The organism is Azospirillum rugosum (assembly GCF_017876155.1).
In the GTDB taxonomy this organism is placed as follows: domain Bacteria; phylum Pseudomonadota; class Alphaproteobacteria; order Azospirillales; family Azospirillaceae; genus Azospirillum; species Azospirillum rugosum.
The window spans coordinates 1-55,814 of sequence record NZ_JAGINP010000002.1; the positions used below are offsets into that span (position 1 = coordinate 1).

At 69.0% G+C, this 55,814-nt stretch carries 54 protein-coding genes (1 of these 54 running past the window's edge); 36 read left to right on the forward strand and 18 right to left on the reverse strand.

Going from position 1 to position 55,814, the window contains the following annotated elements; all coding sequences use genetic code 11:
• Together hisS and J2851_RS03080 are read left to right on the forward strand one after the other, a co-directional pair.
• Nucleotides 1–1,451: histidine--tRNA ligase (gene hisS, locus J2851_RS03075; RefSeq protein ID WP_209763792.1), on the forward strand; the 1,451-nt coding region annotated here is incomplete at its 5' end.
• A 12-nt stretch (nt 1,452–1,463) separates the two neighbouring features.
• A complete protein-coding gene (locus J2851_RS03080; protein ID WP_209763795.1) occupies nt 1,464–1,622 on the forward strand; it encodes a hypothetical protein in 159 nt (52 codons plus the stop codon).
• Nucleotides 1,623–2,406: 784 nt separating this feature from the next.
• Here the strand turns inward: J2851_RS03080 and J2851_RS03085 are convergent.
• From J2851_RS03085 to J2851_RS03095, 3 genes are read right to left on the reverse strand one after another with little or no spacing between them, the layout of a single operon-like run.
• The gene (locus tag J2851_RS03085; RefSeq protein ID WP_209763797.1) at nt 2,407–2,982 is read right to left on the reverse strand and encodes a hypothetical protein; all 576 of its coding nucleotides are present in this window, start codon (nt 2,980–2,982) and stop codon (nt 2,407–2,409) included.
• On the reverse strand, nt 2,979–3,548 hold the full coding sequence (locus J2851_RS03090) for a hypothetical protein (protein WP_209763799.1): 570 nt from the start codon (nt 3,546–3,548) through the stop codon (nt 2,979–2,981). The genes J2851_RS03085 and J2851_RS03090 overlap by 4 nt, the downstream gene beginning before the upstream one ends.
• A gap of 12 nt (nt 3,549–3,560) precedes the next feature.
• Nucleotides 3,561–4,712 (reverse strand): hypothetical protein, encoded by a 1,152-nt coding sequence (locus tag J2851_RS03095; RefSeq protein WP_209763801.1) that lies wholly within the window; start codon nt 4,710–4,712, stop codon nt 3,561–3,563.
• A 230-nt stretch (nt 4,713–4,942) separates the two neighbouring features.
• Between J2851_RS03095 and J2851_RS03100 the strand changes: the two genes are divergently transcribed.
• From J2851_RS03100 to J2851_RS03115, 4 genes are all read left to right on the forward strand, one after another.
• Nucleotides 4,943–6,745 (forward strand): ATP-binding response regulator, encoded by a 1,803-nt coding sequence (locus J2851_RS03100; RefSeq protein WP_209763810.1) that lies wholly within the window; start codon nt 4,943–4,945, stop codon nt 6,743–6,745.
• 179 nt (nt 6,746–6,924) lie between these two features.
• Complete coding sequence (locus J2851_RS03105) at nt 6,925–7,476, forward strand: SiaB family protein kinase (RefSeq protein WP_209763812.1); 552 nt, start codon at nt 6,925–6,927, stop codon at nt 7,474–7,476.
• 54 nt (nt 7,477–7,530) lie between these two features.
• A complete protein-coding gene (locus J2851_RS03110; protein ID WP_209763821.1) occupies nt 7,531–7,929 on the forward strand; it encodes a DUF1987 domain-containing protein in 399 nt (132 codons plus the stop codon).
• Complete coding sequence (locus tag J2851_RS03115) at nt 7,926–8,990, forward strand: sensor histidine kinase (protein WP_209763823.1); 1,065 nt, start codon at nt 7,926–7,928, stop codon at nt 8,988–8,990. The genes J2851_RS03110 and J2851_RS03115 overlap by 4 nt, the downstream gene beginning before the upstream one ends.
• 6 nt (nt 8,991–8,996) lie before the next feature.
• On the opposite strand, the gene J2851_RS03120 is transcribed toward J2851_RS03115, so the two are convergent.
• From J2851_RS03120 to J2851_RS03145, 6 genes are all read right to left on the reverse strand, one after another.
• Entirely contained in the window at nt 8,997–9,758 is a 762-nt protein-coding gene (locus tag J2851_RS03120; protein WP_209763825.1) for a response regulator transcription factor, read from the reverse strand.
• Nucleotides 9,759–9,875: 117 nt separating this feature from the next.
• Entirely contained in the window at nt 9,876–11,465 is a 1,590-nt protein-coding gene (locus J2851_RS03125) for a SpoIIE family protein phosphatase (RefSeq protein ID WP_209763827.1), read from the reverse strand.
• Nucleotides 11,462–12,271, reverse strand: a complete 810-nt coding sequence (locus tag J2851_RS03130; protein WP_209763835.1) for a substrate-binding periplasmic protein — start codon at nt 12,269–12,271, stop codon at nt 11,462–11,464. The genes J2851_RS03125 and J2851_RS03130 overlap by 4 nt, the downstream gene beginning before the upstream one ends.
• Nucleotides 12,272–12,428: 157 nt before the next feature.
• A complete protein-coding gene (gene ftsH / locus J2851_RS03135; RefSeq protein ID WP_209763846.1) occupies nt 12,429–14,207 on the reverse strand; it encodes an ATP-dependent zinc metalloprotease FtsH in 1,779 nt (592 codons plus the stop codon).
• Nucleotides 14,208–14,363: 156 nt separating this feature from the next.
• The gene (locus J2851_RS03140) at nt 14,364–15,332 is read right to left on the reverse strand and encodes a DnaJ C-terminal domain-containing protein (protein WP_209763849.1); all 969 of its coding nucleotides are present in this window, start codon (nt 15,330–15,332) and stop codon (nt 14,364–14,366) included.
• A gap of 48 nt (nt 15,333–15,380) precedes the next feature.
• Complete coding sequence (locus tag J2851_RS03145) at nt 15,381–15,839, reverse strand: RT0821/Lpp0805 family surface protein (RefSeq protein WP_209763851.1); 459 nt, start codon at nt 15,837–15,839, stop codon at nt 15,381–15,383.
• Nucleotides 15,840–16,039: 200 nt separating this feature from the next.
• On the opposite strand from J2851_RS03145, the gene pdxH reads away from it, so the two are divergent.
• The 10 genes from pdxH to J2851_RS03195 all read left to right on the forward strand — a co-directional run bounded on the left by pdxH (nt 16,040) and on the right by J2851_RS03195 (nt 26,392).
• Complete coding sequence (pdxH, locus tag J2851_RS03150; RefSeq protein ID WP_209763853.1) at nt 16,040–16,663, forward strand: pyridoxamine 5'-phosphate oxidase; 624 nt, start codon at nt 16,040–16,042, stop codon at nt 16,661–16,663.
• A gap of 45 nt (nt 16,664–16,708) precedes the next feature.
• Nucleotides 16,709–17,623 (forward strand): cation diffusion facilitator family transporter, encoded by a 915-nt coding sequence (locus tag J2851_RS03155; RefSeq protein WP_209763856.1) that lies wholly within the window; start codon nt 16,709–16,711, stop codon nt 17,621–17,623.
• A gap of 154 nt (nt 17,624–17,777) precedes the next feature.
• Nucleotides 17,778–19,181 carry a methyl-accepting chemotaxis protein gene (locus tag J2851_RS03160; RefSeq protein ID WP_209763871.1) on the forward strand — a complete coding sequence of 468 codons (1,404 nt, stop codon included), beginning with the start codon at nt 17,778–17,780 and terminating at the stop codon, nt 19,179–19,181.
• Between the two features lie 224 nt (nt 19,182–19,405).
• The gene (locus J2851_RS03165; RefSeq protein WP_209763874.1) at nt 19,406–20,440 is read left to right on the forward strand and encodes a methyl-accepting chemotaxis protein; all 1,035 of its coding nucleotides are present in this window, start codon (nt 19,406–19,408) and stop codon (nt 20,438–20,440) included.
• Between the two features lie 99 nt (nt 20,441–20,539).
• The gene (locus J2851_RS03170) at nt 20,540–20,773 is read left to right on the forward strand and encodes a hypothetical protein (protein WP_209763876.1); all 234 of its coding nucleotides are present in this window, start codon (nt 20,540–20,542) and stop codon (nt 20,771–20,773) included.
• Nucleotides 20,774–21,000: 227 nt separating this feature from the next.
• On the forward strand, nt 21,001–21,825 hold the full coding sequence (locus J2851_RS03175) for an MBL fold metallo-hydrolase (RefSeq protein WP_209763879.1): 825 nt from the start codon (nt 21,001–21,003) through the stop codon (nt 21,823–21,825).
• Between the two features lie 64 nt (nt 21,826–21,889).
• Nucleotides 21,890–23,119 carry an anion transporter gene (locus J2851_RS03180; protein ID WP_209763881.1) on the forward strand — a complete coding sequence of 410 codons (1,230 nt, stop codon included), beginning with the start codon at nt 21,890–21,892 and terminating at the stop codon, nt 23,117–23,119.
• Between the two features lie 182 nt (nt 23,120–23,301).
• Nucleotides 23,302–24,306 carry a glycosyltransferase gene (locus J2851_RS03185; protein WP_209763883.1) on the forward strand — a complete coding sequence of 335 codons (1,005 nt, stop codon included), beginning with the start codon at nt 23,302–23,304 and terminating at the stop codon, nt 24,304–24,306.
• A gap of 17 nt (nt 24,307–24,323) precedes the next feature.
• Nucleotides 24,324–25,907: a DUF2339 domain-containing protein gene (locus J2851_RS03190; RefSeq protein ID WP_209763884.1), complete on the forward strand. Its 1,584-nt coding sequence runs from the start codon at nt 24,324–24,326 to the stop codon at nt 25,905–25,907.
• A gap of 95 nt (nt 25,908–26,002) precedes the next feature.
• Nucleotides 26,003–26,392, forward strand: coding sequence for a COG4315 family predicted lipoprotein (locus tag J2851_RS03195; protein ID WP_209763886.1), 390 nt, complete (start codon nt 26,003–26,005; stop codon nt 26,390–26,392).
• A 259-nt stretch (nt 26,393–26,651) separates the two neighbouring features.
• Here the strand turns inward: J2851_RS03195 and J2851_RS03200 are convergent, their stop codons facing one another.
• Nucleotides 26,652–27,278, reverse strand: coding sequence for a PRC-barrel domain-containing protein (locus J2851_RS03200; RefSeq protein ID WP_209763888.1), 627 nt, complete (start codon nt 27,276–27,278; stop codon nt 26,652–26,654).
• A 149-nt stretch (nt 27,279–27,427) separates the two neighbouring features.
• A complete protein-coding gene (gene ygfZ, locus J2851_RS03205) occupies nt 27,428–28,333 on the reverse strand; it encodes a CAF17-like 4Fe-4S cluster assembly/insertion protein YgfZ (protein WP_209763890.1) in 906 nt (301 codons plus the stop codon).
• 284 nt (nt 28,334–28,617) lie between these two features.
• Here ygfZ and J2851_RS03210 point away from each other — a divergent pair, with 284 nt between their 5' ends.
• The 4 genes from J2851_RS03210 to J2851_RS03225 all read left to right on the forward strand — a co-directional run bounded on the left by J2851_RS03210 (nt 28,618) and on the right by J2851_RS03225 (nt 33,501).
• Complete coding sequence (locus J2851_RS03210; RefSeq protein ID WP_209763892.1) at nt 28,618–30,168, forward strand: ABC transporter ATP-binding protein; 1,551 nt, start codon at nt 28,618–28,620, stop codon at nt 30,166–30,168.
• 148 nt (nt 30,169–30,316) lie between these two features.
• Complete coding sequence (locus J2851_RS03215) at nt 30,317–31,417, forward strand: ABC transporter permease (protein WP_209763894.1); 1,101 nt, start codon at nt 30,317–30,319, stop codon at nt 31,415–31,417.
• Entirely contained in the window at nt 31,414–32,346 is a 933-nt protein-coding gene (locus tag J2851_RS03220) for an ABC transporter permease (RefSeq protein WP_209763896.1), read from the forward strand. Before J2851_RS03215 ends, J2851_RS03220 begins: the two co-directional genes overlap by 4 nt.
• Nucleotides 32,347–32,424: 78 nt before the next feature.
• Nucleotides 32,425–33,501, forward strand: a complete 1,077-nt coding sequence (locus J2851_RS03225) for a BMP family ABC transporter substrate-binding protein (RefSeq protein WP_209764631.1) — start codon at nt 32,425–32,427, stop codon at nt 33,499–33,501.
• 154 nt (nt 33,502–33,655) lie between these two features.
• Here the strand turns inward: J2851_RS03225 and J2851_RS03230 are convergent, their stop codons facing one another.
• Nucleotides 33,656–34,057, reverse strand: coding sequence for a hypothetical protein (locus tag J2851_RS03230; RefSeq protein WP_209763899.1), 402 nt, complete (start codon nt 34,055–34,057; stop codon nt 33,656–33,658).
• A gap of 160 nt (nt 34,058–34,217) precedes the next feature.
• Here J2851_RS03230 and J2851_RS03235 point away from each other — a divergent pair, with 160 nt between their 5' ends.
• The 3 genes from J2851_RS03235 to J2851_RS03245 all read left to right on the forward strand — a co-directional run bounded on the left by J2851_RS03235 (nt 34,218) and on the right by J2851_RS03245 (nt 36,031).
• On the forward strand, nt 34,218–34,574 hold the full coding sequence (locus J2851_RS03235) for a hypothetical protein (protein ID WP_209763920.1): 357 nt from the start codon (nt 34,218–34,220) through the stop codon (nt 34,572–34,574).
• A gap of 254 nt (nt 34,575–34,828) precedes the next feature.
• Nucleotides 34,829–35,308, forward strand: a complete 480-nt coding sequence (locus J2851_RS03240; protein WP_209763923.1) for a hypothetical protein — start codon at nt 34,829–34,831, stop codon at nt 35,306–35,308.
• A 108-nt stretch (nt 35,309–35,416) separates the two neighbouring features.
• Entirely contained in the window at nt 35,417–36,031 is a 615-nt protein-coding gene (locus J2851_RS03245; RefSeq protein WP_209763932.1) for a hypothetical protein, read from the forward strand.
• 19 nt (nt 36,032–36,050) lie between these two features.
• On the opposite strand, the gene J2851_RS03250 is transcribed toward J2851_RS03245, so the two are convergent.
• Nucleotides 36,051–36,986, reverse strand: a complete 936-nt coding sequence (locus J2851_RS03250) for a diguanylate cyclase (RefSeq protein ID WP_209763934.1) — start codon at nt 36,984–36,986, stop codon at nt 36,051–36,053.
• Nucleotides 36,987–37,218: 232 nt separating this feature from the next.
• On the opposite strand from J2851_RS03250, the gene prs reads away from it, so the two are divergent.
• The 3 genes from prs to J2851_RS03265 all read left to right on the forward strand — a co-directional run bounded on the left by prs (nt 37,219) and on the right by J2851_RS03265 (nt 41,741).
• Nucleotides 37,219–38,133 (forward strand): ribose-phosphate diphosphokinase, encoded by a 915-nt coding sequence (gene prs, locus J2851_RS03255; protein WP_209763936.1) that lies wholly within the window; start codon nt 37,219–37,221, stop codon nt 38,131–38,133.
• Nucleotides 38,134–38,228: 95 nt separating this feature from the next.
• Nucleotides 38,229–38,741, forward strand: a complete 513-nt coding sequence (locus J2851_RS03260; RefSeq protein ID WP_246500387.1) for a hypothetical protein — start codon at nt 38,229–38,231, stop codon at nt 38,739–38,741.
• Nucleotides 38,742–38,945: 204 nt separating this feature from the next.
• On the forward strand, nt 38,946–41,741 hold the full coding sequence (locus J2851_RS03265) for a bifunctional diguanylate cyclase/phosphodiesterase (RefSeq protein ID WP_209763938.1): 2,796 nt from the start codon (nt 38,946–38,948) through the stop codon (nt 41,739–41,741).
• 12 nt (nt 41,742–41,753) lie between these two features.
• Here J2851_RS03265 and J2851_RS03270 read toward each other — a convergent pair whose 3' ends face one another.
• The gene (locus tag J2851_RS03270) at nt 41,754–42,959 is read right to left on the reverse strand and encodes an SDR family oxidoreductase (RefSeq protein ID WP_209763940.1); all 1,206 of its coding nucleotides are present in this window, start codon (nt 42,957–42,959) and stop codon (nt 41,754–41,756) included.
• Nucleotides 42,960–43,190: 231 nt separating this feature from the next.
• Here J2851_RS03270 and J2851_RS03275 point away from each other — a divergent pair, with 231 nt between their 5' ends.
• The 4 genes from J2851_RS03275 (at nt 43,191) to thiD (ending at nt 47,537) form a co-directional block, all read left to right on the forward strand.
• Entirely contained in the window at nt 43,191–43,646 is a 456-nt protein-coding gene (locus J2851_RS03275) for a hemerythrin domain-containing protein (protein ID WP_209763942.1), read from the forward strand.
• Between the two features lie 384 nt (nt 43,647–44,030).
• Nucleotides 44,031–45,191, forward strand: a complete 1,161-nt coding sequence (folP, locus tag J2851_RS03280; RefSeq protein WP_209763944.1) for a dihydropteroate synthase — start codon at nt 44,031–44,033, stop codon at nt 45,189–45,191.
• A gap of 148 nt (nt 45,192–45,339) precedes the next feature.
• Nucleotides 45,340–46,710, forward strand: coding sequence for a phosphoglucosamine mutase (gene glmM / locus J2851_RS03285; RefSeq protein ID WP_209763953.1), 1,371 nt, complete (start codon nt 45,340–45,342; stop codon nt 46,708–46,710).
• The gene (thiD, locus tag J2851_RS03290; protein ID WP_209763955.1) at nt 46,707–47,537 is read left to right on the forward strand and encodes a bifunctional hydroxymethylpyrimidine kinase/phosphomethylpyrimidine kinase; all 831 of its coding nucleotides are present in this window, start codon (nt 46,707–46,709) and stop codon (nt 47,535–47,537) included. Before glmM ends, thiD begins: the two co-directional genes overlap by 4 nt.
• A 7-nt stretch (nt 47,538–47,544) precedes the next feature.
• Here thiD and J2851_RS03295 read toward each other — a convergent pair whose 3' ends face one another.
• A complete protein-coding gene (locus tag J2851_RS03295) occupies nt 47,545–48,942 on the reverse strand; it encodes an aminotransferase-like domain-containing protein (RefSeq protein ID WP_209763957.1) in 1,398 nt (465 codons plus the stop codon).
• Nucleotides 48,943–49,151: 209 nt separating this feature from the next.
• Here J2851_RS03295 and J2851_RS03300 point away from each other — a divergent pair, with 209 nt between their 5' ends.
• Nucleotides 49,152–49,490, forward strand: a complete 339-nt coding sequence (locus J2851_RS03300; protein ID WP_209763968.1) for a YgaP family membrane protein — start codon at nt 49,152–49,154, stop codon at nt 49,488–49,490.
• Nucleotides 49,491–49,521: 31 nt separating this feature from the next.
• On the opposite strand, the gene J2851_RS03305 is transcribed toward J2851_RS03300, so the two are convergent.
• Complete coding sequence (locus J2851_RS03305; protein ID WP_209763970.1) at nt 49,522–49,839, reverse strand: hypothetical protein; 318 nt, start codon at nt 49,837–49,839, stop codon at nt 49,522–49,524.
• A 512-nt stretch (nt 49,840–50,351) separates the two neighbouring features.
• Between J2851_RS03305 and J2851_RS03310 the strand changes: the two genes are divergently transcribed.
• Nucleotides 50,352–51,092 (forward strand): Bax inhibitor-1/YccA family protein, encoded by a 741-nt coding sequence (locus J2851_RS03310; RefSeq protein WP_209763972.1) that lies wholly within the window; start codon nt 50,352–50,354, stop codon nt 51,090–51,092.
• A gap of 256 nt (nt 51,093–51,348) precedes the next feature.
• Nucleotides 51,349–52,902, forward strand: a complete 1,554-nt coding sequence (locus J2851_RS03315; RefSeq protein ID WP_209763981.1) for a multicopper oxidase family protein — start codon at nt 51,349–51,351, stop codon at nt 52,900–52,902.
• A 16-nt stretch (nt 52,903–52,918) separates the two neighbouring features.
• Here the strand turns inward: J2851_RS03315 and J2851_RS03320 are convergent, their stop codons facing one another.
• Both J2851_RS03320 and J2851_RS03325 read right to left on the reverse strand, forming a co-directional pair.
• The gene (locus J2851_RS03320) at nt 52,919–53,905 is read right to left on the reverse strand and encodes a magnesium transporter CorA family protein (RefSeq protein WP_209763990.1); all 987 of its coding nucleotides are present in this window, start codon (nt 53,903–53,905) and stop codon (nt 52,919–52,921) included.
• A 34-nt stretch (nt 53,906–53,939) separates the two neighbouring features.
• Nucleotides 53,940–54,365 carry a response regulator gene (locus J2851_RS03325; RefSeq protein ID WP_209763992.1) on the reverse strand — a complete coding sequence of 142 codons (426 nt, stop codon included), beginning with the start codon at nt 54,363–54,365 and terminating at the stop codon, nt 53,940–53,942.
• Nucleotides 54,366–54,582: 217 nt separating this feature from the next.
• Between J2851_RS03325 and J2851_RS03330 the strand changes: the two genes are divergently transcribed.
• From J2851_RS03330 to J2851_RS03340, 3 genes are all read left to right on the forward strand, one after another.
• Entirely contained in the window at nt 54,583–55,176 is a 594-nt protein-coding gene (locus tag J2851_RS03330; protein WP_209763994.1) for a hypothetical protein, read from the forward strand.
• Between the two features lie 185 nt (nt 55,177–55,361).
• A complete protein-coding gene (locus J2851_RS03335; RefSeq protein WP_209763996.1) occupies nt 55,362–55,604 on the forward strand; it encodes a DUF1127 domain-containing protein in 243 nt (80 codons plus the stop codon).
• Nucleotides 55,605–55,608: 4 nt separating this feature from the next.
• Nucleotides 55,609–55,814 carry the beginning of a GNAT family N-acetyltransferase gene (locus tag J2851_RS03340; protein WP_209763998.1) on the forward strand. It continues 235 nt past the right edge of the window, so 206 of the gene's 441 nt are visible here — the first part of the coding sequence; the start codon lies at nt 55,609–55,611; the stop codon falls past the right edge of the window.

A 55,814-nucleotide genomic window follows, 5' to 3' on the forward strand; every position in this document is an offset into this window, starting at 1 on the left:
AGGGTGTTCATGCTGCCGTACGGCCTGTTCGATTACCGCCGTACGCGCTGTTCAGTTTCGACCGGACAGCCTGTTCATTTTCACCGGACTGTGCAGTCATGCGGCGGGTCGTCGATGTAATCCGCCGGACTTACGAAAGCTTCGGGTTCCTTCCATTGGAAACTCCTGCCGTGGAAAGGGTGGAGCACCTGCTCGCCAAGGGCATCGCGGAAAAGGAAGTGTATGCCTTGCGACGGCTCAGCGCCGGGGACGGGGATGACGGTGCCAAGGACCTCGCGCTTCGCTTCGATCTCACCGTGCCTTTGGCCCGCTATGTGGCTCAGCATCACCGGGAGCTGCATTTTCCATTTCGGCGCTATCAGATTCAACCGGTCTGGCGCGGCGAGCGGCCCCAGGCGGGGCGATACCGGCAGTTCATCCAGTGCGACATCGATGTGATCGGCGACGGGGCGTTGTCGCTGGAATTTGACGCGGAAATGCCGGCCGTCGTGTTCCAGGCGTTTCGCCGGATCGGCATCGGGGATTTCTCGATCCGAATCAACAACCGCAAGATCCTGGGCGGGCTGTTCAAGAGCGTCGGACTCGAAGCCGATCGCGACATCCGGGCCGCCATGAGCATCGTCGACGATCTGGAAAAGATCGGCATCGCCGCCGGTGTCCAGAAGCTGGGCGAACTGGGCCTGAGCACCGCCCGGGCCGAAGGGCTGATCGCCTTCTTCGACCAGAAGGGTGACAACGAATCGCTTCTCAAGGCCTTGGGCGAACGGCCGCCGAACGCTCTCTTCGAGGAAGGCGTGGCGGAGCTGGAGGCGGTCGTGAACGCCTCCGTCATGAATGTGCCGGAGCGGACGGGCGCCGAGGCCCTGATCGTGTACCAGAGCGAGCGCGACGTCTTTCGCCGCTCCCTCAAGATCGACCTTGGAATCGCCCGCGGGCTCGACTACTACACCGGCACGGTGTACGAGACCCGGCTCGACAGCAACGCGTCCATCGGCAGCGTGTGCAGCGGCGGACGCTACGAGGATTTGACGAGCGCCTTCATCGATGCGCGCATGCCCGGGGTCGGCATCAGCATCGGCCTGTCCCGCCTGATCTCCGAACTCCTCAGGGAAGACGTCCTCAAGGCCGAACGCCGCACCATCGCCGCCGTCCTGGTCACGATCCAGGACCAGACCACCCGCGACCTGTGCAAGGAGGTGGCCAACGGCCTGCGCAGCGCCGGCATTCCGACGGAACTCTACCTGGAGACGAAAAAGCTCGCCACGCAGTTGCGGTACGCCGACCGGCGGGGCTTCCCCATCGTTGTCATCGCGTCCGCCGATGAACTGCGAAGCGGCTTCGTCGTCGTCAGGAACATGGTCTACGGCCAGGAGCAGAAGGTCGCTATCCCCCAACTCGCCTCGGCCGTCCGCGCCTTGACTCCCCCGGGAATGGAATGGAACCAGAATTGATGGGAGGTGGATATGTCGGATTCGAAGATATCCTGCAAACCACGTATCGATGACGGCGCCAAATTTAACGAAGACTACAGAAAAATCATCGAAAGAGAGTTTGAAGATATTTTCCTATACACTATCGATAAAAATAGAAAAGGTAGTAGTGGGGCTTTTTCTGTGGGGTGAGTACGGCAAATTTGCTGAGAATAGGACAATGGATCCTCGTATCGCGGCTGCATCAATATATATGGATAATTTTAGCCTTCTTGAGCTGCATGGTCTTGCGGAAGCTGCGAGAAAAGGAGTGGAAAAGCGGATTTCAACACTCCGCTGGAAGGCTATAGTAATGTATGTGGTCGCTGGAGGAAACAGAGATTCTATCGGAAAATTTATAGATTCGATAAAGTCTGGGCTTCTCGAGGAAAAAACGCATCCGAATCATCTAGTAATCTTGTGGACAACGTGAATTCAATGATTGATGGGTGCAAAGAAAAATCTTTAAATTGTGTGTATAGTTATCTATCTTCATTATACTCGCATTGCAAGATTATGAATCATTGTATTTCAGAAGTTTACCTTCAAGAAAAGCCAAAATCTGGTGTTCGCGGGAAAGCGTACAAAGGAAGAGAAAACATAAATAGAAATCTGAAGACGATTCACATTTGGTTTTGGACAAAAAGGGAGTTTATCAGGAAATTCTAAAACATCTTTCTGGTGGAGGTATAAACATTTTCAGTAGCGCCAGTACAAACATAGTTGTTGGAGAATTAGCTTATAGTGAAATCCGCTATAGCGTAGGAAGTGAAATATCGACTGAGTATGTCGAAGACGAACTGAGGAAGATAGTGTATTACGAAAACAAAAATTTCGATAAAAAGCGAAAGCTAATTTACTGGGTTTCTCATTCAAGAGGAGAGAAGAATTTTCTTTTGTAAATCTTGAACTATTTTTCTTTTAGATTTTATTGTTTTCACGCGCGCTTGCGCCAACCCCGCCCCGGATCCGCGTCCTTCGCTCCGCCGCACCCGCCACTGTCGAACAGCCGGCAGGTGGTGGCCGGGCCGACCTCGAACCCGCTGACGCGCGGGAAGCGCTGGGCGGCACGCTCCAACGCCTCCCGCGCGGTGGTCGCGACCAGCAGGTAGGTCCGGCCGTCGCGCCACGCAGCGGTCATCGCCGCACCGCCGGGAAGCACATCGGGCGCGCGGCGGACGGGGACTTCCCAGATGGTGCCCGGGCGGGGCTCCAGCCGGTCGAAGACGTAGTAGCGCTCGACCGGCGCCTCCTGGAGCGTCCCGACCTGCCGTTCCAGGGCGTTGACGATGGTCTGCGCCTGCAGAAGCTGGTCATCCACCCCGGCAAGCAGCTTCTGCGCGGCGTCGAGCTTGCCGGCATCGTCCAGCAGCTGCTGGTTCAGCGCGCGCAGATCCTTGTCCGCGGCCGACAAGCGCCCGCGCGCGGCCTTGATGCGGCGCTCGCCGGTGCGGTTGACGACGACGCAGCCGATCATCAGCAGGACCGCGATGTAGATCAGGACCGCCGTCACGCCCCCAACTCCGCGGTGGTCTCCGCTGCCGTCTCCGCCGCCGGGGCGCTGCGTTGCAGGCGGCCGGGCAGCAGGCCGGAGCGCAGGTTGAAGGCGCGCTGCACCGCGGCCATCGCCTGATCGGGCGTGTCGGCCCAGACATGGGCGATGTTGCGGCGGTCCCAGATCTCGCGGGCGAACACCATGCGGCGCTGGTCGATCCGGTTGAAATCGGGCGCGGTGCGCAGGTCGCACTCGAAGAGCAGGGCGGGGCCGTCCGGCTCGCCCAGCTCGTGGATCATCTCCACCTTGGCCGCCTTCAGCGACCGGATCAGCCCGGTCAGCCGGCCGCGTTCGGCGATCAGCCGGTCCAGCGTGGCCTGCTGGAGGTCGGTGCGCGATTTCACGTCCTCGATCCGGGCGTTCAGGTCCTTCAGCTCGTCGGCTTTCGCCTGGATCCGCCGCCGCACCAGCGCGGTGCGTCCGCTCATGGCGGTGATCCGCGTGCCTTCATAGACGACCGACAGGCCGAGCGCGCCGAGCCCGAGGGCGAGGACGGAGAGGGCGAAGACGTCGAGGGCGGCCATGCGCCGATGCGCCTACGACGCGCCGCGGGGCGGGTGGCCCTGGGGTGTGTGGCCCTGAGGCGAATGGACATCCACGACCCCGGCCAGCGCGCGGCCGAGCCGCTTGGCGTCCGCCGGAGAAAGGGGGCGTCCGGACGACAGCGCCGTGTCGAACAGCGCGCGCAGGCCATGGTCCAGCCCCCGCGCCTGATCGGCGCGCATCTGGGCGGCGCGAATGTGGCCGGCGTGAAGCTGATCGGCGTGAATTTGATTGGCGTGAGTTTGATCGGCGTGCATGGGCGGAAGGCCGGTTGCCACGGTCATACCCGCGCCGCCACGGCTGGCCAGCCACGCGACGGCGGCGTCCACCAGCGGCAGCGGCAACAGCGCGCGCAATGCGGCGGCGAGCAACGGGTCCTGCTGGGCGTACATTCCCGCCACGGCGTAGAGCGCCATCGCATCCGGAGGCATCCCGCCGCCGGTCAGGACGCCGCGCACGCCGGAGAGCAGGTCCTCCACCTCCGCGTCCGCGGCCCGGCCGCCGAGCCTCGGCCAGGAGGGCGCCACCCGCAGCGCGGTCGTCAGGGTGGCGGCGTCGGCGGCGGTGAGCTTCCGGGCGGACCACAGGTCCGGGGCCGCGGAGCCGCAGGCCGACCGCAGGCGCTCCGCGTTGGCGTCGTCCAGGAAGGCGGCAAGCGCGGCGGGATCGTTGTGGAGGCCTTGCAGGATCGCCAGCGACCGAAGGCGCAGGAAGTCCGACCAGCGCGCCGCCTCGTCCGACGCCAGCACCTCGCCCAGCGTGGCATGGGACAGGCGCTCCTCGATGCAGGATCGGATGCCGGCCGGAACCTCGCCCATACGCCGGGAAAGCGCCGTCCACCAGCCGGGAAGGTCCCCGGCATGGATGAGGCCGGGGGGCGGCGTGGGCGTGCCGAGCAGCCTTGGGTCGCGCAGGATCACCGGTTCGAGCCAGCGCGCCCACAGGCGCCGCGTGTGCTCCCAACGGCGGCTCCGCAACAGCTGGATCAACATCGCCCGCATCGGCGAGACCGGCCGGTCGTCGTCCGCGGGCAGGTCCCCGAGATGGTCGAGCAGCTTGGCGCAGGTCTGCTGGTCCAGGCGCGACAGGAGGCGGCGGACTGTGTCGTAGCGACCGGCACCGGCGGCTTTGTAATCCAAGCCCATATCCGCCCCCTCCTTTTGCGTTGAGTATAAGGGAAATTGCTAATACCAGAGTATGCATCAATGATGATGATCGGTGGCAACCCGCGACTTCTTCCGTCCGGATGCGCCGATTTGTAACAAGTTGCGACGGCTCTGGACGGCGACACACGGGTTCCGTATGGGCTAAAAAGAGGGAGCCCGGCGTCAAACCCGGCCGGTCCGTCGCGGCGGGTCTCTCCGGGGGAGGGTGCATGGGGCAACTGGAGGGCGACGGTCTGGACGACGAACCGCTGTTCGGTCCCGGGGACGATGCCGACGAAGCGGGCGGGGCGTTCCGCATTGCGGAGCCCTGGCCGGTGCTCGTGGTGGACGACGACCCGCAGGTCCACGCCATGACGGAAGTCCTGCTGCGCGATTTCGATTTCGAGGGGCGCCCCTTCGAGGTGATCAGCGCGCTGTCGGCCGCCTCGGCGCGGTCGCTGCTGGCCGCCCGGCCGGACATCCCCGTGGCGCTCCTCGACGTCGTGATGGAAACCGACGACGCCGGCCTGCGCCTGGTGCGCACCATCCGCGAGGATCTCGGCAACCGCCGCATGCGCATCGTGCTGCGCACCGGCCAGCCCGGCCAAGCGCCGGAACGCGACGTGGTCGTCGCCTACGACATCAACGACTACAAGGCGAAGAGCGAGCTGACCGCGCAACGCCTCTACACCACGCTGGTCAGCGCGCTGCGGGCGTGGCGCGACATCGTCACCATCGAGCGGCACCGCCAGGGGCTGGAGCGCATCCTCGCCGCGTCGGCCTCGCTGTTCGAGACGCGCTCCATGCGGGCGCTGGTGGAGGAGCTGGTGGACCAGCTCTCCAGGGTCGTGGACCATGGCGCCGGCGCGGTGCTCGCCTGCCGCATGGTCGACCGCGGCGACGGCAAGGCGCGCGCGACCGTGGTGTCCGGCTCCGGCCGGTTCGCCCGTCTGGTCGGGCGGCCGGTCGCCGGGGCGCTGACGCCGGAACTGGCCGCGCTGGTGGTCAACGCCTTCGAGACGCAGGAGAGCAATTTCGGTGCCGACCGCTGCATCCTGGCCTTCCGCACGCGGGAGCACGGGACGACCGTCTTCGCCCTGGAACGCCCGGAACCCTACGCCGAGGACGATCACCGCCTGCTGGAGCTGTTCTGCAACCGCGTGTCGATCGGCTTCGACAACGTCTGCCTCTACGAGGACCTGATCGCGCTGAACCAGTCGCTGGAGCGGCGGGTGGAGCAGCGGACGGCCGAGCTGGCCGCCAACCAGGCGGCGCTGGTCGCCGCCAAGGAGCGCGTCGAACGGTCGCTGGAGGCGGAGCTGAACGCCCGCGAGCGGCAGCGCCAGTTCGTCACCATGGTCAGCCACGAGTTCCGCACGCCGCTGGCCATCATCGACAGCGCGGCGCAGATGCTGACCATGCGCGCCGAACGCGTCGACCCGGAGGCGCTGGAGCGCCTGCGCGTCATCCGTAGCAGCGTGCAGCGCCTGACCGGCCTGATCGACAGCCACATGACCGACGAGCGCATCCAGGCCGGGACCCTGTCGCTGCAGCGGGAGCCGGTCGATCCGGCGGAGCTTCTGCGCTCCGTCGCGGAACCCTTCCGCAGCGCCTATCCCGGCTGCGAGTTCCGGCTGGACCTGCACGGGCTGCCGCCGGTCCTGAAGGCCGACGGGCACTTGCTGGGGATGCTTTTCGGCAACCTGCTGAACAACGCGCTGAAATACTCCGACGGCGACTGCACGGTGACGCTGCGCGCCCGTGTGGAACGTGATCCTGTGCAGCGCGACCCGGCTGCCGGCGACCGGCTGGCGGTGGAGGTGATCGACCAGGGGCGCGGCATTCCGGAAAACGAGCTGCCGCTGCTGTTCGACCGGCACTTCCGCGGCGCCGGGTCCTCGGGCGTGCCGGGGACCGGCATCGGGCTGCACACCGTCCGCCAGATCGTGCGGATGCACGGCGGCTCGATCGCCGTGGAGAGCGTGGTGGGAAAGGGCAGCACCTTCCGCGTGCTGCTGCCCATGGACGGGTAGGCGCTGCGGCTTGGATGGGGCTGAACGCGGGTTGATCTGACGATGAGAAAGAATATGGCTCTTTTGCGTACGCGATGGGATAGTTGGTCCACGGCGTGGGTGGCGCGCCCGCAGGGCCACCGTTCGACCCGCGGCCGTTCGACCCATCGCACTCCCACCTGAGGTTCGTGGAAGGCATCATGCTTGCTGAGCAATACGCCGCCATCAAACGCGATCTCGACGACAAGGGGATCGTCTTCTCGTTCAGCGGGTATTTGTCCGAGGGGATACTCTATTCACTCGGCGAGGCGCTGCGCGAGAAGATGACGCTGGAGGAAACCGACGGCCCCACGGTGCGCCGGGTCTTCTCGGTCTTCGTGGAGCAGATGCAGAACATCATCCGCTATTCGGCCGAGAAGGTGACGGGCAGCACGGCGAAGCCCGTGGAGCTGAGCGCCGGCATGGTCATCATCGGCATGGAAGGCGGCAAGGTCTTCATCGTCTGCGGCAACACGGTGGTCAACACCGACGTGCCGCGCCTGCGCGAGCGGCTCGACTACCTGAAGGGCTTGGACAAGGACGCGATCAAGACCTACTACCGGGAGCAGCTGCGCGAGGCCCCGGAGGAAGGCAGCCGCGGCGCCAACATCGGCCTGATCGAGATCGCGCGCCGCGCCAGCGAGCCCATCGACTACGACTTCCATGCCATGGACGGGGAGCGCAGCTTCTTCTGTCTCAAGGTGCGGATTTGACGTCAGCCCTTTGACGTCGCCTATTTGACAGCGGCTGTGGACACCCGGACGACTATGGAACCCCTGAAAATCCCCGCCACCGGACGCACGCCGGAGGTCGATTTCGATTTCGCGGCCGGCATCCTGCGTCTCAGCGGCGAGTCCTACCCCGACGACGTCGCGACCTTCTTCGGCCCGGTCTTCGCCGCCCTGCGATCCTTCCTGGAGAAGCCCGGCGACCATCCCGTGCGCTTCGACATGGAGCTTCTGTACTTCAACAGCTCCAGCGCCAAGGCCCTGATGAACATCTTCCAGATGCTGGAGACGGCGGCGCGGGCCGGACGCTCCATCGCGGTCACCTGGTGCTACGAGGAGAACGACGAGTCGATGCAGGAGCTGGGCGAGGACTTCGCCGAGGATCTGCGGCACGTCGCCTTCACGCTGAAGCAAGTTCCGGCCGACGGGGCGTCATGACCTTCAACCTCTTCGCCGCCGAGGAGCAGGCCATCGAGGAGGCCCGCCTTCTGGGGGAGAGGCTGAGCGCGGTCGCGCCCGAGGTCCGCGCCGACTTCGACGCTCTGGTGGAGGCGTTCAAGCGCAGCACGCGCGAGCAGCGCCGGCTGGTCCGGGTCAGCGACCGGCTGCAGGCCCAGCTGGGCTCCGCCAACCAGGAGTTGGAGCGCCGGCGGCAGGAGGCGGAGACGGCGCTGGCCGACCTGCGCGACGCGCAGGAGGCGATGGTGCGCGCCGAGAAGCTGGCCTCGCTCGGCTCGCTGGTGGCCGGCGTCGCGCACGAGATCAACACGCCCGTGGGCATCGCCGTGTCCTGCGCCTCGCACCTGTCCGACGCGACCGACCGGCTGCGCGCGCGGGCGCAGGCGGGGGAGCTGAGCAAGGCCGACTTCACCCGCTACCTGACCACGGCCACCGACACCTCGGCCCTGATCCTCGCGAACTGCGAGCGGGCGGCGCGGCTGATCACCAGCTTCAAGCAGGTGGCCGTGGACCGCGCCAGCGCGGAGCGGCGGGCCGTGGACCTCAGCCGCTACATCCAGGAAACGCTGGTCAGCCTGGAACCGAAGCTGCGCCAGGGCGGTCACGCCGTCGCGGTGGATTGCCCCGACGACCTGATCGTCGACAGCTATCCCGGCGCCCTGTCGCAGATCCTGACCAACCTCGTCATGAACTCCCTGACGCACGCCTATGGGGATGGGCAGGCCGGGCGCCTGACGATCGTGGTGGACCAGCCCGACCCCGAGACCGTGCGCCTGACCTACGGCGACGACGGGCGGGGCATCCCGGCGGCGAACCTGCCGCAGATCTTCGACCCCTTCTTCACGACGCGGCGCGGCGAGGGCGGCAGCGGCCTTGGCCTGCACATCGTGCACAATCTCGCGGTCGGTGCGCTGAAGGGCGCCATCGCGGCGGAAAGCACGCCGGGGGAGGGAACGCGCTTCGTCGTGACCTTCCCCAAGGACACGCCGCCCAAGAATACGCCAGAGGATCCGCCGCCCGCCCGGGACGACAGGGCGTAGCCGCGCCTATAAAACCCGGACCTGCGCGGAGAAGACATAGCCCACGCCGTGGACCGACTTCAGCGGGGCGGAGGCGCCGATGGCGGCCTCCACCTTGTGGCGCAGGCGGCCGACGACGGTGTCGATGGAGCGGTCGTCGGGGTTCCAGCGCCGGTTGTACAGCGCCTGGGAGATCTGGTCGCGGGTCGCCGGCTGGCGGGCCTGGCTGGCCAGCAGGGACGTCAGCTTCATCTCCATGCTGGTCAGGCTGATGCGGACGCCGGTCGGGCTGGTCAGCGACCAGTCCGTGGCGTCCAGCGCCCAGCTCGCCTCTTCGCCGGCCGGGGCGCCGGCCAGGGCGCCATGCACGTGCGGCGCGGCGGTCGGCGTCGCGCCGGCGGCGCGCTGCGCGGCGGCGTTCGCCTCCAGGCGGCGCAGCAGCGCCTTGCACTGGGCCTCCAGCTCCCGCATCTCGACCGGCTTCACGAGGTAGGCGTCGGCCCCGATCTCCAGCCCGACCACGCGGTCGACGGTGGATCCGCGGGCGGTCACCATGATGATTCCGATGCTCGGCATTTCGCGCAGGCGAGTCGCGATCTTGAATCCATCCTCGCCGGGCAGGTTGACGTCCAGGATCACCAGGGAAACCTCCCTGGTTGCAATGACGTCGTCAAGCTCTCGCCCGTTCTTGGCCCCGATGGCGTCGAATCCGCACCCACGCAGATACTCGACCAGATCGCGACGGAGCGAGGCTTCGTCCTCCACGACTACGATCGTGACCGCCGGCATGCTTCTCCGCTCTCCCGATTCCGACTTGCGGAACCTCCTGTGTCGGACCGGGAAATTATATGATTTTCAATGACCCGTCGAGACGGTTCCCGTCCGGGTAGGCGATGAAGGATTTGGTCACGCCATTTCACACGCAGCCGACTCGGCACCGGAGCCGGGGCGTGCGGCGGGCCGGACGCGGAAGCCGACCATGGTGATGTCGTCGCGCTGCGGCTGGTCGCCCTGGAACCCGGCCAGGCTGGTCGCGATGACCGACTTCTGGTCGGCGAGGGGCAGGCTGACGCACCCGTCGATGACCTCGCGCAGGCGGCTCTTGCCGAAGCTGCGGCCGCGCTCGCCGCCGCACTGGTCGGTCAGCCCGTCGGTGCAGAGATAGAAGGTCTGGCCGGGGGCGATGGCGATCGTCTGGTTGGTGAAGGCGGGCTCCGCGCCGTGGCTGCGGTACCCGAGGCTGCGGCGGACGGCGCGCAGTTCTGTGATCCCCTCAGGCCCGGCGACCCACAGCGGCAGGCGGGCGCCGGCGTAGACCAGCGTCCCCTCGGCAGGGCGGATCAGGCAGAGCGCCAGGTCCAGCCCGTTGTCGAAGCCGCCTTCCCAGGCCGACGCCGCGCCGTCCTGGTGCAGGGCGGCGCGCACCTTGGCGTCCACCTCGGCCAGCAGCGCGGCGGGATCGGCCGCACCCATCTGGTCGACGACGTTGTTCAGCACCGCGCTGGCCGTCATCGTCATGAAGGCGCCGGGCACGCCGTGGCCGGTGCAGTCGGCGACGCCCAGCAGATAGCCGTCCTCGACCTCGCGGAAACAGTAGAAGTCGCCGCTGACCACGTCGCGCGGCCGCCACAGCACGAAATGGTCGGCCAGACCGGCGTCCAGAACCTCGGCCTTCGGCAGGATCGAGGACTGGATCAGCTGCGCGTAGTTGATGCTGTCCATGATCCGGCGGTTGATGTCGGCCAGGGCCTCCGTCCGCTCCTGGACTCGGTGCTCCAGCGTCTGGGTGTAGTCCTGGACGGTCTCCGCCATGCGGTTGAAGGTGCGCGTCAGCAGCCCGATCTCGTCCTGCCGGTCCTCCTCGCCGTCCTGCGGGACGATGCGGGCGCCGTACTCGCCGTGCGCCACCGAATGGGCGGCCTGGGTCAGCCGCATCAGCGGCCTCAGCACGACGCGGTTCAGCATGTAGCTGATGATCGCGACCGCCGTGACCAGCGACAGCACCAGCAGGCCGACGACCGGCAGCAGGGCGCTCAGCGTCACCTCGTCCACCTCGGCGGTGGAGTAATGCAGCTTCAGGGTCCCGATGTGGCGGATCAGCCCATCGCGGCCGCGCAGCATGATCGGCTGCTGGATGGTGACGAAGTTGCCGGGCGGGCCGTGGGCCAGCGCCTCGGCCACCGGGTCACTCCGGTCGGTCTCGTAGACCGCGACGGAGCGGATGGCCGGGTCGCGGTCGCGCAGCGCCTCGATGATCTTGCGGACGGAACGCTCGTCGATCTCCCACAGCGGGCCGGCCAGCGCGTCGGTCTGCATGGCCGCGACCAGGTCGGCCCGGCGGATCAGCGCCTGCTTCTGCTGGTGCTCCACGATCCCGGCGGACACGCCCACGGCGATGACGCCGACGATCGTCGCGGTCAGCACGATAATCCCGCCGATGCGCGCCAGGATGGACCGGTTGCTGCGCTCGACGGTGAGGCCGCGGAGAACGCTCATGAGGCAATTCCCTGGCGGGTCCACAGCGCGGCCAGCGTGCCGTCCGACTCCAGCCGTTCCAGCGCTGCGTTCACCCAGGCGACCGTCACGGGGGACCCGCGCCGGACGAGGATGGTGTGGTCGTAGATCTGGTCGGCGCGCTCCGACACCAGCAGCTGCGCCGCCATCTCCGGGTTTGCCTTCAGGAACCGCGTCAGGAAGGACCGCGTGACGATGGCGAGGTCGGCGCGCCCGGCCGCGACGCTGCGCACGTTGCCCTCGTGGTTCACGGTCAGCCGCGTGTTGTACTGGCTTTCCAGCACCGCCGGGTCGGCGTTGAAGCCGGCGAAGGCGTAATGGTAGCCGAGCCGGCCGAGGATCGACTTGCCCTGGAGGCTGTCGAAATAGCTCTGGTCGACCCCGGGGCCGGCCTTTGCGACGAAGACCTCCGCGTCGCGAAAGAAGACTCGGGACGCGTCCACCGGTCGCCCGGACCAGCCCCAGGCGAGGCTTTCAAAGGCGATCAGGTCGAACCGCCCCTGCTCCAGGTCATCGTAGCGGCGCTGGGGGGAGGTGCGGACCAGGTCGAACCGGAAATCCGACTGCGCGGCGTTCATCGAGTCGAGGAAGGCCCGCGTGACGCCGTTCCCGGATTCGTCCGCGTAGGGCGGGAACTCGTAGGCGCCGACCTTGATAGGGATGGGCTTCGGCTGGGTCTGGGCTTGGGGCTGGGCGATGGCTTTTCCGGCAGTGGCGAGCGCGGTGGCGGCCGCGAGCCCCATCACCATGCGCTCCATCATCGTGCGCCGGGCGATTCGTTCAGCCATCTCGGTCTCACACTTGGTTCGGTCCAAAAGCCCGGCCCATCGGCCAACCCGCGCGCATTCCGAAAACGATTGCTCGCAAACGATTGGGGTAACTTACCCCTGTATGCCGGGTTGCGGCAATGCGCGTCGGCGATGCTGACGCGCATTTGTCGCCCGATCAAGCCGCTTCGGTTTCGCGCTCGGCTTCCGCCAGATCGCCGATTTCACCGCCGCTGAGCGTTTCGCGCTCCAGGAGTGCATGGGCGATCCGCTCCAGCGCCGTGCGGTTGGACAGCAGCAGCCGGCGCGCGCGCTCCATCCCCTCGTCGGTGATGCGGCGCACCTCCTCGTCGATTCGCCAGGCGGTGCGTTCCGACCGGACGACCGCCGGGTCGTTGCCGGCGTGGGCGACGAAGCCGATGGCCTCGCTCATGCCCCAGGCGGTGACCATGCGGCGGGCGAGGTCGGTGGCGGCGCGGAAGTCGGCCTCGGCCCCCGTGGTCACGGCGGCGTCGCCGAACACCAGCTCCTCCGCCGCGCGGCCGGCCATGGCGACGGCGATGTCCGCCTGCAGCTTGGCGCGGGACACCGACACGCGGTCGCCCTCCGGCAGGCGCACGACCATGCCCAGCGCGCGGCCGCGCGGGATGATGGTGGCCTTGTGGATCGGGTCGGCCTCCGGGCAGCGCAGCGACACCAGGGCGTGCCCGGCCTCGTGGTAGGCGGTCAGCCGCCGCTCATGGTCCGACAGCGCGAGGCTGCGCCGCTCGTTGCCGAGCAGGACGCGGTCCTTGGCGGCCTCGAAGTCGTTCATGGTGACCACCACGCGGCCGTTGCGCGCGGCGGATAGGGCGGCCTCGTTGGTCAGGTTCGCCAGCTCGGCGCCGGAAAAGCCCGGCGTGCCGCGCGCCACCGTCCGCACGCAGACGTCCGGGGACAGCTGGAGCCGGCCGGTGTGGACGCCCAGGATCGCCTCGCGCCCCGCCACGTCGGGCAGGCCGACGTGGATGTGCCGGTCGAAGCGGCCGGGCCGGGTCACGGCGGGGTCCAGCATCTCCGCCCGGTTGGTGGCGGCGATCACCACCACCGCGCCGCCATCCACGATTCCGTCCATCTCCACCAGAAGCTGGTTCAGCGTCTGCTCCCGCTCGGAGTGGGAGTTGGACTCGCCGCGCTTGCCGGCCAGCGCGTCCACCTCGTCGATGAACAGGATGCAGGGGGCGTTGGCCCGCGCCGTCTTGAAGACGTTGCGCACGCGCGCGGCGCCCAAGCCCACGAACATCTCCACGAAGTCGGAGCCCGACGCGGTGAAGACCGGCACGCCCGCCTCGCCGGCCGCCGCCTTGGCCAGCATGGTCTTGCCGGTGCCCGGCGGGCCGACCAGCAGGATGCCCTTCGGCACCCGCGCGCCGGCCATGGCAAAGCGCCGCGGGTCGCGCAGGAACTCCACCGTCTCCCGCAGTTCCTCCTTGGCCTCGTCCACGCCGGCGACGTCGGCGAAGACCGTCCGGGTGTCGCGCGGCCGGACGCGGGTGGCGCGGCCCACGCCGAGGAACTGCCCGCCGCTCAGCAGCAGGACGCCGACCAGCAGCCCGAGCACCAGGAAGGGCGCCAGCTTGTCCAGCACGTCCATGGTGCGCGGCACCAGCCCGCCGGGACCGTCGTCGAAGCTCATGGCGACCTTGCGGCCGCGCAGCTCCTTCAGCAGGTCGTCCGTGACCGGCATGACGACGTGCAGGCGCCGGCCGTCGGCGGTGAGGACATGGGCGCCGTCCCCGCGGAAGACCACCTCGGCCACCTCGCCCCGCTCCGTCGCGGTGACGAAGTCGCTGTAGGTCGCGGGGGCCTCCGCGCTCTCGCGGGCGTAGTCGGTCCAGGCGGCGAAGCCCAGCCAGACAAGCAGAAGCGCAGCAATAACGGCGGCTGCGACGATGAGTTTTTTGGGAATCGGCGGCATGACGTCCTACGCAAGCGGCGAAAACCGTAATCGGCAATTCACCACCATTGATGAAGGCGCCGGGGCACCGCATCAACCGCTTTCGGACGCGGCCTTTTCTTTGACATAGGGGGTAACCCCCTTCGCCCGTCCACTCGGCGGGCGAAGGGCTTTGGCCTACTCCAGCCCGGCCTTCTTGCGCACGTCGTAGCTGCGGGTCTTGGCCCATTCCTCGATGAACTTGACCAGCTCCGCGTCGGGCGGGTCGGGGAGGAGGACCTTCAGCTTCACATACTGGTCGCCGGCCTGCTTGGTCGCCTGGTTCATCACGCCCTTGCCGCGCAGGCGGAGCGTGGAGCCGGTGTTGGACCCCGGCGGCACCTTCACCGCGACCGGGCCGCTGATCGTCGGCACGCGGATGGTGGCGCCCAGCACGGCCTCGTTCAGGGTGATCGGCACCTCGACGTGGATGTCGGCGCCTTGGCGGGTGAAGTGGGGGTGCGCCTCCACATGCACCTCGACGATGGCGTCGCCGGCGCCGAAGCCCCCGGCGCCGGGCAGGCCCTGGCCCTTCAGGCGCAGCTTCGCCTGGTCCTCCGTGCCGGGCGGCACGGTGACGTCGATGCTCTTGCCGTTGGACAGGTTGATGCGCCGCTTGGTGCCCAGCGCCGCTTCGACGAAGGGCACGGTCACCGAATAGGCGATGTCCGTGCCGCGCGCCTTGGCCCCGGCCGAGGACGACCCGCCCGACGACCCGCCGGCCCCGCGCCGCCGGCCGCCACCGAACAGCTCGGAGAACCAGTCGTCGCCGCTACCGCCACCGCCGCTGGTGAAGAAGGAATCGTCGGTCGATGAGTAGCCGCCGCGCCCGCGCGACCCGCCCGAATAGGCGTGGGAGCGGGCACCGAATCCGTGGTGCCGTTCCTGGCCGGAGGGGTCGATCTCGCCGCGGTCGAAGCGCGCGCGCTTGTCGGGATCGGACAGCAGCGTGTAGGCCGCCGAGATCTCCTTGAACCGCTCCTCGTTGGCCGCATTCCCCGGCTTCAGGTCGGGGTGGTGCTCCTTGGCCAGCTTGCGGTACGCTTTCTTGATGTCGTCGGTGCTCGCGGAACGGCTGAGTCCGAGGATTTGGTAAGGGTCACGCATGCTGTTTTCGGCCAAGGCTTTCCCACCCCGAATCCCGGGGCAATGGTGTTACGAGTTCGCGATGATCTTCCACGCACCGTCGGACTGTTTGCAAGCGGTTCCGTAACCCAATTCCGTCTTGCTCCCGGTGGTGACGGTCTGCTGATACTCCCGGCAGTACTGGCCCGCGTTGTTGTAGCCATCCCGGGTCGTGGTCAGGGTGCCCGAATGGCCGGTCTGCGGGTTGGTCCAGCCGATCTTCTCGCCGATGGGGGCGGAATAGGCGCGCTTGGCCGCGGCTTCGGCGGCGGCGGCGTCGCTCTCGGTGATCGTCACGCCCTTCCCGATGAAGGCGCCGACCAGCGTGCCCACGCCGGAGCTGGCGACCTTGCTCGACGCCTTGCCGTACTGCGACGAGATGACGCCGCCGTAGATCCCCTCTTCCTTGGCGGCTTGCTTGGGGGTTTCAGCGCAACCGGCGAGCAGGGCGACGGCCAGCGCCGCCGGGACGAGCTTCTTCACGAACATCGGATGTTGCCTTCGACAAGGTTAGGAGCCGGCGCACCGAAAGGATGGCGCTCCGGTCGACACTGATATATGCGAGCCTATGCTATCTGTGAATTGGGACGAAGCTGTGACCAGCATTTCAACCCCAGGAGCAGCGCAGAACGCCTATCAGGAGGGGCCCGGCAGGACGGGCCCGCCAGAGTGGATCGCACGAGGGGACCATGAGCCAGACGACCGACCGGGATCCGTACGAACTGTTCCAGGAATGGCTGGAGGAGGCGGGGAAAAGCGAACCCAACGACCCCAACGCCATGTCGCTCGCCACCGCCGACGCGCACGGCGTGCCGTCCGTCCGCATGGTGCTGCTGAAGGGAATCGACCCGCGCGGCTTCGTCTTCTACACCAACACCGAAAGCCGCAAGGGCGAGCAGCTGGACGCCAACCCCAACGCCGCGCTGTGCTTCCACTGGAAGACGCTGAAGCGCCAGGTCCGCGTGGAAGGGGCCGTGGAGCGCGTCACCGACGAGGAGGCCGACGCCTATTTCCAGAGCCGGGCGCGGGAAAGCCGAATCGGTGCCTGGGCGTCGCAGCAGTCGCGCCCGCTGGAAGGCCGGTGGGAGCTGGAGAAGCGCGTCGCCCAGTTCGCCGCCAAGTTCGGGCTGGGAACCGTGCCGCGGCCCCCGCACTGGACCGGCTACCGCATCCTGCCGCGCCGCATCGAGTTCTGGCAGGACAAGCCGTTCCGCCTGCACGAACGGGTGCTTTATCTCCGTGCGGATGACGGCCGTGCGGATGAAGGGGGCGCGGCGCCGGCACAGTGGACGACGGAGCGGCTTTATCCGTAAAAAGCCGGCGCCCGCCGCCGTCGCGGCGGTGCGACGGGGGAACGGATGACCGAAGCGCACACCCACCGGCTTCGCCGGTACGCGACCTACGCCAGCGTGTCGGTGTCGATGACGCTGATCGCGGCGAAGCTGGTCGCCTACCTGATGACCGACTCGGTCAGCCTGCTGTCGTCGCTGATCGACAGCAGCACCGACCTGATGGCGTCGGTCGTCACGCTGCTGGGCGTGCGCACCGCCCTGCGCCCGCCGGACAAGGCGCACCGCTTCGGCCACGGCAAGGCGGAGGCGCTGGCCGCGCTCGCCCAGGCGGCCTTCATCGGCGGCTCCGCCCTGTTCCTGACCATCGAGGCGGTGCGCCGGCTGCTGCGCCCCGAACCGGTCGGGGAGGGGCTGGTCGGCGTGGCAGTGATGGTCCTGTCGATCGTCCTGACCGCCGGCCTGATCACCTTCCAGCGCCACGTCATCAAGGCCACGGGCTCCGTCGCGATTGGCGCGGACCGGCTGCATTATTCCGGCGACCTGCTGATGAACACGGCGGTGATCGTCGCCATCCTGCTGACCACCTGGACGGGCATCGGCGCCTTCGACCCGCTGTTCGGCCTGGGCATCGCGGCCTTCCTCCTCTATGGCGCCCGCGGCGTGGGGATGGAGGCGCTCAACGTCCTGATGGACCGGGAACTGCCGGAGGACGAGCGGGCGCGCATCGCCGCGCTGGTCGCGGCGCACGCGGAGGTCCGCGGCATGCACGACCTGCGGACGCGCAGCACCGGCGTCGGCGCCTTCATCGAACTGCACCTGGAACTGGACCCGCAGCTGACCCTCGCCGCGGCGCACGACATCACCGACCGCGTCGAGCGGGAGCTGCGCGAGGCCTTTCCCAGCGCCGAGGTGACCATCCATCAGGAGCCGGCCGGCCTGGATGACGAACGGCTGGACCGCCGGATCGCCGAAAGGGGATAGGAGCAAGGGCGGATGTTCGAACTTCGGTTGTGTCTTCCGTCACTTCGACCTTTGGAGTAGCCCTTCCGATGTTGCGGTTTTGTAGGAATTCGGCAATAATTGGATCGTGGAATCAGCATTCCACAAAATTATGTGACAAATTCGGTGACGAAAGATGGACAGTGGTTTCGGCAACCGTGCGCATCTGATTTCGGACATCGCCGTCGAGGCGGGCAATCTCGGGATTGAGATCGCGGACATTGCCGGGCACGTCGAGGACGTCAACGGGCGACTGGGGCATCAGGCGACGGTCTTCGCGCAATTGCGCGAGACCGGCACCAAGATGACGCAGAGCACGATGCGCATCTCCGCCGCCTCCATGGTCGCGCGGACGGTGACGGAGCAGGCGCGGCAGGAGGTCGAATCCTCCCACGACCGGGTGGAGAAGTCGATGGCCGACATCCACTCCCTGGTCGCCGCCGTGGGCGGGATGGAAGGGCAGATCGCCGGCCTGCAGGAGGCGCTGGACCGGGTCGGGCGGGTCGCCAAGGAAATCTTCGTGATCGCCAAGCAGACCAACCTGCTGGCGCTGAACGCCACCATCGAGGCGGCGCGCGCGGGCGAGGCGGGGCGGGGCTTCGCCGTGGTCGCCAACGAGGTCAAGGCGCTCTCCAAGAAGACCAGCGAGGCGACCACGGAAATCGACGCCACGCTGAAGTACCTCAACGAGCAGGCGCAGCGGCTGATGGTCGAAAGCGCGGCCAGCGCCGGCAAGGCGCGCGCCGTCAGCGAGGGCACCACCGCCATCGGCTCGGTGATCGAGACCGTCGGCCGCGCCATGACCGAATTGCACAAGGAAACCGACAAGATCGACGCCGCCTCGGCGGAGATCGGCGGCAACTGCGACGAATTGGAACGCGAGATCAGCGACCTCGCCGTCGGCGTCCAGCTGTCCAGCGACAACCTTTCCCAGGCCCGCGACCGCGTGAACACGCTGCTGGGCATGAGCGAGCGGCTGATCGGCATCACGGCGGAGCTGGACGTGGAGACGGTGGACACGCCCCTGATCCGGCTGGTCCAGGACTCCGCCTCGCGCATCGCCGCCAGCTTCGAGGACGCGGTGGCGCGGGGCGAGATCGCGGAGGCCGACCTGTTCGACCAGACCTACCGCCCGATCCCCGGCACCAACCCGCAGCAGCACCTGACCCGCTTCACGGAATTCTGCGACCGCGTGCTGCCCGGCGTGCTGGAGCCGGTATTGGCCCAGAACGACCGCATCGTCTTCTGCGTCGCGGTGGACACCAGCGGCTACCTGCCGACGCACAACCGCGCGTTCAGCAAGCCCCAGGGCTCGGACCCGGTGTGGAACGCGGCGCATTGCCGGAACCGGCGCATCTTCAACGACCGCGTCGGGCTGGCCGCCGGCCGCAACGTCAAGCCCTTCCTGCTCCAGACCTACCGCCGCGACATGGGCGGCGGGAAATACACGCTGATGAAGGACGTCTCCGCGCCCATCAAGGTCCGCGGCCGGCACTGGGGCGGCCTGCGCATCGCCTACAAGGTCCGGGCGTCCGACTGAGGGCATCAGCCGACGACGACGCGGGGCGCCGCTTCGTGACGCAGGTATGACATTGCGTCGCAGGGGTGCGACGCTCCGCCGGACCGCTTTCGTGTTGCGGATCGGGTCGCATTGATGACAATGCGAATTGGGTGGGTTGCGGAACAGTGAATCGGCCAGCGGACGCGAGTCCGCCCGGCTGTCCGTTGGGAGTCGTCACCGACAGATTTCGGAGGTGATGCCCCATGCCAGAGCGTATCGTCGCGCTGTCGCGCGCCGTGTCCGACCTTGCGACCCGCAAGATGGACGAAATCCAGGCCGTCACGAACACGACGAAGATTCTGGCCCTGAACGCCCTGATCGAGGCGATGCGCGCGGGCGAGGCCGGGCGCGGCTTCGCGGTGGTCGCGCAGGAGGTCAAGGCCATATCGGAGCGCATCACCTGCATCGGCGAGGAACTGCGCGGCCAGATGGCCGTGCAGACGGAGGAGCTGAACACGCTGGGCAAGCGGCTGGTCTCCCAACTGCGCGGCGGGCGCCTCGCCGACCTCGCGCTCAACATGATCGACATCATCGACCGCAATCTCTACGAGCGGTCCTGCGACGTGCGCTGGTGGGCCACCGACAGCGCGGTGGTCGATTGCGCCGCGGCGCCGACGGCGGACCATTGCCATCACGCATCCCACCGCCTGGCCGTCATCCTCGGCGCCTACACGGTCTACCTGGACCTGTGGGTGGTCGACTCGCGCGGGACGGTGCTGGCGAACGGCCGGCCCGACCGGTACCGGCGGGTCGTGGGCAGCTCCGTCGCCGGCGAATCCTGGTTCCGCGACGCCATGGCGACGCGCAGCGGCGCGGACTTCGCGGTGGCCGACATCGCGGTCAACGACCTGCTGGACCGCAGCACCGTCGCCACCTACGCCACGGCCATCCGCGAAGGCGGGGAGGAGGACGGCAAGGTCATCGGCGTGCTGGGCATCTTCTTCGACTGGCAGGCGCAATCCCAGGGGGTCGTCGATTCGGTGCGCCTGACGGAGGAGGAACGGTCCAGGACCCGCTGCCTGCTGGTCGACCGCAGGCACCGCGTCATCGCCGCGTCGGACCAGCGCGGGGTTTTGACCGAAGCCTTCTCCCTGCGCACCGACGGCCACACCCATGGGACCTACACGGACGAAAAGGGCAACGTCGTCGGATACGCGCTGACGCCTGGGTACGAAACGTACCGGGGGCTGGGGTGGTACGGTGTCATTGTGCAGGAATCCATCTCCGGTCATGGCTGATCGTTTCCCTTTGACGAAATTCGTCACCTTTTGACGTCTCCCTGAAATCCGGGTGAAACACGCATATGATGGTATTCCCACCATCCGAAGGGGTGGGACATGCAGCAATTCGGGTTTGCCGTAAGAATGGAAGACAGGGGTGCCGACGTCGTCGAGCAGGCCGTCAGCGACGTTCTTCTCGCCGATGTCATCTCCCAGGAGACAAAGGCAAGGCTGGTGAATGGACTGACGGCGCTGAAGGCCGGCCTGGACTGCCCGGATCGCGGCTGCTCCGGCTGCTTTCATCGCCGCAATTGCGAACGGCTGGTCGAAGGCATCCTCTCGACCACGTGAATCCCAGGTCCGGCGGCTCCGGAGGAGAGTGGACGGCGCGGATCCTCCTTCGTAGACACGCCGGGGTGTGACGACCGTCACCGCGCCGTGTTGAATCCATGCTAAGCTGTGCCGTTTCCGGTCGATGGCAGGGGCTGTTGCCCGGACGGGACCGGTCCTTTGGATCGGTCCGAACAGCGACCGGCGGGTTGGCCGGTCCGGAAACGGTGCGGCGGGACGAGGTCGGCATGGGTTTTTCGATCACCTTCTGGGGGGTGCGCGGCACCGTGCCGTGCCCCATGCCCACGCACATGGGCTTCGGCGGCAACACCAGCTGCGTGGAGGTCAAGGCGGGCGACCAGCACATCCTCATCGACGCCGGAACCGGCATCCGCATGCTCGGCAAGCGCCTGCTGAAGGACGGCGTGACCGAGGCGACCCTGCTGATGAGCCACACGCACCTCGACCACATCAGCGGCTTTCCCTTCTTCGCCCCGGCCTACACCAAGGGCTTCCGCCTGCGCATCATCTCCGGCCACCTCTGCGGCAACCCGGGCATCGAGGCGGTGATGGAGCGGCAGATGGAACGGCCGCTGTTCCCGGTTCCCATGCGCACCATGGGCAGCAACATCACCTTCGACGAAATCACCGCCGGCCAGAGCTTCCGCCTGGGCGAGGACGTGGAGGTGCGGACGGCCCCGCTGAACCACCCCGACGGCGCCACCGGCTACCGGGTCGAGCACCACGGCAAGTCGATCGTCTACGTGACGGACACGGAGCATGTGCCGGGCCAGCTCGACCAGAACATCCTGGGGCTGATCGCCGGGGCCGACCTCGTCCTCTACGACACCACCTACACCGACGAGGAATGGCAGAACCGCATCGGCTGGGGCCACTCCACCTGGACCGAGGGCGTGCGGCTGGCGCGGGCCGCCGGGGTGAAGCGGCTGGTGCTGTTCCACCACGACCCGGACCACGACGACAAGGCCATGACCGCCCTGGAAAAGGCCGCCCAGGCGGAGTTCCCGGAAAGCTTCGCCGCGCGCGAGGGCATGACCGTCACGCTGGCCTAAGCCCCGGCGCGGCGGTTATAGAGGGGCCCCGCCGTTCCGTCCCGCCAGGCCAAATACCCCCTTCATGACCGCCTCCATCCTCGCCCTGTTCGCCGCCACCTACCTTGGCATGGCGCTGGGGCGCTTCCCCGGCCTTCGCGTCGACCGCACGGGCATCGCGCTCGTCGCCGCCATCCTTCTGCTGGGCATCGGCGCCCTGACGTCGGAGCAGGTGGTCGAGGCGATCGACTTCCCGACGATCTTCATCCTGTTCGGGCTGATGGTCCTGTCGGCCCAGTACGCTGCCAGCGGCTTCTACGACTGGTGCGCGCTGCGCGTGGCGCGGGCGGCGCGGTCGCCGGCGCGGCTGCTGGCGGCGACGGTCCTGGTGGCGGGCGGCCTGTCGGCCCTGCTCGCCAACGACGTGGTGGTCTTCGCCATGACGCCGATGCTGTGCGTCGGGCTGACCGCCCGCCGGCTCGACCCGCGGCCTTACCTGATCGCGCTGGCCGGCGCGGCCAACGCCGGTTCCGCGGCGACGGTGATCGGCAACCCGCAGAACATCCTGATCGGCCAGATCGGGCATCTGGACTTCTGGCGCTTCCTCGGCGCCTGCGGCGTGCCGGCGCTGGTCGGGCTCGGCGTCGTCTATGCGGTGGTTTGGTTCGCCTGGCGCGGCCGCTTCGGTCTGCCGGACGGCGACGGCGACGGCGAGCGCGTGGAACTCGACCGGCCGCAGCTGGCCAAGGCGGTGGTGGCGACGCTCGCCCTGCTGGCACTCTTCACCACCTCGCTGCCGCAGGAGACCGGCGTGCTGCTGGTGGCCGGCGCCATGCTGGTCAGCCGCCGGCTCGCCACGCGGAACATGCTGGGGATGGTGGACTGGCACCTGCTGGTGCTGTTCGCCGCGCTGTTCGCGGTCAACCACGCGCTCGGCCTGACCGGCCTGCCGGCGGAGATGGTCGACTGGCTGGAGCGGGAGGGCTGGCTGCCCGACCGGCTGGTCGTGATGACCCCCCTGGCGCTGGTCGCCAGCAACAGCATCGGCAACGTGCCGGCGGTGATCCTGCTGCTGAAGGCCTGGCCCGGGCCGCCGGAAGGGGCGCTCTACGGGCTGGCGGTGCTGTCCACCCTGGCCGGCAACCTCCTGCTGCCCGGCAGCCTCGCCAACATCATCGTGGCGGAGCGGGCGCAGGCGGTCGGCGTGCGGCTGGGCTTCCTCGACCACGCCCGCTGCGGCGTGCCGATGACGATCCTGTCCATGGCCTTCGCCGTGCTGTGGCTGTGGGCCACGGGCTGGATGCGGTTGTCCTGACCAGACGCTCCTTCCTGCGTCGCCCGTAAGGCGCATGGCCGGCCCTCGCGGGGATTCCGGGCTATGCGAATGGCGCACTCCCTCTCCGTCCGGAGCATTGCCTCGACTGCGCCGAGCGAAAACCTACGGTCTGCGCCGTTGTTTTCGCGGTGACCCACGCACAGGACGGAGAGCGGATCAGCATGTCGGAAGCCATCAGGCAACAGGGACGGGGAGAGTCCGGCACGGGAGTCCATGTGGCCGCCGTGATCGTCACGCACAATCGCCTGTCCCTGTTGCGCGGCTGCCTGGCGGCCATCCACGCCCAGGAACCGCGGCCGGACCGCATCGTCGTCGTGGACAACGGGTCGAGCGACGGCACAGCCGAATGGCTGGCCGAACAGCAACGGCGCATCCCCGAACTTCTGGTCGTCCGGCAGGCCAACGTCGGGTCGGCCGGCGCCTACCACACCGCCTTCGACACCGCGCTGCGCCTCGGCGCGCGCTGGATCTGGAGCACCGACGACGACGGCATCCCGGCGCCCGGCGCGCTGGCCGAGCTTCTGCGCCAGGGCGAACGCCACAGGCTGGACATGGTTGGCCCCATGGTCGTGGCGGCGGAGGATCGCGACGACCTCGCCTTCAACATGCAGGGCCACAGCACGGCCGCCACCTTCACCGCGGCGGCGGAGGACGGCATCGTCCCCGGCGCCATCGCGCTGTTCAACGGCACGCTGCTGAACCGCCGCGTGTTCGAGCGGATCGGCAACATCAAGCGCGAGATGTTCATCTGGGGCGACGAGTGGGAGTTCACCCTGCGCGCCCGCCGCGCCGGGCTGAAGGACGGCACGGCCGTGCACGCGCTGCACGTACACCCGCGCAACCGGCGTACGCAGCGCCCGCTGGCCGGCGGGCTGCTCGGTACGGTGGAGGAGATGCCGGCCAACCGCGCGCCCTTCTTCTTCCGCAACATGGGCTACATCCACGCCACGTACGAGCCGGAATCGATCCGGCGCATGATGGTGAAGTACACCCTGTACTTCCTCCTGCACCGCGACCTCGCGGGCCTGCGCGGCTTCTGGTCGAACTACCGGGCCGGCCTGCACGACCGCTATCCGGACGACCTGATGGCGCTGGCCGCCAAGCGGCCGATCGCAGCGGACAGCCCGGCCTCGATGCCAGGCGCCATCTCCGGCAAACGGGCGTAAGGGCGGGGGGAAGCGGCATGCACGGCGAATTCAGCCTCGACGGGCGGGCGCCCGCGCGTCCGGACAGCTGGTACCTGTGGCCGGCGGCGCTGGTGGCGCTGGTCGCCGCGGTGATCCCGATCTGGATCGTCGAGATCCCGGCGCTCGGCGACTACGTCAACCACGTCACGCGGATGTACGCGCTGGCCTTCCTGGACCAGGACCCGGCGCTGGGGCAGTTCTACTTCATCCGCTGGGCGATCATCCCGAATTTGGTGATGGACATCGTCGTGCCGCCGCTCGCCAAGCTGATGGGCGTGCACACGGCGAGCCGGCTGTTCGTCACCGCCAGCTACCTGCTGCTGGTCAGCGGCACCATCGCGCTCTACCGCGCGGTGTGGGGGCGGGTGGAGCTGGGGCCGCTGGCCGCCAGCCTGTTCCTCTACACCATGTCCACCTACATGGGCCTGTTCAATTACCTGTTCGGGCTCGGGCTGGCGCTGTGGGGCATCGCGGTCTGGATCCGCCTGCAGGACCGCGCGCCGTGGATCCGCGGTTTCGCCTCGCTCGGCTTCGTGCTGGCGCTGTTCATCTCGCACCTGTTCGCCCTTGGTCTCTACGGGCTGACCCTGCTGTCGGGAGAGATCTGGCGCCTCTACGCGTCCGGCGACTGGCGCCGGCCGCAGCGCGCGCTGCCGGATCTGGTGGCCTTCGGCCTGCCGTTCCTGGTCGTGCCGCCGCTGCTGCTGATGAGCCCCTCCTCCGGCTTCGCCGACGCGGTGATGTGGGTCGGCACGGCGAAGCTGATGGGCTTCGACTTCCTGTTCGGCGCCTACGCGACCGCCGTCGGCTGGGTGACCGGCGTGGCGGTCGGGCTGGGCGTCGCCTGGGGCCTGTGGAGCGGGACCCTGCGCGTCCATCCCGTGGGCATGATCGCCATCGGGTTGGGGCTCGCCGTCTACGCGGCGATGCCGCTGGTCCTGTTCGGCTCCTGGTTCGCGGACAGCCGCCTGCCCATCGGCATCACCTTCGTGGCGCTGGGCTTCGTGCGCTGGGATCTGGGCACAGCCGCCATGCGGGCAGCCTTCCTGTCGGTGGTGCTGGCGCTGTCCCTGCTGCGCAGCGCCGACGCGGGCGTGGCGATCGCCAAGGTCGACCCGCTGCTGGAGGAGGTGCGCCTGTCCACCCTGCGCATCGAGCCGGGCAGCACGGTGCTCGCCACCTACGCCGACGAGGCGCTGCGCAAGTCCACCTTCCGCCCGACCCAGTTCACCGACGACCGCGCCCTATCCTTCGGCCTGCACCATTCGCCGGTGCTGGCGCTGATGGACCGGTCGAGCCTCGTCCCCATCGCCTTCACGCATCCGGGCAAGCAGATCCTGCTGCTGAAGCCGCAATACGCCGACCTGGACGGTGACTTCACCTACATGCCGCGCATCGGCTACGTCGCCGACGCGGTGCGCCAGCCGGACCTGCGCGAGAACTACTACTGGACCAACTGGCCGAAGCGCTTCCGCTACGTCTACGTCCTGTTCACCGAGCCCGGCCGCGCGAACCCGGTGCCCGACCACCTGACCCTCGTCCAGGAGGGCCGGCACTTCCAGCTCTACAAGGTGAAATGAGGCGCTTTTCCCACGGAATAATCCACACACCGCGGGCGTCCATATCGTGAGGACCGGGCAACATGCCCGGCCCGAACGATCGGGAGGTTCACACCATGCGTCGCTTCGCTCGCGTCACCGCCGCCGCCATCCTCGGCCTGGGCGCCCTGACGGCCGCCGCCGTCGCCCAGACCATGCCGACCAAGACCGCCCAGGGGGCGGGCGGCCCGATGCTGACCGACTCCAAGGGCATGACGCTCTACGTCTTCGACAAGGACGCCGGCGGCAAGTCCGCCTGCAACGGCCAATGCGCCACCAACTGGCCGCCGCTGATGGCCTCGGCCGACGCCAAGCCGATGGGCGACTACACGGTCGTCACGCGCGACGACGGCGCCAAGCAGTGGGCCTACAAGGGCAAGCCGCTCTACACCTGGGCCAAGGACGCCAAGGCCGGCGACACCACCGGCGACAACGTCAACAACGTCTGGCACGTCGCGCGCCCGTAACGCACGAAAAAGTCCAGCCACCCGGGTTAAGTATCGGACGCAATGAAAAGCCCCTCTCCCTTGAGGGGAGAGGGGTTTGGGGTGAGGGTGGCGCCGGCCTTGGCCGGCCGGAAGTCGTCTGAAGCGTTCTGGCACAAGTCATCTCCGGGCTTCCGCCCGTAACGACCCCTCACCCCAACCCCTCTCCCCCAAGGGGAGAGGGGCTTTTTCTTGTGGGAGAGGGAGCGCAGATCTCTTTTAAACCGAACTCGCTGCCCCGTTACTGGCCCGACGAGCTGCTGCCCGACGGCGAACCAGCGCCCGACGGCGCTGTCGTCCCCGACGGGGCCATCGTGTTGCCGGTCGTGCCCGTCGAGGAGCGGCTGGCCGCGTCGTTGGTGGTGCCGCCCGCCTTGTCCTTGTTGCGGTTCAGCGAGGTCGTGGTGTCGGAGTACTGGAACTCCGGCATGTTCTTGACCTCGTCGCGGCTCATGCCCGACAGCTGGACGCGGTCCTGGTTCTGGTCCCAGTTGGCCTGGCTGTACTCAACGGCGATCTGCTTCTCGCCGATGCCGAGGAAGCCGCCCGACGAGATGACGATCTGCTTCGCCTGGCCGTTGGTGTCGAGGATGATGTCCTCGACCTCGCCGACCTTCTCGTTGTCCTTGCCGTAGACGTTTTTGCCCAGCAGATGCTCGGCGCTGGCCAACTGGCCGCCGGTCAGGCCGGACTTGTTCATGTCGGCTTGAGTCTTGTCAGCTTGGCTCTGGCCGGTCTGGTTCATTTCGGTGGCGGTGGGGCCGCCCGCGGCGGGGTTGCCCGTGCCCGGCGACGTGCTGCTCTGTGCGAACGCAGCGCCGGTCATCAGCGCCAGGACGGACGCGGCCGCAAAAATTTCCCTCCGCATGGATTTTTCCTTTCCCTACTTCGTCACGTGTGTGGCGGTTTGCCCAAGAAGGCAACCGAACAACAGGCGGGAAAGGACTTGGTCACGCACAAGCTGGAAAATCTTTGGGAGGTGGGGAGCCAGAACAGGATCCAGAGTTGTCGAAGAAATCAGAAGCTGGCCCAGCCCGGTTTGCGCGGCATCACGGTGCTGTCGCCGGCCTTCAGCGGCTTGCCGTCTTGCTCCGCGCGGGCAACGTCTTCCAACCGCAACAAAGCGAGCGCCGTAGAGCCGCCTCCGCTGCGCATCTCGCCGACCTCACGGCCATCCAGGGTCACCGGCGTGCCGGGGGCGGGCAGGGGGCCGTCGATGGCGACCGGGAACAGCTTCTTCTTGATCAGCGCGCGGTACTTGGTGCGGGCCGTCAGCTCCTGCCCCATGTAGCAGCCCTTGTCCCAGGAGATGGCGTTCAGGTCGTCCAGGTCGTTCTCCAACGGGATGGACTTCTCCGGGATCAGGTCGCGGCTGCCGTCCGGCACGCCGAGCGCGAGGCGGTGCCGGTCGTACTCCTCGGCCCCGGCCGGCGCGAAGCCGGCGCCCTCCAGCGCGGCGGCAAGCCCCTCCCGCGGCAAAAAGGCGCGGGCGCCCAGCGCCGGCAGGCGCGGGTCGGTGAAGGCGACGCCACCGGCGAAGGGCAGGGCGGCCCCGGCCTCCTCCGGCAGGCCGAGGCGGGCCAATGCATCCCCGCCGAACAGCGCCACGACCGCCATCCCCTCGGCCCGATCCTCCAGCGTGATCTTGGAGCGCAGCTTGTGCATCTTCAGCCGGCGCAGCAACTCGGCGCGCCGCTCCGTCTCCGGGTCGAGCAGCAGGGCGCCACCCGAATCGACCATCCGGAAATCGTGCAGGAACTTGCCCTGCGGAGTCAGCAGCAGCGCGTAGGCGGCGCGGGACTCGCCGACGCGCAGCACGTCGTTCGACACCAGCCCTTGCAGGAAGGCCGCGCGGTCCTCCCCGCCGACCGCCACCACGCTCCGGTCCTCCAGGACCGCATAGGCCGCAAGCTCCGCCGTCATTCCCGCTTCTCCTGGCACTGTCGTCCTGCCCCGATAGTTGGGCGAAGGGCGTGGGCGTGGCAAGAGCGCCGCGCGGAGGGCCGCCCTGCGTCGCCGGAGCGCGCAAAAGGGGCGATTCTCGGCCAGTGGCGCCGATTTCGTCATCTGCACAACAGCTGTGCAGCCCGATCCCCTGTTGACGGCTGGCGTTCCAGCCGGGCAAGTGTGTTAAGAGGTGGCACGGCGTTGGCAATGCCGTGCAGCGATAACCCCTAATTGGATCCGCCTCCTTGGATTCCGCGACCTTGTCCACCACACGGGCGTCTACGCCGCCGCACCGCCTGGAGCTGCGCGGCATCACCAAGCGCTTTCCCGGCTGCTTGGCGAACGACTCCGTCGACCTCGTCCTGAAGCCGGGCGAGATCCACGCGCTGCTCGGCGAGAACGGCGCCGGCAAGTCGACGCTGGTGAAGATCATCTACGGCGTGCTGCACGCCGACGCCGGCACCCTCCTCTGGCAGGGGCAGGAGACCATGATCCCCGACCCGGCCGGCGCGCGCCGGCTCGGCATCGGCATGGTGTTCCAGCATTTCTCCCTGTTCGACACGCTGACCGTGGCGGAGAACATCTCGCTCGGCTTGGACAACCCCGGCCCGATGGACGCGCTGTCGCAGCGCATCGCCGAGGTGTCGGAGCGCTACGGCCTGTCGCTCGACCCGCGACGCCATGTCCACCACCTGTCGGTGGGCGAGCGGCAGCGGGTGGAGATCGTGCGTTGCCTGCTCCAGGACCCGCGCCTGCTGATCATGGACGAGCCGACCTCCGTCCTGACCCCGCAGGAGGCGACGCGCCTGTTCGAGACGCTGCGCGTCCTCGCTGCGGAGGGCTGCACCATCCTCTACATCAGCCACAAGCTGGAGGAGATCCGCGCGCTCTGCGACACCGCGACGGTGCTGCGCGGCGGCCGGGTGGTCGGCAGCTGCGACCCGCGCAAGGAGACCGCGCGCAGCCTCGCCGAGATGATGATCGGCACGGAGCTGTCGACGCCCGAACGCCTGCCGCACGGCGTGGCGGGCGCGCCGAAGCTCCAGGTCCGGCACCTGTCCACCACGTCGGACAACCCCTTCGCCACCAACCTGAAGGACGTGTCCTTCGAGGTGCGGGCGGGCGAGATCCTGGGCATCGCCGGCGTGGCCGGCAACGGCCAGGCGGAGCTGATGGCCGCGCTGAGCGGCGAGGAGCTGCTGCCGGAACCCGCCGCGGTCACCATCGAGGGGCGCCCGGTCGGCCATCTTGGCCCGCGCGAGCGGCGTGAACTCGGCCTCGCCTTCGTGCCGGAGGAGCGGCTGGGCCGTGGCGCCGTGCCGGAACTCAGCCTGTCGGAGAACGCGCTGCTGTCCGGCTACGCGCGCGAGCCGCTGGTGCGCAGCGGGCTGGTCCACTTCGGCCGCGCCCGGTCCTATGCCGAGCGCATCATCGGCGCCTTCAACGTGGTGACCCACGGGCACCGGGCGGAGGCGCGGTCGCTGTCCGGCGGCAACCTTCAGAAATTCATCATCGGCCGCGAGATCCTGCAGCGGCCGCGGCTCCTGGTTGTCGGGCAGCCGACCTGGGGCGTCGACGCCGGCGCGGCCGCAGCCATCCACCGCGCGCTGATCGCGCTGGCCCAGGACGGTGCCGCCGTTCTGGTCATCAGCCAGGACCTGGACGAGCTGTTCGTGCTGAGCAACCGGATCGCCGTGCTGTTCCACGGGCGCCTGTCGGACAGCCGCCCCACCCACCAGACCAGCGTGGAGGAGATCGGCCTGCTGATGGGCGGCCTGTTCAACCACCCGCCCGACGAGGACGAGGAGTGATGGGATTGATGCTTCATACCCTCTCCCCCCTGGGGAGAGGGGAGGGTGAGGGGGTCCCGCAAGGCGGTACGTCCATCAAGAGCGCAACCCCCTCACCCCAACCCACTCCCCAGGGGGGAGAGGGGGCAATTTGCACGGCGGCCGCAGCATGACCCTCCTCCGTCTCGAACCCCGCGGCGAGGCGTCGCGCGCCATGGTGTACCTCACGCCGCTGATCGCGGTGGCGCTCACGCTCGTCAGCGGCTTCCTGCTGTTCTGGGCCATGGGCTTCGACCCCGTGAAGGCGCTGCACGCCTTCTTCATCGCGCCGGTGTCCTCCGTGCGCGGCGTGGGGGAACTGGCCGTGAAGGCCACCCCGCTGGTGCTCTGCGCCATTGGCCTCGCTATCGGCTTCCGGGCCAACGTCTGGAACATCGGCGCGGAGGGGCAGCTGACGCTCGGCGCCATCGTCGGCGGCGGCATCGCGCTGGCCTTCTACGGCGAGGGCGGCTGGTGGCTGCTGCCGCTGATGATCGTGGGCGGCATGGTGGGCGGCGCGCTGTGGGCGGCGATCCCGGCCTTCCTGCGCATCCGCTTCAACGCCAGCGAGATCCTGACCAGCCTGATGCTGAACTACGTCGCCGTGCATCTGCTGAACTACCTGATGCACGGCCCCTACCGCGATCCGGAGGGCTTCGCCTTCCCCGAATCGCGCCTGTTCGAGGCGGACGCGGTGATGCCGCTGCTGGTCGCCGGCACCCGCGTGCATCTGGGCTCCCTCTTCGCGCTGCTGGCGGTGGCCGGCGGCTGGTTCCTGATGGCGCGCACCTTCATCGGCTTCCAGATCAAGGTGATCGGCCTGACGCCGACCGCCGCGGGCTACGCCGGCTTCAACCAGAAGAAGATCATCTGGCTGACCCTGCTGCTGTCGGGCGCGCTGGCCGGGCTGGCCGGGCTGGGCGAGGTCGCGGGGCCGATCGGGCAGCTGAACCCGACCATCTCCCCCGGCTACGGCTACACCGCCATCATCGTGGCCTTCCTCGGCCGGCTGCACCCCGTGGGCATCCTGCTGGCCGGCTTCCTGATGGCGCTGTCCTTCATCGGCGGGGAGGCGGCGCAGATCGCGCTCGGCTTGCCCAAGGCCATCACCGGCGTGTTCCAGGGCATGCTGCTGTTCTTCCTGCTGGCGACCGACGTGCTGATCCGCTACCGCCTGCGCTTCGGCGCCAAGACTGCTCCCAAACCGATCGCCGGGAGGGCCGCGGCATGAGCGCCGACCTCGCGCTGATCGGTCCCGTCCTGGCGGCCATGCTGACCGCCGCGACCCCGCTGCTGTTCGCCGCACTCGGCGAGCTGGTGGTGGAGAAGTCCGGCGTCCTGAACCTGGGCGTGGAGGGCATGATGCTGGTGGGGGCTGTCTGCGGCTTCGCCGTGACGGCCCAGACCGGCAGTTCCACCGCCGGATTCGCGATCGCCGCGCTGGCCGGCGCCGGCACAGCGGCGCTGTTCGGCGTGCTGACGCTCCTGCTGCTCGCCAACCAGGTGGCGACCGGCCTTGCGCTGACCCTGTTCGGCGTCGGCCTGTCGGCGCTGATCGGGCAGGGCTTCGTCGGCATCCCGATCCCCGACGTGCCGGAGCTGAACATCCCCGGCCTGACTGACCTGCCGGTGATCGGCAAAGCGCTGTTCGGGCAGGACGCGGTCGTCTATCTCGGCCTCGCCATGGTGCCGGCGGTGCATTGGTTCCTCTACGGCACGCGTCGGGGCCTGATCCTGCGCGCGGTGGGGGAGAACCACGCGGCCGCCCACGCGCTCGGCTACAAGGTCATCCGCATCCGCTTCCTGGCGGTGCTGTTCGGCGGCGCCATGAGCGGGATCGCCGGCGCCTACCTGTCGCTGGACTACACGCCCATGTGGGCGGAGGGCATCACGGCGGGCCGCGGCTGGATCGCGCTGGCTCTGGTCGTCTTCGCCACCTGGAAACCGGGGCGCGTGCTGCTCGGCGCCTGGCTGTTCGGCGGCGTGACCATCGCGCAGTTGCACGTGCAGGGGCTGGGCATCGACATTCCGTCGCAGCTCTTGTCCATGCTGCCGTATCTGGCTACGGTCGTGGTTCTGGTGCTGATCTCGCGGGACATCGCGCGCATCCGCCTCAACGCCCCGGCCAGCCTTGGGAAGGTCTTCCATCCCGACGCCTGACGGGCGCCGGGCACTGCATCCAACCATGATCTTGCTGAACCATACAAATCAGGGAGCATTCACGTGAACAGAAGGACCATGGGCAAGACCCTGGCGGGTCTGGCCGCCGGCGCGGCGATCATGGCGCTGGGTGTCGGCGCCGCCGGCGCGCAGGAGAAGCTGAAGGTCGGCTTCGTCTATGTCGGCCCGGTCAGCGACCACGGCTACAGCTACCAGCACGACCAGGGCCGCCTGGCGGTCGAGAAGGAACTGGGCGACAAGGTCACCACCACCTTCGTCGAGAACGTTCCCGAGGGTGCGGACGCCGAGCGCGTGATCGAGCAGCTGGCCACCTCCGGCCACAAGCTGATCTTCACGACTTCCTTCGGCTTCATGAACCCGACGCTGAAGGTCGCGCAGCGCCACCCGGACGTGAAGTTCGAGCACGCCACGGGCTACAAGCGCGCCGCGAACGTCGCCACCTACTCCGCGCGCTTCTACGAGGGCCGCACGGTCATCGGCCAGATCGCCGGCAAGATGACCAAGTCGAACATCATCGGCTACATCGGCTCCTTCCCGATTCCGGAGGTCATCAGCGGTATTAACGCCTTCACCATCGCCATGCGCGAGGTGAACCCGAAGGCCGAGGTCCGCGTCGTCTGGGTGAACAGCTGGTACGACCCCGGCAAGGAGGCCGAGGCGGCCAAGGCCCTGATCGACCAAGGCGCCGACGTCCTGTCGCTGCACACGGACAGCCCGGCCGCCATCCAGGTCGCGCAGGAGCGCGGGCTGTACGTGTTCGGCCAGTCCTCCGACATGACCCGCTTCGGCCCGAAGGCGCACCTGACCGCCATCGTGGACGACTGGCGCAACTACTACGTCACCCGCGTCAAGGCGGCGCTGGACGGCAGCTGGAAGTCCCAGGACACCTGGGGCGGCTTCAAGGACAAGATGCTGTTCCTGGCCCCCTACAACCCGTCGCTCTCGCCGGAGATCGTCGCCGCGGCCGAGAAGACCCGCACGGACATCATGGAAGGCAAGCGCCATTCCTTCCAGGGCCCGGTGAAGGACCAGTCCGGCAAGGTGGTCATCGCCGAAGGCAAGCAGGCTACCGACGAGCAGATCCTCAAGATGGACTGGTACGTCGAAGGCGTGCAGGGCAAGGTTCCGAAGTAAGCCGGCACCAAACCCAAAGAAAAAGGGAGGCGAAAGCCTCCCTTTTTCGTTTCCGGAAATTTGTAGGTTGGGTGGAGCGCAGCGCAACCCAACATCGTTCGCGTGGCGGCGTGTGTTGGGTTGCGCCTGCGCTCCACCCAACCTACGGCTCATATCAGGATGGCACCCGCCCGACTGCCGCCCAGCCCGTTGGCGACAGGCGCATCACCTCCGGCCCGCTGCCGGCGGGGTTGGGCTCCAGCGTCACCAGTTCGCGGTTCTCGAACCAGGCCCAGCGCGGCACCTCGGCGATGGTCGGGACCCAGCCGTCGGCCATGCGCGCCAGCACCTCCAGGTCGGCCGCGGCGATGGGGAACTTCGGCTTTTTCGGCGCCGCCTTGGCCGGCGCGTCGGCGGCGGGCTTCGTTGCGGGCGGCGCGTCGGCCCCGGCGCGGACGCGGATCCAGTCGGTCTGGTAGGCGCGCAGCGCCTGCTCCAGCTCCACCCGCGCCGGCTCGGTCGGGCAGCGCAGATAGACGTCCAGCAGGGTTCGCAACGGCTCGGCGGGATCGGACATATGGGCGCTCCCTAGGCACATCAACGGCGCAATTGTCGGAAAGCGATGGCTTTTGCACATCACGGCGGGAACCGCAAGGGCGCCGCTGGGACGAAGGCCCTCGGCCGTTGTTGGAGGGGGCGGGAGCAGCAACGCTCCGGCTTGTGGAAGGGGATCGACGATGAGACGGACGATGATCGCCGGCGCCGGGGCGCTGGCGCTGCTGGCGTTGGCGGGCTGTGCGGAGACGAACTCCTGGTTCGGCTCCAGCCCCAGCGAGACGACGGCCGGGTCCACGGCGACGACGCCGCGCGGAACCTCCGGCACGACGATGGGGGATGCCGCGCCCGGCACGGGCACCGACACCTCCGGCACCAGCATGATCCCGCCGACCGACGGCGCTGTGGCGACGCAGCGCCGCGCGCGGGGGGCCGGCATGAGCGATGGTTCGGGCGAGCGCAACCGCGCCTTCTACCCGGGCACGCTGGGCGGCAACGGCCTGTGGACCAACGAGACGGACGCGCCGGGCGCGAACTGACGGGCCCGGATCGGCCCGCGGCCCGATAGAAAAGGGCCCCGCCAGGGTCCGGGACGTTACGTCCCGGATCGCGGCGGGGCCCATCAGGAGGCACAATCCCCTGTGCTGCCTCTTCAACAACGCAAAAGCCGCGTTCCTGTTCCCGATCACGGATTCCTGTCGGGGCGATTCTCGCCGGCAGCGCGGTCCGAAGCGGCCGAGCTTGCGTTGTCCTTCCAGCGCATCGGTCTGCGCGCTGGTGGGGAGAGGAAGGCATGAATCGCGGGTTCGAATTGGCATCGCGCGCCATGTATCTGCTGGCGACCGTGGTGCTGTTCCTGTTCGCCCTGGTGTTCGTCGGGGTGGCGGCGCTGGCGGTGGTGGACGGCGTCGTGGCGCTCGACGCGTCGGCGGCGACGAGCGCGCTGCTCGACGGCGTCGGCCTGATCGTGCTGGCCATCGCCGTGTTCGAAATCGCCAAGTATCTCTACGAGGAGGAAATCGCGCGCGACCGGGAACTGCGCAACGCCGACGAGGCGCGGCGGACGCTGACCAAGTTCCTGACCACCATCATCATCGCCGCCAGCCTGGAAGGACTCGTCCTGGTATTCGAGGCGCGGACGTCGGACATGAGCGCAATGGTATACCCGGCCCTTCTCCTTCTGGTCATCGTCTGCATGGTCTTGGGGCTCGCGGGGTTCCAGTGGATCAGCCGCCGCGCCGAATCCATCAACCCCACCCAGGGCGACGCCTGAGCATCCGAAGGGTGTATCCCCCTATGGCGGGGCGGGTTCCCGCACGAAAGGCGCGTCCCAACATTCCTGGAAGGAGCCTGATCACCCCTCCGCAACGGAGCCGGAACCATGTTCGAACCCAGCGAGATCGGCCGCATCACCCCCGACGAGCAGGCCGACGCCCTGCGCACCCTGATCGCCGTCTTCGCCACCTCGGTGGTGAGGCTGGGCGAGCGGCGGCCCCGCAACGCGGTCAGCGCGGAGATCATCGACATCCTCGACGAGGTTCCGTCGGACCAGGCGGAGGCCGTCGCCCAGCTCTTCACCATGATGGCGCTGCGCCTGCGCCGGAAGGGCCGGCCGCGCCGCACGACCTTCCGCCTGACGCTGGAGACCGCGCTGCTCGCCCGCTCCTACGTGGGGGAACCGGCGCCGTCCAACGAGACCTCCTACCTGTCCTCCGACCGGCCCGGGCTGCGGGCGATCGATCTCGCCTGCTCCGAACTGCTGGAGCGGATGGCCGGCGTGCCGGACGCGGAGCAGCGCGCGTGGCTGACCGCCCAGGTGATCGCCACGGGCCTGATCGACGCCGACCGCCGCCACACGCTGGGCGGCACGGACCGCGACCTGGGCGACATGGCGGTGGCGGAATTCCTGCTGCGCTCCGCCGCGCAATACCTCGCCGCCACGGCCGTCCGTTCCCCGCCTTCGGCCCCGCCCCCGCCGGAAGACCGCAAGGACTGAGGGCGGGGCGGGGGAACGCTCAGCCGGCCACCACCACCCGATTCCGCCCGGCCTCCTTGGCGCGGTAGAGCGCGGCGTCGGCTTCCGTCAGCGCGGCCTCGATGCCGCGTCCGCCGGCCGGGCCGGGCCCCGGCGCGGCTCCATCACCCCCGATCCCATCAACCCCAATCCCATCGACGGCGGCAACGCCGAAGCTGGCGGTCATGTGGAACCGCACGCCGTCCTGCTCGACCGGCAGAGCGGCGACCCGCGCGCGCAGCCGCTCCGCGACCATGGGGGCGTCGGCGATGCCCGTCTCGGGCAGCAGGACCACGAACTCTTCCCCGCCGTAGCGGCCGACGAGGTCGCAGGGCCGCAGGTCCTCGTGCAGCGCGCGGGCGAACCGCTTCAGCGCCTCGTCGCCGGCGGCGTGCCCATAGGTGTCGTTGATGCGCTTGAAGTGGTCGATGTCAGCCATCACGACCGACAGAGGATGGCCGTAGCGGCGCGACCGCGCGATCTCCTCCTCCGCCCGCTCCAGCACGCTGCGGCGGTTGGCGAGGCCGGTCAGCGGGTCGGTCCGCGCCTGGTCCAGCAACTGCTGCTGCATCGCCGCGATGCGACCGCCGGCCTTCAGCCGCGCCTTCAGGTGGGCGCTGTTGACCGGCTTGTGGATGAAGTCGTCCGCACCGGCGTCCAGCGCCTTGAATTCGTAGAAGGCGTCGTCGTGGGCGGTCATCAGGATCAGGTAGGCGTAGGCGCTGCGCGGGTCGGCGCGCAGGTGCCAGCACACCTCCAGCCCGCTCAGATGGGGCATCTCCCAATCGATGATGGCGATGTCGAACGGCTCGCTCCAGGCGCGGTCCAGCGCCTCCCGGCCGTCCCTGGCCAGGATCACCTCGTGCCCGTAGGACGCCACCTGTTCCGACAGCATGGCGCGCATCAGGACGGTGTCGTCGGCGATGAGAACGCGCATGGCCGGCAGGCTGCGCAGATCCTTCGCCTACGGTCAATGTGGCGCTTGGGCGCAGGGCGGGGGCCCGGATTGATGATGCGCACCACGGCCATAGGCCCTATACGCCTCGCGGAAACGTTGCGCCGAAGGTCGGGGTCGCCGCACCGCACACCCTGCGGCATAGTGTGGGGCGGCATTGTATGGTGTGTTAGCCCTGCTGCGAATATGGGCAAACAAGCGAAGAGAGGACGGCATGGCCCGCAACACGGGCTCCTATGGGGGCGTCTACGGGTTTCCGGAATCGGCGGACTGCGCGCAGCGTTTGGCGGAGGCGCTGGACGTCCCCTGCCACATCGCCGAACTGCACCGCTTCCCGGACGGCGAAAGCCTCGTCCGCCTGCCCCAGGCCGCGGAGCGGCCGGTGGGCCGCGCGGTGGTCTACCGCTCGCTCGACCAGCCGAACGACAAGCTGATCGAGCTGACGCTGGTCGCCTCGGTTCTGCGCCGCCATGGCGCGACGGAGCTGTGCCTGGTCGCCCCCTACATGGCCTACATGCGGCAGGACGCCATCTTCCGTCCGGGCGAGCCGGTGAGCCAGGCGGTGGTGGGCGACTGGCTCGGCCGGCTGTTCGACCGCTTCGTCTGCGTCGAGCCGCACCTGCACCGCACCCACACGCTGGACGAGGTGTTCGTCGGCCGCCCGTCGATCTGCCTAACCGGGGCCGGCCCCATCGCCGACCGCCTGCGCGCGGACGGGGTGTCCCCGGACACGGTGGTCGTCGGCCCGGACGAGGAGGCCGCACCCCTGGTCGAGGCGGTGGCCGGCCCGCTCGGCCTGGCCGCGGTCGTCGGCCGCAAGGAGCGCCGCGGCGATCGCGACGTCACGGTGGCTCTTCCCGCCGACGCGCCGCTGGCCGGGCGGCCGGTGGCGATCGTGGACGACGTCATCAGCTCCGGCGAGACCATCTTCTCCTGCGCCCGCGCCGCCCGGGCGGCCGGAGCCGCCTCCGTCCGCGTGTTCGGCGTGCACGCCCTGTTCGACGAGTCCGTGGCGGCGCGCTTCGTCGCGGAGGGGCTGGGCACGCCGCTGTCCTGCGACGGGGTCCCGCACGCGTCCAACGGCCTGCCGCTCGGCCGCCTGATCGCCGACGCGCTGCTGCGCGACTGAGGGCCGCAGGGCTGGGAGCGGCGCGGCATCGGCGACCCTCCCACGCCGCCCGCACTTGGTGTAGGGTTGCTCGTGCTGCGCTCTTGGAGGTTGACATGGCGATGGGGAAGGTGGCGACGATCGTGCTCCAGATGGCGCGCAAGCTGGCGGAGGACGTCGTCCGGCTGGGCCGGGTGCGCGACGCCGGCAAGCCCAAGACCTTCCCGCATTTCCGTGAAATCCGCGGCGCCTACCTGGACATCCAGGGACTGATCTTCTCCATCCAGGAGCGGCTGGATGTCGCAGGCAAGGAGCTGCCGGAGAATTTCCCGCAATGGGTGATCCGGCAGAAGCTGACCGCCATCGCCCATTTCACCGACATCAGCTACGCCTTCGTCAGCGATCCGCCGCTGGCGCTGACCAGCTCGCTGGGCGCCTTCGACGTGCTGCTGGCGGAGCAGAAGGCCTTCGGCGAGACGCTGAACGCCTTCGACATGATGCTGATGGAAGCCGGCATCGACGACAAGACCGCCGACGAGCTGGACGCCACCCGCACCAAGATCGAGCACATCCTCGGCATGATCGAGACGCTGCTCCAGAACAGCCCCAAGGTTCTGGAGGAATTCTGAGCCAAGGCTTTTGGACGCGCCTCTGCGGCCGGTCGCCGCGCCCGGCACACGCGATGGGCGATCTGCGCAAAATGAAGACGCTTTCCGCACGGCAGCAATCTGGGTAAGGTCTATTCTCGCGTGATGCCCGGTCCGGCCATGCCAAGCGGTTGGACCGGGGGTCGCGACACCGCCCCTCCGACGCGCAAGGCCGACCCGCTCATCATGCTGAGGTCCACCAGTCCCGCCCAGCCCGCGTCCGATCCGGCCGACCCTGTCGCCGAACCGTCGCGGCGATTCGACGGGCGCCTTGCGCTGCTCGCCCTGGTAGCGTGCCTGCTGCTGACCGTCCTGGCCTGGCGCGAGACCGCCCGGACCGCCGAGGACGACGCCGAGAGCCGCTTCGCGCTGCGCGTCACGGAGCTGCACCAGCGTCTGGAAAACCATATCCAGACCTACGTCCAGGTGGCGCGGTCGGCGGCCGCGCTCTACACCGCATTTCCCGACGTGCAGCGGGCGGAGTGGAACCGCTTCGTGGACGGCCTCGGCCTGTCCGAACGTTATCCCGGCATCCAGGGCGTCGCCTTCGCCCGCAGGGTCGACCCGTCCAACGCCGCGGCCGTGGCCGGGTCCGCGCGGGCCGACGGGATCCGCCATTTCCGGATCTGGCCGGACGCCGGCGGGCCGGAGCGCGTGATCAACCTCTACGCCGCCCCGGTGACCGAGCAGAACCTGCGCGCGCTGGGCTACGACATGCTGTCCGAGCCGATCCGCCGCACTGCCATCGAGCAGGCGCGCGACTCGGGCGAGCCGTCGACCACGCGGGCCATCCAGCTGAAGATCGACGAGGGCAACTCCCCGTCGCCGGCCTTCATCGTCTTCCAGGCGGTCTACCGCGAGGGCCAGCAGCCCCGCAGCGTGGAGGAGCGCCGCGCGGCCTTCGTCGGCGTGGTGCTGACCCCGATCCGCATCGTCCCGATGGCCAACGCGGTGTTCGGGCCGGGCGTCACCGACGTCGCGGCGACCCTCTACGAAGGGCTGCTGGCCGACGCCGACTTTCCGCTGTACCGCAGCCGCGCGCCGTCGCCCGAAAAGCCGGAGCTGGCGGCGGAGCGCGAGATCACCTTCGGGAACCGCGTCTGGACCGTGCGCTACGAGAGCCGGCCCGGCTTCGCGCTGGAAACGGAAAGCTGGAAGCCGCCGCTGGTCCTCGCCGTCGGGCTGACGCTCAGCGCCTTCCTGTCCACGCTCCTGTGGGCGCTGACGGCGACGCGGCGCCGGGCGCTGGAGATCGCCGGACGGATCACCGCGTCCCTGCGCCGGCGCGAGGCGGAGCTGGACCAGCTCTTCAACGAGGCGCCGCTGGGCATCGCGCTGATCGGCCAGGACGCCAAGCTGCTCGACTGCAACCCGGCCTTCGCCCGTGCGGTCGGCGCGCCGCGCGACGGGCTGATCGGGTTGGACGCGAAGCTGCGGGCGCAGGACCCCGCGCTGGCCACGGCCATCGACGCCGCCATCGGCGGCGAGAGCGTGCGGCTGGAGGTCGACCAGCTGCTGCTGGCCGGCGGGCGGCACAGCCACTTCACCGTCCACCTCCAGCCGGTCACCACGCCGGACGACCCGCCCTTCGTCATGGCCTTCGTGGAGGACATCGGCGACAAGCGCCGGGCGGAGCAGCACATCCATTACCTCGCCCACTACGACGCGCTGACCGGGCTGCCCAATCGGGTGCTGCTGTTCGACCGCATCGGGCAGGCGGCCAAGCAGGCGCGGCGCGACGGCACCAAGGTGGCGGTGCTGTTCATCGACCTGGACCGCTTCAAGGTGATCAACGACAGCCTCGGCCATTCCTTCGGCGACGAGGTGCTGCGGTCGGTGGCGCGCCGGCTGCACGCGGGATTGCGCGATTCCGACACGGTCGGCCGGCTGGGCGGCGACGAGTTCCTGATCGTGGCCCCGCAGCTGCACCAGGCGTCCGACGCCGCGGCGGTGGCGGAGAAGGTGCTGCTTCAGCTCTCCAGCCCCTTCGCGGTCGGCGGGCAGAGCTTCGTGGTGTCGCCCAGCATCGGCATCAGCCTGTTCCCCGACGACGCGGAGGACGCGGAGGGGCTGATCCGCTGCGCCGACATCGCGATGTACAACGCCAAGGACGGCGGGCGGAACGCCTACCGCTTCGTCACCCGCGAGATGGGCGCCCGCTCGCGCGAGCGGCTGGACCTGGAGGCGGCGCTGCGCCGCGCCCTGCAGAACGGGGAGCTGTTCATCGTCTACCAGCCGCAGGTCCGCATTTCCGACGACCAGGTCGTCGGGGTGGAGGCGCTGGTGCGCTGGCGCCATCCGGAGGCGGGGCTGATCATGCCCAACCGCTTCCTGCCCATCGCGGAGGAGACGGGGCTCGTCCAGAGCATCGGCGACTGGGTGCTGAACGAGGTGTGCCAGCAGATCCGCCGCTGGAAGGACCACATCGGCCTGTCCATCCCCGTGGCCGTCAACATCTCCGGCCAGCAGTTCCGCGACGGCCAGCTGCCGGCCAAGGTCGCCGCGGCGCTGGACGGCAACGGGCTGGACGGGCGGGAGCTGGAGATCGAGGTGACCGAGGGCACCCTGATCGACGACATCCCCGCCGCCGTCTCCACCCTGCGCGCGCTGAAGGAGCGCGGGTGCCTGATCGCGCTGGACGACTTCGGCACCGGCTACTCCTCCCTCAGCTACCTGCACCGCTTCCCGATCGACAAGCTGAAGATCGACCGGTCCTTCATCCACGACCTGGAGCAGGCGGGGGTGGGCGACTCCATCCCGCGCGCCATCGTCGGCCTGGGCCGCAGCCTCGGCCTGTCAGTGGTCGCGGAGGGCGTGGAGACGGAGGTGCAGCTCCAGCTCCTGCGCAGCCTGAAGTGCGAGAGCTTCCAGGGCTACCTGTTCAGCCGCCCCGTCCCGGCGGAGGAACTGGAGCCCGTCCTGGCCGTCCGCGCCGCCCGCGGCGGCCACCCGGCCCGGGTTCCCCTAAGCGCGGCCCCCTAGGCGCAATGCCGATCAGCGCGGAAAGGTAACCTCGCTCTCCTCCGCGGCCTGCCAAGCCGGCTTGGCGTTGTGGCCCAGCGTCCGATGGCCGCCGTTCTCCGAATAATAGTCCTCCCGGAAACGGCCGTGCTCACGCTGCCCCAGCCGCTGCCAGCCCTTGGTCCGGTGCCGGCCCTCGCCCCGATGTTCGCCCCGATCCTCGCTATGCCCGCCGCGAACCCAGCCGCGCGACATCGCAGCCCCCGCCAGCACGCCGATGCCGGCCAGCAGGGCCACCGTCATCCACGGGTGCATCTGCGCCTCGGTGTAGAGGCTCGTTTCGCGGACGAAACGGTGCCGGCCCGCGCGCTCGCGGCCGTCGTCGCCGTGGGAATGCAAAGCATCGTTCCGCGCCCGCAACGGCCCGCCGGAGCGGGTGGCCCGCGTCACCGTCCGTTCCATGAGATAGTCGGTGATCCGCGGCGCGAAGGTCTCGGCCAGCGAGAACAGCTTGGCCCCGCCGCCGACATACATGTCGCGCATGGGGGTCTGGGCGCAGTGGCAGATGGCCTTGGCGACCAGGTCCGGCGCGTAGACCGGCGGCGGGTTGCTCGGCTCCACGTCCATCAGGTTCTTGGCGTGCTCCTCGTACAGCGTGTCGATGGCCGCCGGCTTGATCAGCGTGACGGAGATCGGGACGCCGTCGGCCTCCAGCTCCATCCGCAGCGCGTCGGTGAAGCCCTTCACCGCGTGCTTGGTGGCGGAGTAGGCGCCCTGCAACGGCACGGAACGGTCGGACACCACGCTGCCCAGGTTGATCAGCGCGCCGCCGTTCTTCCGCAGGTGCGGGATGGCGGCCAGCGACCCGTTGACCACGCCCCAATAGTTGGTCTCGAACAGGCGCCGGTGGTCCTCCATCGGGGTGTCGACGACCTTGCCGTAGATCGACACGCCGGCGTTGTTCACCCAGGTGTCGATGCGCCCGTGGGTGCGGACCGCCATGTCGGCGAGCTGCCGCAACTCGTCCGGGTTGGCGACGTCGGCCACGCAATGAACGGCGTCGCCGCCCTCGCCGCGGATCTCCTCCGCGACGCGGGCGAGCCCCTCGCGGTCGCGGGCGGCCAGCACGACCTTCGCCCCCTGGCGCGCCGCCATGCGGGCGGTGGCGAGCCCGATGCCGCTGGACGCGCCGGTGATGACGATGACTTGCTCTTCGATGGGCTTCAGCTGCAGGCGCATGGTTGCCCCCTCGGTGGTTGGGCCCCGGTCCCGCGCGGCGGACGCCAGGGCGGTTTGCGGAGTGAACAGCCCGCCGCGCATCCTGTTACGTCCCGAACCCTTGCCTCCGGGGTGCCCCGCCCGGGCCCGACCCAGGACCCGAACGCGCGGCGGAACACGGCCGCGCCCGCCGGGGTTCTTGCTGTCGAGACCGCCCCGTCGGGCACCACACACAGCAACGGGATACAGGCGATGACGATCTACGACCGGATCAAGCAGGACCACGACACCGTCCGCGACCTGCTCGAAAAGGCCGAAAAGGGCGGCGCGAACGTCCGCAGCGTCTACGAGGACCTTCAGCGCGAACTCTGGGCCCACGGCAAGGTGGAGGAGGCGGTCTTCTACCAGGCCCTCTCCAAGGCCAAGAACGCCAAGGAGGAAACGGTCGAAGGCCTGAACGAGCACCACATGATCAACGGCCTGCTCGACGAGCTGAACGCCATGCCGGCCGAGGGCACCGCCTGGAAGGCGAAGCTCCAGGTCCTGGGCGAGATCGTCCGCCACCACCTGGACGAAGAGGAGGAGGAGCTGTTCGAGGAGGCTGAGAAGGCGCTCGACGACAAGCGCGCCAAGGAACTCGGCACCCTCTACGCCGACCGCAAGAAGCACATGATGGCCGCCCTGGCTCCCCTGCCGAAGAGCGCGTGAGTCCATGACCGGGGCGAGCGCGGTGGCGATTTTTGCAACCTTGCGCGCCGCCGCATCCGGTCGTATTTTAGGAGGGGAGGAAGCCGGGGCCTAGCCCCAGCTCCCCCACCTTCAGATCAGGTAGTCGACGGCGAGGCAGACTTCCCATCCCCTCGCCGTCTTCCTGAACTTCAGGCTAAAGCGCAGCCTTTTCAGCATGGCTTTGCCCTCCTGAACGTCCGACGGGATCATTCCCGCCTGACGCGTGCATGTGTATGACATTTTCGCGCAACAGGGAATCCGGCGCGGCGCGATGCCGCAGCGGAATGACGCAGTCGCTTGCCTGACGCTTCCGACCCGTGACAGGGTGCGCTCACCCATTGCGCATCAGAATGTCACGCCCCCATGCCCCCGACCTCCAAGCCAGCCGCCAAGCCCGCCTCCAAATCCGCCGCCGGTTCGCTGGCATCCTTCTGCCCCTGGGCCGCGGACGAGGAGGGCATGCGCGTCTATCTGCGCCCGGTCGGGCTGCTGCCCATTGCCGCATGGGAGAAAGGCGCCGCCGTGCCGCTCGCCGGAGGGCGCTTCGCCTTCGCCACCGCCGAACTCATCGTCCGCCAGGGGGCCCGCATCGAGCGCGCCTTCGCGCCGCTGTCCGAGATCATGGCCTGGGGGTGGGAACGCGGGCGCGCCGTGGCGGAGGTGCTGGACCAGCGGCTCGCCGCGCTGACGCGGGCGCGGGCTCCCTTCGGCGGGCTGGACCTCGGGCGGCCGGCCATCATGGGGATCGTCAACGTCACGCCGGACAGCTTCTCCGACGGCGGCGACTTCTTCGACGCCAAGGCTGCCATTGCCCACGGCGAGGCGCTGCTGGAGGAGGGGGCCGACCTGCTCGACATCGGCGGCGAGTCGACCCGCCCCGGCTCGGCGGCCGTCCCGCCGGAGGAGGAGGAGGCCCGCGTCCTGCCCGTCGTCCGCCATTTCGCCGCCAAGGGGGCCGTCGTCTCGGTCGACACGCGGCACGCACGGGTGATGCGCGCGGCGCTGGACGCTGGCGCCCGCATCATCAACGACGTTGCCGGCCTGCGCGACCCCGGCGCCCTGCCGCTGGTGGCGGAGAAGGGTGCCCCCGTCGTGCTGATGCACATGCAGGGGGAGGACCCCAGCACCATGCAGCAGAACCCGGTCTATGAGGACGCCGCACTCGACGTGTTCGACTGGCTGGCCGACCGGGTGGAGGCCTGCCGCGCCGCCGGGCTGCCGCTGGACGCCATCGTGGTCGATCCGGGCATCGGATTCGGCAAGACGCTGCAGCACAACCTGGACATCCTGCGTTACACGGCGCTGTACCATGGGCTCGGCTGCCCGGTGCTGATCGGGCTGTCGCGCAAGGGTTTCATCAGCAAATTGTCGCGCGGCGAGGCGCCGAAAGACCGGCTGGGCGGTTCGCTCGCCGCCGGGCTGGAGACGCTGAACCAGGGCGCGCAGATCCTGCGGGTCCACGACGTCGCGCAAACGGCGCAGGCCCGTGCCGTCTGGGAGGCTCTGCACCCTGCAAAATCATAGGAGGGAGGGCGGACCATCGGCCGTCCGTGTAACCCTTTGGCGTGTGCGCGGAAGGGCGCTTGACCGACGCTGCCGGTCGCGCGAAGAAGGCATATCCATCCCCGCATTTGCGGTACAGTCACCAGGGTTTTTCACCGAGGGCATTTCCATGACGCGACACCTGTTCGGCACCGACGGCATCCGAGGCACCGCCAACATCGAGCCGATGACCGCCGAAACGGCCCTGCGCGTGGCCATGGCGTCGGCCCTGCAATTCCGCCGCGGCGATCACCGCCACCGCGTCGTCATCGGCAAGGACACGCGGCTGTCCGGCTACTTGCTGGAACCGGCGATGACCGCGGGCTTCATCTCCATGGGCATGGACGTGGTCCTGCTCGGCCCGCTGCCGACGCCGGCGGTCGCGATGCTGACGCGGTCCCTGCGCGCCGACCTCGGCGTGATGATCTCGGCCTCGCACAACCCGTTCCAGGACAACGGCATCAAGCTGTTCGGGCCGGACGGCTACAAGCTGTCGGACGCCGTGGAGATGACCATCGAGGCGCGGCTGGAGCAGCCCTTCGCCTCCGACCTGGCCGGCTCCGCCGACCTCGGCCGCGCCGCGCGGCTGGAGGACGCGACCGGCCGCTATATCGAGTATGTGAAGAACACCTTCCCGCGCGGCCTGCGGCTCGACGGGCTGAAGATCGTCGTCGACTGCGCCAACGGCGCCGCCTACCGCGTGGCGCCGAAGGTGCTGTACGAACTGGGCGCCGACGTGATCCCGGTGGGCGTTAACCCGGACGGCCTGAACATCAACAAGGGCTGCGGCGCCACCGCCACCCAGACGCTGCAGGAGCAGGTGGTGGCGCACGGCGCCCATCTGGGCATCGCGCTGGACGGCGACGCCGACCGCCTGATCATGGTGGACGAGGCCGGCCGCGTCGTGGACGGCGACCAGGTGATGGCGCTGATCGCCTCCTCCTGGGCGCGGGCGCAGTCGCTGAAGGGCGGCGGCGTGGTCGCCACCGTCATGTCGAACCTGGGCATGGAGCGGCACCTGAAGGGCCTCGGCCTCCAACTCGCCCGCACGCCGGTCGGCGACCGCTACGTGGTGGAGCATATGCGGGAGCATGGCTACAACGTCGGCGGGGAGCAGTCGGGCCACGTTGTGCTGTCGGACTACTCCACGACCGGCGACGGGCTGATCGCGGCGCTTCAGGTTCTGGCCGTGCTGATCCAGGCCGGCGGGAAGGAAGCCAGCGCCGTCTGCCGCGTCTTCGACCCCGTCCCGCAGAAGCTGACCAACGTGCGCTTCGCCGCCGGGTCCAAGCCGCTGGAAGTCAACGTCGTGCAGGAGGCGATCCGCGAGGGCGAGGCGCGCCTCAACGGCTCCGGCCGCCTACTGATCCGCAAGTCGGGCACGGAACCGGTGATCCGCGTGATGGCGGAGGGCGACGACGAGGGGCTGGTCCACACCGTGGTCGCCGACATCGCCGCCGCGATCCAGGACGCCGCCCGCCCGGTGGAGGTGACGCCATGACGGCCAAGCATGAACAACCCCACCCGATCCACGGCCGGGTCCTGATCGTCGCCGGATCGGATTCCGGCGGCGGTGCCGGCATCCAGGCGGACATCAAGACGGTCAGCGCGCTCAACGGCTACGCGATGACCGCCATCGCCGCCCTGACCGCGCAGAACACCACGGGCGTCTTCGGAGTCGTCCCCGTCGATCCGGCCTTCGTTGCGCAGCAGATGACGGTGGTGCTGGAGGACATCGGCGCCGACGCCATCAAGATCGGCATGCTTGCCAACGCCGCGGTGATCGAGGCCGTGGCCGGCGCCTATGAGGAGCGCGCGGTCAACGTCCCCCTCGTCGTCGATCCGGTGATGGTCGCCAAGAGCGGCCATTTCCTGCTGGAGCCGGACGCGGTCCTGACGCTCCGCAAGCGGCTGCTGCCGCTGGCCGAGGTGGTGACCCCCAACCTGCCGGAGGCGGAGGCGCTGACCGGCATCCCCGTGCGCAACCTCGACGACATGCGCCGCGCGGCGGAGATGATCCGCACCTTCGGGCCGAAGGCCGTGCTGCTGAAGGGCGGCCATCTGGAGGACGAGCAGCTCTACGATCTGCTGCTGACCGAGGACGGGGAGGAGCTGTTCGAGGGCCGCCGCGTCCACACGCCGCACACCCACGGCACGGGCTGCACCATGTCCTCGGCCATCGCCACCGGCATCGCCCAGGGCCAGTCGGTGCGCGACGCGGTCGCCCGCGCCCGCGCCTATGTGGAGAAGGCCATCCTGACCGCCCCCGGCTTCGGCCACGGCCACGGCCCGCTCAACCACCTGCACACGGTGAAGCCCTTCCCGTAAGCCGGGATCAAACGATCGACAGCATCGCCGATTCCGGGTTCTCCAGCGTCTCGGCCAGGGTGCGCAGGCCGCGGGCGAGGTCGTCGCGGCTGGTCGGGTGGCAGAGGCCGACGCGGACGGCGTGCGGCGCGCTCGCCCGGCCGACGGCGAACACGTCGCCCCCGGTGATCTTCGCGTTGCGGCGCGCCGCCTCGGCGACGAAGTCGTCGCGGCGCCAGGGTTCGGGCAGGACCAGCCACAGGTGCTGCGCCGCCGGGTGGCCGCAGACGACGTCGGCCGGCAGGATGGAGCGGGCGAGCTGCTGGCGCGCCGCCGCCTCGCTGCGCTGGAACTCCGCGAAGCGGTCGGCGCTGCCGTCGGCGATCCAGCGGGCGGCGACCTCCGCCGGCAGCGGCGGCGAGGAATACTGCAGGGCGCGGATCACCGCCTCGACCCGCGGGACGAGGGGCTGGGGCGCGACCACGAAGCCGACGCGCAGGCCGGCCGACACGCTCTTCGACAGGCTCGACACGTAGATGGTGATGTCCGGGGCGATGGCCTGGATGGGCTTCGGCTCCCGCACCAGGAAGCCGAAGACGTCGTCCTCCACCAGCACCACGCCGTGGCGGCGCGCGATGTCCGCGATCTCCTGCCGGCGCGCCGCCGGCATGACGGAGGCGGTGGGATTGTGCATGGTCGGCACGAGGTACAGCGCCTTGGGCGCCAGCCGGCGGCAGGCGCTGTCGAAGGCGTCCGGCACCACGCCGTGCTCGTCGATGGCGATGCCCTCCAGGTGGTAGCCCTCGACCGCCGCCAGGGTCTTCATGCCGTAGTTGGTCAGCCGCTCCGTCAGGACCACGTCGCCCGGGCGCGCCACCGCGGCGATCGCCACCGCCATGGCGTTCTGCGCGCCGGTGGCCAGCAGGACGTTGTCCGGCGTTGTCGTGACGCGGTGCTGGCGGGCCAGCCACTTGGCCACGGCCGCCCGGTGGGAGGGCAGGCCGGCGTGCGGGCTGTATTCCAGAAGCGTGGCGATGTTGGGCGAGGCGCCGATGGCGGCCAGGGTGGGGCCCAGCGCCTGGGCGGTCAGCTTGTGCTCCGGCGTGATGGCCGTCATGTTGACGATGGACGGCTCCAGGGCCGGCGACCAGGAGAAGGGGTCGGACGGCTGGGTCAGCAGCTTGTGCCCCTGCACGAAGGTGCCGCGCCCCACCTCGCCCCCGATCAGCCCGCGCTTCTCCGCCTCCGCATAGGCGCGCGTGATGGTGCCCACGGTGACGCCCAGCGTGTAGGCGAGGTCGCGGTGGGTCGGCAGGCGGGTTCCGGCGGGCAGGCGCCCGCTTGCCACGTCGTCGGCCAGGGCATCAGCGATGGCGCGGTAACGCGGCCCCTGGCGGCCGCTCAGGTCGGGTGTCCAGCTTGTCATGGGGACAATAGTGACATTCCGGAGAGAATCCTTCAAGCAGGGCTGCATTGTCCCCATCGCGGCAGGGCGGGTGTCCCCGCGCTCCCGCCGTCGACCCGCAAGCCTTTGGCGGTGGGAACCCGTGCCGTGGGTGCACCGTTGGAGAATGGCCCGCCCGGCGGTCCTTGGGGCCTCCTTCAGAGCCGGGCACAGCCGGGAGACAGACGAACATGAACGCGGAAAACGCCATTCAGAGCACATACGACCGCTTCTTCGGCGGCGAGCGGAACCTGGGCCCCGTGGAGCGGGCCGTCTCGACGGGCCTTGGCCTGATCATGGCTGCGGGCGGCGTGCGCCGCGCCGATGTGCCGGGGGCCATCATGGGCCTCGCCGGCGCGGCCCTGGTCGCGCGCGGCATGAGCGGGCACTGCCCGATGAAGGCCATGATGCAGGGCGACGGCCACCACGGCCTGTCCGACATGAGCGGCGGCGACGGCCAGCGTGACGGCCAGCACCTCCGCAACGAGGCCTACGGGCACGACGACACCCGCCTGCGCACCTATTCGTAAGCGGATCCGGGCTCTTCCGGACGGAGCAGAGTCAAGAAGATGTGGCGGCGCGGCGCCGGCGCCGCCACTCCTTCCAGCGGCGTTCGCCCCACACCAGCGTCCGGCCGACGGGCGCCTTCAGGAAGGGCACGTCGTAGGCGAGCAGGATCAGACCCAGCGGCAGCATCCAGATGCCGAGCACCGGCAGGAAACTGAAGACGCCGCCGACGATCAGAAGGATCCCCGAAGGCACGCGGACCCAGGTCGCCTGCGGATCGCGCAGCCAGCGCAGCGCGCGGGCCATCCGGCCCGGAAGCTTTTCCTCGATGCGGTCGACCCGACGTTCGAGCCGCGCGTGGTGGCGGTCCATCAAATTCCGAAGCTCCTGGTCCTGTCCATTCTTGCCGTAGTGCGAACGGCCCATATGGGAACAGCCAAGCGCGTTCCAAGCTCCCTTTGGGCTCCCGTCGGAATCGGGGGAGGGGGCCCTTGAAAGCGGTCGCCCCCACCGCCAACTGAACGATTGTTCCGGATCCGGGCCCCTCTGGCAGTCGAGTCGTCGGCTGCGATGTCGGATCCCTTCACCTGCTCTTGCGCCGACGGGCGTGACCGCATTTGGAGGGTCCCACCCATGGAGACCTCGCACAGCATCCGGGCCGGCTTGCCCGACAGGGGCGCCACAAGGGGCGCCAGAATCCCATCGCTTCGCAACCGCGGTTCCGCCGCCGGGAAGACCGGCCGGGCAATACACGCGCGCCTGCGGCCGAGCGGGTGGCCAATCCACACGGACCCTTTCCACAGCGATCGCGCCGACCGGCCGTCCGTTCCGCGGGCGGGTGCCGTCACGCGCGCATCCGGGGCGTAAACGAGGGAGCTTTCGTCATGTTCAACCAATACCCGAATCAAAGCCCGGGCCAGAGCCGGTGGGGCGCCGGCGCCCCGGCCGTGGACCGCGCACAGTTCGACGAGGGCCTGCGCAAGCACATGCTGCGGGTCTACAACTTCATGATGCTGGGGCTCGGGGTGACCGGGCTGGTGGCGCTGCTCGTGGCGAGCACGCCGGCGCTGTACGTGCCGATCTTCACCACGCCGCTGAAGTGGGTGGTGATGCTGGCGCCGCTGGCCTTCATCATGGTTCTGTCCTGGCGGTTCGAGCGAATGTCGGCGAGCAGCCTGCAAGGGCTGTTCTGGGCGTTCTGCGCGGTGATGGGCGTCTCCATGGCGTCGATCTTCCTGGTCTTCACCGGGGCCAGCGTGGCGCGGGTGTTCTTCATCACCGCCGCCATGTTCGCCGCGATGAGCCTGTGGGGCTACACCACCAAGGCCGACCTGTCGAAGATGGGCTCCTTCCTGATGATGGGCCTGATCGGCATCGTCATCGCCAGCCTGGTCAACATCTTCGTCGGCTCCAGCGCGCTGCAGTTCGCCATCTCGGTCATCGGCGTCGTCATCTTCACCGGCCTGACCGCCTATGACACCCAGCGCATCAAGGAAGAGTACGCCGAGGGCTACGGCCACGAGACCAACACCAAGCTCGCCGTCATGGGCGCGCTCTCCCTCTACCTCAACTTCATCAACCTCTTCCAGATGCTCATGCAGCTCATGGGGCAGCGCGAGGAGTAATCGAACGGTTTCTTGGTGCGTCCTGCCTTGACGGGCCGGCTGCTTCGGCGGCCGGCCTTTTTTCTTTGGCCCGTCGCGTGGCGTTGACCGGGTGGGCGGTGGACACCAACTCTGGTTGGTCGAACCGGAACCGGCGCCGTGATGGGGAGCGATCGATGGGGCAGGGTGCCCACTGCACGCTTTCGTCCGGCCGCCCAGGCCACCGCAGGCCGTCGCCCGCGCGTGCCCTGACCGGAGTCCGTTGATGGATCGCCCGATGCCCAGTTTCAAACTGCCCATTCCGCATTCGCGCCGCCAATTCCTGACCACCGCAGCATCCGCCGCCGCGCTCGGCGGTCTGTCCGCCCTCGTCCCCGCGGCGGCCCGTCGCGCCCTCGCCGCTGACGCCGTCGCGCCGACCCGCCTTGTGGTCGAGCGGCGCGTGCTGGAGGTGATGGGCAAGCCCGCCACCGTGTTCGGCATCCGCCAGCCGGACGGCACCTCCGGCCTCGTCCTCGACGCCGGCCAGCGCTTCCTCGTCGACCTGGAGAACCAAGCCGGCGAGGACACCGTCATCCACTGGCACGGCATGACGCCGCCCTACGCCCAGGACGGCGTCGCCGACGCCAACCGCCCGCTGGTCGCGGCAGGAACGGTCGAGCGCTACGACTTCGCGCCCCGCCCCGGCACCCACTGGATGCATTCGCACCACGGCTTGCAGGAGCAGCGACTCATGGCCGCCCCGCTGGTCGTGCGCACCGCCGAGGATCGCCGCGCCGACGTGCAGGAGGTCGCCGTCCTGCTGCACGACTTCACCTTCAAGGACCCCGCGGAGCTGCTCGCCGGCCTGACCGGCGGCGGCGCCATGGCGCACGGCGGCCATGGCGGGCATGAGGGCCACGGCATGTCGATGCCGGGCATGGACAAGCCCGCCTCGCCGCACGGCGCGCACCAGGGGCACGGCAGCGCCATGCCCTCCAGCGTGATGTCCGGCGGGACGGCGATGGACCTCAACGACGTCGAGTACGACGCCTACCTCGCCAACGACCGCACGCTGGACGACCCGCAGCTGGTCCAGGTGGAGCGCGGCGGGCGGGTGCGCCTGCGGCTGATCAACGGCGCGACCTCCACCGCCTTCCACATCGACCTCGGCGCGCTGGAGGGCACCGTCGTCGCGGCCGATGGCAACCCGGTCAAGCCGGTCACGGGGCGCCGCTTCGGCATGGTGATGGGCCAGCGGCTGGACATCCTGGTCCAGCTTCCGCCCGAAGGCGGCGCCTTCCCCATGCTGGCGCAGCGGGAAGGCGACCGCCGGCGCACCGGCATCATCCTGGCGACGCCGGGCGCTGCGGTGGCGAAGGTCGCCGGCGACGCCGCGGAGGCCGCCGGCCCCGTCGACCTGTCGCTGGAGCAGCGACTGACCGCCGCCGAGCCGCTGCCCGCCCGCGATCCCGGCGCCCGGTTCCGGGTGCGGCTGACCGGCTCCATGATGCCCTACGTCTGGACCATCGACGACCGGCCCTTCGGCCGGCACCTGCCGCTGGCGGTGTCCAAGGGGCAGCGGGTGGTGGTGGAGATGGTCAACGCCAGCGGCATGGCCCACCCCATGCACCTGCACGGCCACCATTTCCAGGTCGTCGCGCTGAACGGCGCACCGGTCAACGGAACGCTGGGGGGCGCCGTCCGCGACACGGTCCTGGTGCCGCTGAACGGCTCCGTCACCGTCGCCTTCGACGCGGACAACCCCGGCCGCTGGCCGCTGCACTGCCACAACCTGATGCACATGGCGACCGGGATGATGACCGAGGTCGTCTACGACCGCACCGCGTGACCGCCAGCGGCGGCCGCTACAGCCAGCCCCGCCACTTGAAGAACAGGTAGGGCAGGATGCCGGTGGCCGCCATCAGGCCCAGGGCGTAGGGGTAGCCGAGGCTCCACCCAAGCTCCGGCATGTGCTGGAAGTTCATGCCGTAGATGCTGGCGACCAGGGTCGGCGGCGTCAGCACGACGGAGACGATGGAGATGATCTTGATGATCGCGTTCTGCTGGATGCCGATCAGCCCGACGGTCGCGTCCAGCATGAACTGCACCTTGTTGATCAGGTCGACCGTGTAGTCGTGCAGCGACCGCAGGTCGCGCTCCAGCGCCTCCAGCCCGATCGCGGCGGCATCTGAGCGCAGGTTGGCGCGGGCGAAGGCGAAGACGCGGTCCAGGCTCTGCAGGCTCTCGCGGATGCGGAAGACCACGTCCTGGCTGTGGCCGACGTCGCTCAGCACGGCTTCCAGGGGCCGCCGGGGCCGGCGCCGCTTGCGGGACGGCTGGCCGGGCCGGCCGTTGCTGTAGCGGAAGATCTCCCGGCTCAGCACGTCCAGGTCGGCGCCGATCCGCTCGATGATGTCGGCCAGCCGGTCCACCATGGTGTTCCACATCGCCACCAGCACGTCCGTCGCGCTTTCGACCTGGACCTGCTGGCGGTCGCATTGGGACTTGAAGATCTTGAAGGACTGCGGCGTGTCGTAGCGCACGGTGACCAGCCGCTTCGGCGTCAGGACGAAGGTGATCGGCACCGTCGTCGGGTCATGGCTGTCCGACCGGCAGACCGCGACCACCGTCATGAACAGCGCGTCCTTGGTCTTGGAGACACGGCTCGTCTCCTCGATCTCCACCATGTCCTCTTGGGTGGGGAGGTTGAGGCCGAGGACCTGCTCCAGCCGCTCCTCCTCCTCGCGGCCGGGATCGTAGAGGTCGATCCAGATCGCCTCGGGCGGCAGGTGTTCGGGGTTGGTGACGGCGGAATACAGCGTCCCGTCCCGGACGATGTGCGCGTTGATCATGAGGCACCGATCTTGGGGACACCGGGCCGAAGAGTCAGCGCGCCAGCGGGACCGGTCCCGGCAGCGCGCCGTCCAGCCCCGCGCCGGGCGGGTGCAGCGGCAGCGTCGGCGCGCGCAGCAGCGCCGCCTCCAGCTCCGCCATGCGGAAGGGCTTGCCGAGGAAGGCGACGGCGCCGGCGGCCTGCGCCTCCTCCGCCAGGCTGTGGGCACTGCACACGATGCTCGGGATGCCGTGCCGGCCGGCCAGGACGCGCACCGCGGTCAGGCCGTTGGACCCGCGGGCGAGCCAGACGTCCACCAGGGCCAGGTCCACGGGATGCTTGGCCGCCGCCGCGATCGCCGCCTCCGCCGTGTCCACCACCGCCACGACCCGGTGGCCCAGGTCGTCGAGGATCCCCGTCAGCATCATCGCGACGCCCGCGTCGTCCTCGGCAACGAGGATGTTCAGTCCGTCCAGCATCGGCAAGGTCCCTGTGCCGTTGACCGCTTCGCCTTCACATAATGCGCGCGGAGCGTCGGCAAGACCCTCCACACGGCTGATTCAATCGTACTGTGGCATTTTAGACAAGGCCGCAACGCCGATTTTGCGGTCGGCGGGCGCTTGTTCCGGTCTGGAAGCACCGTGCGCGCTGTTGACTCCTCCGTCCGATTGTCTCGAGTCGCAGGAGGGCTCAATCATGCGCAAGCGAATGATGCCGAAGCGGATGATGCCCGGATGGAAGGCGGGTTCCATGGCGGCGCTGCTCGCGCTCGGCGCCTCGGTGGCGCTTGCCGGCCCGCCGGTGCCGCCCGCCGCCGCCGCCGACCCGGCCACAGAGTGGCGCTTGGAGCGCGGGACCGAGGACGGGGTGGAGTATGTGGCGGTCACGGCGAGCAACACCGGCACGGACATCGCGCTGCAACTGGTCTGCTCCGTCGAATCGCGGGCATCCATCACGCTGTTCGGAGAGGCCGGCGCCCCGGCCGACCTGCCGGACACGGCCTCCGTCACCACGCGCCTGCCCGGCCAGCCGCCGCGCACCCGGTCCTGGGAACAATCGCTGGAGGAAGGGGACGTCCGGACGCTCGACCTTGATGGCAAGGACGCCTTCGACCTGATCGCCGCGCTGTCCCGGTCCTCCGCCGGGGACGTTCAATTCGAGGTCCCCCAGGGGCGCACCGGCGACCGCCAAGCCATGGACCATTACGGCTTCGACCTCGGCAAGGGGGCGGAGGAGCGCAGCATGCTGGCCGCCGCCTGCGCGACTTGGCAGTCCGGTTCCGACCTGTAACCGTTTGCCGCATGCGGGGTGGAACGGACATTCCGCCTTGCACGATCAGGCTGTGTCGTGGATGATACATCCGATATCGGAAATGTGATGGTGACAATTAAGACATTGACCGCGACGATTGCGCCCTCATAATCGCGATTGTCCCGATTGTTCGGGGCCGAATGTTTCGACGATGGAGGAAAACAATGCGCAGCACCGAAGCGACCCGCAGCACCGGATCGTCCACGACCGCCACCCCGGTCATCGCGCGCGTCCTCGCCGTCGGCGTTCGCCCCCTGTGGATGGCGGTGGAGCACGCGTTCGGCGCCTACGAACGCTGGCGGCAGCGGCAGGCGCTCGGCCGGCTCGACGACCATCTGTTGAAGGACATCGGCCTCAGCCGGGCCGACGTCGACGCCGAGACCCGCAAGCCCTTCTGGAAGGAGTGACCTGTTGACCGCCGACACCAACACCGCCGGCTCCCCTGCCGATGAAGTCGTCTACGCCGTCGAGCCGGACCTGCCGGCGGACGACTTCATCGACGTGCTGCACCGCTCCGGGCTGGCCGAACGCCGGCCCGTGGCGGACCGCCCGCGCGTGGAGGCGATGTTGCGCAACGCCGACCTGACGATCACCGCCCGCGTGGGTGGGCGTCTGGT

Coding starts and splice junctions, on each gene's coding strand:
- J2851_RS03080 (WP_209763795.1), top strand. CDS start 1,464: ATGTCGGATTCGAAGATATCCTGCAAACCACGTATCGATGACGGCGCC.
- J2851_RS03090 (WP_209763799.1), bottom strand. CDS start 3,548: ATGGCCGCCCTCGACGTCTTCGCCCTCTCCGTCCTCGCCCTCGGGCTC.
- J2851_RS03095 (WP_209763801.1), bottom strand. CDS start 4,712: ATGGGCTTGGATTACAAAGCCGCCGGTGCCGGTCGCTACGACACAGTC.
- J2851_RS03100 (WP_209763810.1), top strand. CDS start 4,943: ATGGGGCAACTGGAGGGCGACGGTCTGGACGACGAACCGCTGTTCGGT.
- J2851_RS03105 (WP_209763812.1), top strand. CDS start 6,925: ATGCTTGCTGAGCAATACGCCGCCATCAAACGCGATCTCGACGACAAG.
- J2851_RS03110 (WP_209763821.1), top strand. CDS start 7,531: ATGGAACCCCTGAAAATCCCCGCCACCGGACGCACGCCGGAGGTCGAT.
- J2851_RS03115 (WP_209763823.1), top strand. CDS start 7,926: ATGACCTTCAACCTCTTCGCCGCCGAGGAGCAGGCCATCGAGGAGGCC.
- J2851_RS03120 (WP_209763825.1), bottom strand. CDS start 9,758: ATGCCGGCGGTCACGATCGTAGTCGTGGAGGACGAAGCCTCGCTCCGT.
- J2851_RS03125 (WP_209763827.1), bottom strand. CDS start 11,465: ATGAGCGTTCTCCGCGGCCTCACCGTCGAGCGCAGCAACCGGTCCATC.
- J2851_RS03130 (WP_209763835.1), bottom strand. CDS start 12,271: ATGGCTGAACGAATCGCCCGGCGCACGATGATGGAGCGCATGGTGATG.
- ftsH (WP_209763846.1), bottom strand. CDS start 14,207: ATGCCGCCGATTCCCAAAAAACTCATCGTCGCAGCCGCCGTTATTGCT.
- J2851_RS03140 (WP_209763849.1), bottom strand. CDS start 15,332: ATGCGTGACCCTTACCAAATCCTCGGACTCAGCCGTTCCGCGAGCACC.
- J2851_RS03145 (WP_209763851.1), bottom strand. CDS start 15,839: ATGTTCGTGAAGAAGCTCGTCCCGGCGGCGCTGGCCGTCGCCCTGCTC.
- pdxH (WP_209763853.1), top strand. CDS start 16,040: ATGAGCCAGACGACCGACCGGGATCCGTACGAACTGTTCCAGGAATGG.
- J2851_RS03155 (WP_209763856.1), top strand. CDS start 16,709: ATGACCGAAGCGCACACCCACCGGCTTCGCCGGTACGCGACCTACGCC.
- J2851_RS03160 (WP_209763871.1), top strand. CDS start 17,778: ATGGACAGTGGTTTCGGCAACCGTGCGCATCTGATTTCGGACATCGCC.
- J2851_RS03165 (WP_209763874.1), top strand. CDS start 19,406: ATGCCAGAGCGTATCGTCGCGCTGTCGCGCGCCGTGTCCGACCTTGCG.
- J2851_RS03170 (WP_209763876.1), top strand. CDS start 20,540: ATGCAGCAATTCGGGTTTGCCGTAAGAATGGAAGACAGGGGTGCCGAC.
- J2851_RS03175 (WP_209763879.1), top strand. CDS start 21,001: ATGGGTTTTTCGATCACCTTCTGGGGGGTGCGCGGCACCGTGCCGTGC.
- J2851_RS03180 (WP_209763881.1), top strand. CDS start 21,890: ATGACCGCCTCCATCCTCGCCCTGTTCGCCGCCACCTACCTTGGCATG.
- J2851_RS03185 (WP_209763883.1), top strand. CDS start 23,302: ATGTCGGAAGCCATCAGGCAACAGGGACGGGGAGAGTCCGGCACGGGA.
- J2851_RS03190 (WP_209763884.1), top strand. CDS start 24,324: ATGCACGGCGAATTCAGCCTCGACGGGCGGGCGCCCGCGCGTCCGGAC.
- J2851_RS03195 (WP_209763886.1), top strand. CDS start 26,003: ATGCGTCGCTTCGCTCGCGTCACCGCCGCCGCCATCCTCGGCCTGGGC.
- J2851_RS03200 (WP_209763888.1), bottom strand. CDS start 27,278: ATGCGGAGGGAAATTTTTGCGGCCGCGTCCGTCCTGGCGCTGATGACC.
- ygfZ (WP_209763890.1), bottom strand. CDS start 28,333: ATGACGGCGGAGCTTGCGGCCTATGCGGTCCTGGAGGACCGGAGCGTG.
- J2851_RS03215 (WP_209763894.1), top strand. CDS start 30,317: ATGACCCTCCTCCGTCTCGAACCCCGCGGCGAGGCGTCGCGCGCCATG.
- J2851_RS03220 (WP_209763896.1), top strand. CDS start 31,414: ATGAGCGCCGACCTCGCGCTGATCGGTCCCGTCCTGGCGGCCATGCTG.
- J2851_RS03225 (WP_209764631.1), top strand. CDS start 32,425: ATGGGCAAGACCCTGGCGGGTCTGGCCGCCGGCGCGGCGATCATGGCG.
- J2851_RS03230 (WP_209763899.1), bottom strand. CDS start 34,057: ATGTCCGATCCCGCCGAGCCGTTGCGAACCCTGCTGGACGTCTATCTG.
- J2851_RS03235 (WP_209763920.1), top strand. CDS start 34,218: ATGAGACGGACGATGATCGCCGGCGCCGGGGCGCTGGCGCTGCTGGCG.
- J2851_RS03240 (WP_209763923.1), top strand. CDS start 34,829: ATGAATCGCGGGTTCGAATTGGCATCGCGCGCCATGTATCTGCTGGCG.
- J2851_RS03245 (WP_209763932.1), top strand. CDS start 35,417: ATGTTCGAACCCAGCGAGATCGGCCGCATCACCCCCGACGAGCAGGCC.
- J2851_RS03250 (WP_209763934.1), bottom strand. CDS start 36,986: ATGCGCGTTCTCATCGCCGACGACACCGTCCTGATGCGCGCCATGCTG.
- prs (WP_209763936.1), top strand. CDS start 37,219: ATGGCCCGCAACACGGGCTCCTATGGGGGCGTCTACGGGTTTCCGGAA.
- J2851_RS03260 (WP_246500387.1), top strand. CDS start 38,229: ATGGCGATGGGGAAGGTGGCGACGATCGTGCTCCAGATGGCGCGCAAG.
- J2851_RS03265 (WP_209763938.1), top strand. CDS start 38,946: ATGCTGAGGTCCACCAGTCCCGCCCAGCCCGCGTCCGATCCGGCCGAC.
- J2851_RS03270 (WP_209763940.1), bottom strand. CDS start 42,959: ATGCGCCTGCAGCTGAAGCCCATCGAAGAGCAAGTCATCGTCATCACC.
- J2851_RS03275 (WP_209763942.1), top strand. CDS start 43,191: ATGACGATCTACGACCGGATCAAGCAGGACCACGACACCGTCCGCGAC.
- folP (WP_209763944.1), top strand. CDS start 44,031: ATGCCCCCGACCTCCAAGCCAGCCGCCAAGCCCGCCTCCAAATCCGCC.
- glmM (WP_209763953.1), top strand. CDS start 45,340: ATGACGCGACACCTGTTCGGCACCGACGGCATCCGAGGCACCGCCAAC.
- thiD (WP_209763955.1), top strand. CDS start 46,707: ATGACGGCCAAGCATGAACAACCCCACCCGATCCACGGCCGGGTCCTG.
- J2851_RS03295 (WP_209763957.1), bottom strand. CDS start 48,942: ATGACAAGCTGGACACCCGACCTGAGCGGCCGCCAGGGGCCGCGTTAC.
- J2851_RS03300 (WP_209763968.1), top strand. CDS start 49,152: ATGAACGCGGAAAACGCCATTCAGAGCACATACGACCGCTTCTTCGGC.
- J2851_RS03305 (WP_209763970.1), bottom strand. CDS start 49,839: ATGGACCGCCACCACGCGCGGCTCGAACGTCGGGTCGACCGCATCGAG.
- J2851_RS03310 (WP_209763972.1), top strand. CDS start 50,352: ATGTTCAACCAATACCCGAATCAAAGCCCGGGCCAGAGCCGGTGGGGC.
- J2851_RS03315 (WP_209763981.1), top strand. CDS start 51,349: ATGCCCAGTTTCAAACTGCCCATTCCGCATTCGCGCCGCCAATTCCTG.
- J2851_RS03320 (WP_209763990.1), bottom strand. CDS start 53,905: ATGATCAACGCGCACATCGTCCGGGACGGGACGCTGTATTCCGCCGTC.
- J2851_RS03325 (WP_209763992.1), bottom strand. CDS start 54,365: ATGCTGGACGGACTGAACATCCTCGTTGCCGAGGACGACGCGGGCGTC.
- J2851_RS03330 (WP_209763994.1), top strand. CDS start 54,583: ATGCGCAAGCGAATGATGCCGAAGCGGATGATGCCCGGATGGAAGGCG.
- J2851_RS03335 (WP_209763996.1), top strand. CDS start 55,362: ATGCGCAGCACCGAAGCGACCCGCAGCACCGGATCGTCCACGACCGCC.